This window comes from Mycobacteroides sp. CBMA 271 (assembly GCF_009729205.1).
Taxonomy (GTDB): Bacteria; Actinomycetota; Actinomycetes; order Mycobacteriales; family Mycobacteriaceae; genus Mycobacterium.
Genome location: NZ_VTHB01000007.1, coordinates 283,932 through 338,092, shown reverse-complemented (window position 1 = coordinate 338,092; position 54,161 = coordinate 283,932). Strand labels below are relative to the sequence as shown.

The 54,161-nt window shown below is 62.7% G+C and carries 60 protein-coding genes (2 of these 60 cut by a window edge); 38 read left to right on the top strand and 22 right to left on the bottom strand.

Translation table 11 applies throughout. The features are described from left to right. The 3 genes in view from FZI91_RS19760 to FZI91_RS19750 are tightly spaced (at most 1 nt apart) and all read right to left on the bottom strand, a layout consistent with a single transcriptional unit that may run on beyond the window. Nucleotides 1-427: the beginning of an SAM-dependent methyltransferase gene (locus tag FZI91_RS19760; RefSeq protein ID WP_155940756.1), read on the bottom strand. It extends 443 nt beyond the left edge of the window; the window shows 427 of its 870 coding nt (coding positions 1-427); the start codon lies at nt 425-427; its stop codon lies beyond the left edge, outside the window. Further along, on the bottom strand, nt 428-1,249 hold the full coding sequence (locus tag FZI91_RS19755; protein WP_155940755.1) for a mycofactocin-coupled SDR family oxidoreductase: 822 nt from the start codon (nt 1,247-1,249) through the stop codon (nt 428-430). It lies immediately after the preceding gene. 1 nt (nt 1,250) lies between these two features. Continuing rightward, on the bottom strand, nt 1,251-1,562 hold the full coding sequence (locus FZI91_RS19750) for a putative quinol monooxygenase (protein WP_155940754.1): 312 nt from the start codon (nt 1,560-1,562) through the stop codon (nt 1,251-1,253). 85 nt (nt 1,563-1,647) lie between these two features. Between FZI91_RS19750 and FZI91_RS19745 the strand changes: the two genes are divergently transcribed. Next, a complete protein-coding gene (locus FZI91_RS19745) occupies nt 1,648-2,223 on the top strand; it encodes a hypothetical protein (RefSeq protein WP_155940753.1) in 576 nt (191 codons plus the stop codon). Here the strand turns inward: FZI91_RS19745 and FZI91_RS19740 are convergent. Next, nucleotides 2,203-2,754 carry a TetR/AcrR family transcriptional regulator gene (locus tag FZI91_RS19740; RefSeq protein WP_155940752.1) on the bottom strand — a complete coding sequence of 184 codons (552 nt, stop codon included), beginning with the start codon at nt 2,752-2,754 and terminating at the stop codon, nt 2,203-2,205. The genes FZI91_RS19745 and FZI91_RS19740 overlap by 21 nt on opposite strands. Before the next feature lie 167 nt (nt 2,755-2,921). On the opposite strand from FZI91_RS19740, the gene FZI91_RS19735 reads away from it, so the two are divergent. Then, complete coding sequence (locus tag FZI91_RS19735; protein ID WP_155940751.1) at nt 2,922-3,431, top strand: hypothetical protein; 510 nt, start codon at nt 2,922-2,924, stop codon at nt 3,429-3,431. A gap of 3 nt (nt 3,432-3,434) precedes the next feature. On the opposite strand, the gene FZI91_RS19730 is transcribed toward FZI91_RS19735, so the two are convergent. Further along, the gene (locus tag FZI91_RS19730) at nt 3,435-4,727 is read right to left on the bottom strand and encodes an oxygenase MpaB family protein (protein ID WP_155940869.1); all 1,293 of its coding nucleotides are present in this window, start codon (nt 4,725-4,727) and stop codon (nt 3,435-3,437) included. A gap of 244 nt (nt 4,728-4,971) precedes the next feature. Between FZI91_RS19730 and FZI91_RS19725 the strand changes: the two genes are divergently transcribed. Then, entirely contained in the window at nt 4,972-7,455 is a 2,484-nt protein-coding gene (locus FZI91_RS19725) for a DNA translocase FtsK (protein WP_155940750.1), read from the top strand. A gap of 14 nt (nt 7,456-7,469) precedes the next feature. Here FZI91_RS19725 and FZI91_RS19720 read toward each other — a convergent pair whose 3' ends face one another. Both FZI91_RS19720 and FZI91_RS19715 read right to left on the bottom strand, forming a co-directional pair. Next, nucleotides 7,470-8,126 carry a carboxymuconolactone decarboxylase family protein gene (locus FZI91_RS19720; RefSeq protein WP_155940749.1) on the bottom strand — a complete coding sequence of 219 codons (657 nt, stop codon included), beginning with the start codon at nt 8,124-8,126 and terminating at the stop codon, nt 7,470-7,472. Between the two features lie 77 nt (nt 8,127-8,203). Next, the gene (locus FZI91_RS19715) at nt 8,204-8,749 is read right to left on the bottom strand and encodes an amino-acid N-acetyltransferase (RefSeq protein ID WP_155940748.1); all 546 of its coding nucleotides are present in this window, start codon (nt 8,747-8,749) and stop codon (nt 8,204-8,206) included. 42 nt (nt 8,750-8,791) lie between these two features. Between FZI91_RS19715 and pgsA the strand changes: the two genes are divergently transcribed. After that, nucleotides 8,792-9,391 carry a CDP-diacylglycerol--glycerol-3-phosphate 3-phosphatidyltransferase gene (gene pgsA, locus FZI91_RS19710; protein WP_309224117.1) on the top strand — a complete coding sequence of 200 codons (600 nt, stop codon included), beginning with the start codon at nt 8,792-8,794 and terminating at the stop codon, nt 9,389-9,391. A gap of 7 nt (nt 9,392-9,398) precedes the next feature. Here pgsA and FZI91_RS19705 read toward each other — a convergent pair whose 3' ends face one another. Continuing rightward, nucleotides 9,399-10,661: an FAD-dependent monooxygenase gene (locus FZI91_RS19705; protein ID WP_203448816.1), complete on the bottom strand. Its 1,263-nt coding sequence runs from the start codon at nt 10,659-10,661 to the stop codon at nt 9,399-9,401. Between the two features lie 309 nt (nt 10,662-10,970). On the opposite strand from FZI91_RS19705, the gene pabB reads away from it, so the two are divergent. Genes pabB through FZI91_RS19690 form a run of 3 tightly spaced genes read left to right on the top strand, consistent with a single transcriptional unit; the run spans nt 10,971 to nt 14,259 of the window. Continuing rightward, nucleotides 10,971-13,025: an aminodeoxychorismate synthase component I gene (gene pabB / locus FZI91_RS19700; RefSeq protein ID WP_155940747.1), complete on the top strand. Its 2,055-nt coding sequence runs from the start codon at nt 10,971-10,973 to the stop codon at nt 13,023-13,025. Beyond that, nucleotides 13,022-13,939: a prephenate dehydrogenase/arogenate dehydrogenase family protein gene (locus FZI91_RS19695; protein WP_155940746.1), complete on the top strand. Its 918-nt coding sequence runs from the start codon at nt 13,022-13,024 to the stop codon at nt 13,937-13,939. Before pabB ends, FZI91_RS19695 begins: the two co-directional genes overlap by 4 nt. Further along, entirely contained in the window at nt 13,936-14,259 is a 324-nt protein-coding gene (locus FZI91_RS19690) for a chorismate mutase family protein (protein ID WP_155940745.1), read from the top strand. Before FZI91_RS19695 ends, FZI91_RS19690 begins: the two co-directional genes overlap by 4 nt. Nucleotides 14,260-14,309: 50 nt before the next feature. Here the strand turns inward: FZI91_RS19690 and FZI91_RS19685 are convergent, their stop codons facing one another. After that, nucleotides 14,310-15,146, bottom strand: a complete 837-nt coding sequence (locus FZI91_RS19685) for a TIGR03620 family F420-dependent LLM class oxidoreductase (RefSeq protein WP_243734009.1) — start codon at nt 15,144-15,146, stop codon at nt 14,310-14,312. Between the two features lie 483 nt (nt 15,147-15,629). On the opposite strand from FZI91_RS19685, the gene FZI91_RS19680 reads away from it, so the two are divergent. The 6 genes from FZI91_RS19680 (at nt 15,630) to FZI91_RS19655 (ending at nt 23,471) form a co-directional block, all read left to right on the top strand. Next, nucleotides 15,630-17,420, top strand: coding sequence for an AMP-binding protein (locus tag FZI91_RS19680; protein WP_239001750.1), 1,791 nt, complete (start codon nt 15,630-15,632; stop codon nt 17,418-17,420). Nucleotides 17,421-17,493: 73 nt separating this feature from the next. Then, the gene (locus tag FZI91_RS19675) at nt 17,494-18,558 is read left to right on the top strand and encodes a type III polyketide synthase (RefSeq protein WP_155940742.1); all 1,065 of its coding nucleotides are present in this window, start codon (nt 17,494-17,496) and stop codon (nt 18,556-18,558) included. Between the two features lie 45 nt (nt 18,559-18,603). Further along, nucleotides 18,604-18,879: a phosphopantetheine-binding protein gene (locus tag FZI91_RS24365; RefSeq protein WP_155940741.1), complete on the top strand. Its 276-nt coding sequence runs from the start codon at nt 18,604-18,606 to the stop codon at nt 18,877-18,879. A gap of 59 nt (nt 18,880-18,938) precedes the next feature. Then, entirely contained in the window at nt 18,939-20,429 is a 1,491-nt protein-coding gene (locus FZI91_RS19665; protein ID WP_155940740.1) for an NAD(P)/FAD-dependent oxidoreductase, read from the top strand. Beyond that, nucleotides 20,426-21,163 (top strand): class I SAM-dependent methyltransferase, encoded by a 738-nt coding sequence (locus FZI91_RS19660; protein WP_155940739.1) that lies wholly within the window; start codon nt 20,426-20,428, stop codon nt 21,161-21,163. The genes FZI91_RS19665 and FZI91_RS19660 overlap by 4 nt, the downstream gene beginning before the upstream one ends. A 22-nt stretch (nt 21,164-21,185) precedes the next feature. After that, the gene (locus FZI91_RS19655) at nt 21,186-23,471 is read left to right on the top strand and encodes an MMPL family transporter (RefSeq protein WP_162525992.1); all 2,286 of its coding nucleotides are present in this window, start codon (nt 21,186-21,188) and stop codon (nt 23,469-23,471) included. Here FZI91_RS19655 and FZI91_RS19650 read toward each other — a convergent pair. Beyond that, nucleotides 23,468-24,160 carry an MspA family porin gene (locus tag FZI91_RS19650; RefSeq protein ID WP_309224119.1) on the bottom strand — a complete coding sequence of 231 codons (693 nt, stop codon included), beginning with the start codon at nt 24,158-24,160 and terminating at the stop codon, nt 23,468-23,470. The two genes, FZI91_RS19655 and FZI91_RS19650, sit on opposite strands and share 4 nt — an antisense overlap. A 413-nt stretch (nt 24,161-24,573) precedes the next feature. Between FZI91_RS19650 and FZI91_RS19645 the strand changes: the two genes are divergently transcribed. The 4 genes from FZI91_RS19645 (at nt 24,574) to FZI91_RS19630 (ending at nt 27,045) form a co-directional block, all read left to right on the top strand. Continuing rightward, nucleotides 24,574-24,897 (top strand): helix-turn-helix domain-containing protein, encoded by a 324-nt coding sequence (locus FZI91_RS19645; RefSeq protein WP_155940736.1) that lies wholly within the window; start codon nt 24,574-24,576, stop codon nt 24,895-24,897. Between the two features lie 131 nt (nt 24,898-25,028). Continuing rightward, nucleotides 25,029-25,835 (top strand): phage shock protein PspA, encoded by an 807-nt coding sequence (gene pspA, locus FZI91_RS19640; RefSeq protein ID WP_155940735.1) that lies wholly within the window; start codon nt 25,029-25,031, stop codon nt 25,833-25,835. 110 nt (nt 25,836-25,945) lie between these two features. Next, nucleotides 25,946-26,773 carry a phage shock envelope stress response protein PspM gene (locus tag FZI91_RS19635; protein WP_155940734.1) on the top strand — a complete coding sequence of 276 codons (828 nt, stop codon included), beginning with the start codon at nt 25,946-25,948 and terminating at the stop codon, nt 26,771-26,773. A 104-nt stretch (nt 26,774-26,877) separates the two neighbouring features. After that, on the top strand, nt 26,878-27,045 hold the full coding sequence (locus FZI91_RS19630; RefSeq protein WP_162525979.1) for a hypothetical protein: 168 nt from the start codon (nt 26,878-26,880) through the stop codon (nt 27,043-27,045). 3 nt (nt 27,046-27,048) lie between these two features. On the opposite strand, the gene FZI91_RS19625 is transcribed toward FZI91_RS19630, so the two are convergent. Further along, the gene (locus FZI91_RS19625) at nt 27,049-27,495 is read right to left on the bottom strand and encodes a limonene-1,2-epoxide hydrolase family protein (protein WP_155940733.1); all 447 of its coding nucleotides are present in this window, start codon (nt 27,493-27,495) and stop codon (nt 27,049-27,051) included. Between the two features lies 1 nt (nt 27,496). Next, nucleotides 27,497-27,940 carry a limonene-1,2-epoxide hydrolase family protein gene (locus FZI91_RS19620; RefSeq protein WP_155940732.1) on the bottom strand — a complete coding sequence of 148 codons (444 nt, stop codon included), beginning with the start codon at nt 27,938-27,940 and terminating at the stop codon, nt 27,497-27,499. A gap of 41 nt (nt 27,941-27,981) precedes the next feature. Between FZI91_RS19620 and FZI91_RS19615 the strand changes: the two genes are divergently transcribed. From FZI91_RS19615 to recX, 4 genes are all read left to right on the top strand, one after another. Then, on the top strand, nt 27,982-29,139 hold the full coding sequence (locus FZI91_RS19615; RefSeq protein ID WP_162525993.1) for a glycosyltransferase: 1,158 nt from the start codon (nt 27,982-27,984) through the stop codon (nt 29,137-29,139). A gap of 13 nt (nt 29,140-29,152) precedes the next feature. Continuing rightward, entirely contained in the window at nt 29,153-29,338 is a 186-nt protein-coding gene (locus FZI91_RS19610; protein WP_155940865.1) for a DUF3046 domain-containing protein, read from the top strand. Nucleotides 29,339-29,609: 271 nt separating this feature from the next. After that, the gene (gene recA, locus FZI91_RS19605) at nt 29,610-30,650 is read left to right on the top strand and encodes a recombinase RecA (RefSeq protein WP_155940730.1); all 1,041 of its coding nucleotides are present in this window, start codon (nt 29,610-29,612) and stop codon (nt 30,648-30,650) included. After that, nucleotides 30,616-31,215, top strand: coding sequence for a recombination regulator RecX (gene recX, locus FZI91_RS19600; RefSeq protein ID WP_155940729.1), 600 nt, complete (start codon nt 30,616-30,618; stop codon nt 31,213-31,215). The genes recA and recX overlap by 35 nt, the downstream gene beginning before the upstream one ends. A 59-nt stretch (nt 31,216-31,274) precedes the next feature. On the opposite strand, the gene FZI91_RS19595 is transcribed toward recX, so the two are convergent. Both FZI91_RS19595 and FZI91_RS19590 read right to left on the bottom strand, forming a co-directional pair. Then, a complete protein-coding gene (locus FZI91_RS19595; RefSeq protein ID WP_155940728.1) occupies nt 31,275-31,655 on the bottom strand; it encodes a hypothetical protein in 381 nt (126 codons plus the stop codon). Nucleotides 31,656-31,749: 94 nt separating this feature from the next. Further along, nucleotides 31,750-32,268 carry a CGNR zinc finger domain-containing protein gene (locus FZI91_RS19590; RefSeq protein ID WP_155940727.1) on the bottom strand — a complete coding sequence of 173 codons (519 nt, stop codon included), beginning with the start codon at nt 32,266-32,268 and terminating at the stop codon, nt 31,750-31,752. A gap of 141 nt (nt 32,269-32,409) precedes the next feature. Between FZI91_RS19590 and FZI91_RS19585 the strand changes: the two genes are divergently transcribed. Genes FZI91_RS19585 through FZI91_RS19575 form a run of 3 tightly spaced genes read left to right on the top strand, consistent with a single transcriptional unit; the run spans nt 32,410 to nt 34,226 of the window. Beyond that, complete coding sequence (locus FZI91_RS19585) at nt 32,410-32,871, top strand: VOC family protein (RefSeq protein ID WP_155940726.1); 462 nt, start codon at nt 32,410-32,412, stop codon at nt 32,869-32,871. Nucleotide 32,872: 1 nt separating this feature from the next. After that, nucleotides 32,873-33,760, top strand: coding sequence for a pyridoxamine 5'-phosphate oxidase family protein (locus FZI91_RS19580; RefSeq protein ID WP_155940725.1), 888 nt, complete (start codon nt 32,873-32,875; stop codon nt 33,758-33,760). A gap of 16 nt (nt 33,761-33,776) precedes the next feature. Then, on the top strand, nt 33,777-34,226 hold the full coding sequence (locus FZI91_RS19575; RefSeq protein WP_155940724.1) for a nuclear transport factor 2 family protein: 450 nt from the start codon (nt 33,777-33,779) through the stop codon (nt 34,224-34,226). On the opposite strand, the gene FZI91_RS19570 is transcribed toward FZI91_RS19575, so the two are convergent. Genes FZI91_RS19570 through FZI91_RS19555 form a run of 4 tightly spaced genes read right to left on the bottom strand, consistent with a single transcriptional unit; the run spans nt 34,227 to nt 37,533 of the window. Further along, nucleotides 34,227-35,129, bottom strand: coding sequence for an amino acid ABC transporter permease (locus FZI91_RS19570; protein WP_155940723.1), 903 nt, complete (start codon nt 35,127-35,129; stop codon nt 34,227-34,229). Further along, nucleotides 35,126-35,809: an amino acid ABC transporter permease gene (locus FZI91_RS19565; protein WP_155940722.1), complete on the bottom strand. Its 684-nt coding sequence runs from the start codon at nt 35,807-35,809 to the stop codon at nt 35,126-35,128. The genes FZI91_RS19570 and FZI91_RS19565 overlap by 4 nt, the downstream gene beginning before the upstream one ends. Then, nucleotides 35,806-36,804 (bottom strand): glutamate ABC transporter substrate-binding protein, encoded by a 999-nt coding sequence (locus FZI91_RS19560; RefSeq protein WP_155940721.1) that lies wholly within the window; start codon nt 36,802-36,804, stop codon nt 35,806-35,808. Before FZI91_RS19560 ends, FZI91_RS19565 begins: the two co-directional genes overlap by 4 nt. Beyond that, on the bottom strand, nt 36,805-37,533 hold the full coding sequence (locus FZI91_RS19555) for an amino acid ABC transporter ATP-binding protein (protein ID WP_162526011.1): 729 nt from the start codon (nt 37,531-37,533) through the stop codon (nt 36,805-36,807). It lies immediately after the preceding gene. Nucleotides 37,534-37,714: 181 nt separating this feature from the next. On the opposite strand from FZI91_RS19555, the gene FZI91_RS19550 reads away from it, so the two are divergent. The 5 genes from FZI91_RS19550 to FZI91_RS19530 are packed head-to-tail and all read left to right on the top strand — an operon-like array spanning nt 37,715 to nt 41,762. Beyond that, complete coding sequence (locus FZI91_RS19550; RefSeq protein ID WP_155940718.1) at nt 37,715-38,518, top strand: hypothetical protein; 804 nt, start codon at nt 37,715-37,717, stop codon at nt 38,516-38,518. Beyond that, nucleotides 38,515-39,195, top strand: a complete 681-nt coding sequence (locus tag FZI91_RS19545) for a hypothetical protein (RefSeq protein ID WP_155940717.1) — start codon at nt 38,515-38,517, stop codon at nt 39,193-39,195. The genes FZI91_RS19550 and FZI91_RS19545 overlap by 4 nt, the downstream gene beginning before the upstream one ends. Beyond that, on the top strand, nt 39,192-39,662 hold the full coding sequence (locus FZI91_RS19540; RefSeq protein ID WP_155940716.1) for a hypothetical protein: 471 nt from the start codon (nt 39,192-39,194) through the stop codon (nt 39,660-39,662). The genes FZI91_RS19545 and FZI91_RS19540 overlap by 4 nt, the downstream gene beginning before the upstream one ends. Beyond that, nucleotides 39,643-41,184 carry a tRNA (N6-isopentenyl adenosine(37)-C2)-methylthiotransferase MiaB gene (gene miaB, locus FZI91_RS19535; RefSeq protein WP_155940714.1) on the top strand — a complete coding sequence of 514 codons (1,542 nt, stop codon included), beginning with the start codon at nt 39,643-39,645 and terminating at the stop codon, nt 41,182-41,184. Before FZI91_RS19540 ends, miaB begins: the two co-directional genes overlap by 20 nt. Continuing rightward, complete coding sequence (locus FZI91_RS19530; protein WP_375234358.1) at nt 41,172-41,762, top strand: hypothetical protein; 591 nt, start codon at nt 41,172-41,174, stop codon at nt 41,760-41,762. The genes miaB and FZI91_RS19530 overlap by 13 nt, the downstream gene beginning before the upstream one ends. Before the next feature lie 71 nt (nt 41,763-41,833). Here the strand turns inward: FZI91_RS19530 and FZI91_RS19525 are convergent, their stop codons facing one another. After that, nucleotides 41,834-43,093 carry a DUF349 domain-containing protein gene (locus FZI91_RS19525; RefSeq protein WP_203448817.1) on the bottom strand — a complete coding sequence of 420 codons (1,260 nt, stop codon included), beginning with the start codon at nt 43,091-43,093 and terminating at the stop codon, nt 41,834-41,836. 196 nt (nt 43,094-43,289) lie between these two features. On the opposite strand from FZI91_RS19525, the gene FZI91_RS19520 reads away from it, so the two are divergent. Genes FZI91_RS19520 through hflX form a run of 5 tightly spaced genes read left to right on the top strand, consistent with a single transcriptional unit; the run spans nt 43,290 to nt 47,380 of the window. Continuing rightward, nucleotides 43,290-43,448 carry a hypothetical protein gene (locus tag FZI91_RS19520; protein WP_155940710.1) on the top strand — a complete coding sequence of 53 codons (159 nt, stop codon included), beginning with the start codon at nt 43,290-43,292 and terminating at the stop codon, nt 43,446-43,448. Nucleotides 43,449-43,451: 3 nt separating this feature from the next. Then, a complete protein-coding gene (locus FZI91_RS19515) occupies nt 43,452-44,123 on the top strand; it encodes a hypothetical protein (protein WP_162525995.1) in 672 nt (223 codons plus the stop codon). Further along, nucleotides 44,120-45,055: a tRNA (adenosine(37)-N6)-dimethylallyltransferase MiaA gene (gene miaA / locus FZI91_RS19510; protein ID WP_162525996.1), complete on the top strand. Its 936-nt coding sequence runs from the start codon at nt 44,120-44,122 to the stop codon at nt 45,053-45,055. The genes FZI91_RS19515 and miaA overlap by 4 nt, the downstream gene beginning before the upstream one ends. After that, nucleotides 45,052-45,939, top strand: a complete 888-nt coding sequence (dapF, locus tag FZI91_RS19505; protein WP_162525997.1) for a diaminopimelate epimerase — start codon at nt 45,052-45,054, stop codon at nt 45,937-45,939. The genes miaA and dapF overlap by 4 nt, the downstream gene beginning before the upstream one ends. 46 nt (nt 45,940-45,985) lie before the next feature. After that, entirely contained in the window at nt 45,986-47,380 is a 1,395-nt protein-coding gene (gene hflX / locus FZI91_RS19500; protein WP_155940863.1) for a GTPase HflX, read from the top strand. On the opposite strand, the gene FZI91_RS19495 is transcribed toward hflX, so the two are convergent. Continuing rightward, nucleotides 47,377-49,701, bottom strand: a complete 2,325-nt coding sequence (locus FZI91_RS19495; protein ID WP_155940708.1) for a molybdopterin-dependent oxidoreductase — start codon at nt 49,699-49,701, stop codon at nt 47,377-47,379. The two genes, hflX and FZI91_RS19495, sit on opposite strands and share 4 nt — an antisense overlap. A gap of 110 nt (nt 49,702-49,811) precedes the next feature. Here FZI91_RS19495 and FZI91_RS19490 point away from each other — a divergent pair, with 110 nt between their 5' ends. Then, nucleotides 49,812-50,966: an acyl-CoA dehydrogenase family protein gene (locus tag FZI91_RS19490; RefSeq protein ID WP_155940706.1), complete on the top strand. Its 1,155-nt coding sequence runs from the start codon at nt 49,812-49,814 to the stop codon at nt 50,964-50,966. 6 nt (nt 50,967-50,972) lie between these two features. Beyond that, complete coding sequence (locus FZI91_RS19485) at nt 50,973-51,506, top strand: GNAT family N-acetyltransferase (RefSeq protein WP_155940705.1); 534 nt, start codon at nt 50,973-50,975, stop codon at nt 51,504-51,506. On the opposite strand, the gene lexA is transcribed toward FZI91_RS19485, so the two are convergent. Further along, the gene (gene lexA / locus FZI91_RS19480; protein ID WP_155940703.1) at nt 51,503-52,177 is read right to left on the bottom strand and encodes a transcriptional repressor LexA; all 675 of its coding nucleotides are present in this window, start codon (nt 52,175-52,177) and stop codon (nt 51,503-51,505) included. The two genes, FZI91_RS19485 and lexA, sit on opposite strands and share 4 nt — an antisense overlap. Nucleotides 52,178-52,405: 228 nt before the next feature. Here lexA and FZI91_RS19475 point away from each other — a divergent pair, with 228 nt between their 5' ends. Beyond that, the gene (locus tag FZI91_RS19475) at nt 52,406-52,909 is read left to right on the top strand and encodes a LysM peptidoglycan-binding domain-containing protein (protein ID WP_155940702.1); all 504 of its coding nucleotides are present in this window, start codon (nt 52,406-52,408) and stop codon (nt 52,907-52,909) included. Between the two features lie 130 nt (nt 52,910-53,039). Further along, nucleotides 53,040-53,504, top strand: a complete 465-nt coding sequence (gene nrdR, locus FZI91_RS19470) for a transcriptional regulator NrdR (protein WP_155940700.1) — start codon at nt 53,040-53,042, stop codon at nt 53,502-53,504. 22 nt (nt 53,505-53,526) lie between these two features. Here the strand turns inward: nrdR and FZI91_RS19465 are convergent, their stop codons facing one another. Beyond that, nucleotides 53,527-54,161, bottom strand: partial view of a PhzF family phenazine biosynthesis protein gene (locus tag FZI91_RS19465; RefSeq protein ID WP_155940699.1) — the 3' portion only. Its footprint extends 49 nt past the window's final position; only the last 635 of its 684 coding nucleotides appear in the window; the start codon falls outside the window, past its right edge; its stop codon occupies nt 53,527-53,529.

The following is a 54,161-nucleotide window of genomic DNA, read 5'->3' as shown; positions in this document are numbered from 1 at the left end:
CCGAGGGTGGCACCTTGCCGATAGCCCGCTTGATGGCGCGCCGCTTGACCGCGGTGTTCACCGGCTGGTCGACCTCGAACACCGGGATTGGAGAGATTGGGGCCAGTCGGGATCCTCTGGTGTCCAGCCCGGCGCCCAAGTCGACTACGGCGTCGAATTGTCCGGCGGCAAGCTGATCGTCGATATAACGCTTGCGGCACACGAAGATCGACCAGGCGCCTTGCCCTGCGCGCTCGGCCAGCCTGACCAACAGGTTACGCAGTGGCGTCCACGCCAGGGCGCGGACGAACCACCGCAAGCTGCCGGGCAAGATCGCCGCGGCCAGATCGTCGTCGACGATCCGCGAACCCCGCGGCTGATGCTGCTCGATCGCCGCAATCGCCATGGGGCCGAAGGCGGTCTGCGCGGCGGGATTCGACTGAGACATCTAGGTGCGGCGGTTGGTGAAGCCCGCGTCGACGGGGAGGGCAACGCCGGTGACGTACCTGGCGTCGTCGGACACCAGCCACGCCACCGCGTTGGCCATCTCTTCGGGTTCCATCAAGATGACCGGCAATGCGTTACCGGTGTCGGACATTCCCGCGGGTGCGCCGTTGGCGAAGAGCTCCTCGGTAATCGGGTTGACCAACATTGGCGTTGCGACCCCGGACGGATGAATGGTGTTCACCCGAATGTTATGGGGTGCAAGCATATTGGCATAGCTGCGCATCAATCCGACGAGTCCGTGTTTGGCCGCGGTGTAGGCGAGTCCACCCGGACTGTCCATCACCATGCCGGTCAGTCCCGCCACCGAGCTGATGAGCACGATCGAACCTCCCACACCGCGCTCCACCAAGGACGGCCGGGCCACCTCGATGGTGTGATACACGCCGGTGAGGTTGACGTCGAGGACATCGCGCCAGCCGTCATCGCCGGACTCGGGAGTCAGGGTGGCGATACCGGCATTAGCGACCACGATGTCCACCGGCCCGAGCGCCTCGACCCCCGCATCGAATGCCGCCTGCAGTGCGCTGCGGTCGCGGACATCGGTCTGGTGTGCGGAGATACCGCGACCCAGGGCATCAACCTCTTTGACGGTGAGGTCGAGGTCCTCGACGGTGGCCATCGGGTATTCCACCGAGGAGATCTGCGAACAGATGTCGACCGCGATGATGCTGGCGCCCTCGGAGGCCAGCTTGATCGCGTGAGCACGGCCCTGGCCGCGAGCCGCGCCGGTGATGAAGGCGACCTTGCCGTCAAGCTTGCCCATCTCAGTGCACCAAATCACCCTTGGCGGGATCGCCTGCCGGAACGGGTTCGCCGACAACGATTTCCGGCGCCTGGCTGAGTAGCGGGCCCACCTTGCCGAACATCGCGGTGACCGCGGGGGCCTTGCCGTGCTCGGCGAGCGCCTCGTTGCTCTCCCAGAACTCGACGAAAACGAAGCGGTCGTGAGCCTCATGCAGGGTGTACAGGCCGCAGCCCGGTTCGCCGTGAACCAGCGGGATCGTTTCCAGGAGTGCGGCGCGGACCTCGTCGCGCTTGTCTGGCTGGGGATACAGGAACGCCACCACAGTGGGCATGGAACACCTCTCGTCGTTGGGAGTGGATCGGTTTCCACCGTACCGAAGCGGAAGTGGATAGGGTTCGGGGCAACCAGGGAGGGATATGACCGGTCAAGTGTTGTCACCGGACGTGCCGATTCAGACCGAGGTCGTCCTCACCGAAGACGGACTGAAAGAGCTGCTGAAGGGCGCGTTTCGGACGTTCACGCGGTCGCGGGGCGTCTGGCTGTTGCTGACTCTCGCCGTCGCGTACGTCGCGTTCTTCTTTATTGCAGTGAGCCGGGCCTCCGGGGTGGTGATCCTGGTCGTCGTACTGGGACTGGTGATGCTTCTGGGCGCCGTGATTCGCTCTCGGACCAAGCGATCGATTCTGGCAGTGCCGGCCGGCACTGTGCAGCGCGCTGAGTTCAGATCCGCGGACTTCACCTTCTGGACCCTGCGACCAACCACCAATGCGCTACTCGGACAATCATTTCTGACGGCCCGGTTCATGATGCTGCGTGACTACACCGAGATTCAGAACGTGCTGGTCAATGACGACGCGGTGGGGATTCTCTTCTTGGCCCGGCCGGCGACACGTGAGATCTTTCCCCGCGCGTTGTTTCCCGATGAGGCCCTCGCCCTGATGTCTCGCTACACCAAGGTCGGCGGGAAGTGGTCAGCGCCGCGGCACCGATGAGTTGATCCAGACGGAGTATTCGTCGAGTGCGGCGTTGAGGCGCTTGCGATCCACCTGGGTGCCGATCTGCTGAGCACCGACCAAAATGCTGAAGCCGATGCGCGCCAGGGTATCGGCGCGGGCGGGGTCGAAACCGGCCTCGATGTAGTGCCGGGTGAGGTGCTTATGCCGAACCTGGTCGACACGGTGCATGGCCGCTGATACGTACCGGTCGGCGGCGGGCCATCCACGGATAGCCTTCTCGACTTCGTGGTCGGCGTCCCGCGCCGTTTGTTCCAGTACCGCGAGGCGCTCCTGAGGGTCGCGGACGGCGGCCACCTGCTTCAGCTGTGCGGCGGTGACTTCGTTTTCCCAGTAGTCGATGACGGCCATGTAGAACTGCGCCCCACTGCCGAAGTGGTGATACAGCGAGCCCGTCGTCACACCGATCCGCCGACATACCGCCGTGGTGGTGAGGGCGGGCTTTCCGCCCAATGCCAGCAGCTCGAATGCCGCGCGGAAGTAGTCGTTGCGTGAGACCTTCTCGGTCATACCCCTAACCGTAGATGAATCTATGGATGAGGGGAAGGGTAATCAATAAGGTAGCTGAATCTGTGCTCGAGGTTTGTGCAGTTAACATGGCATGTAGGATTTTCGATACACCACTGCCGACGACGCGGGTCGTGTGGCCTAACTGGGAAACAGGGGAGATGGAATCTATGTCGCGAAAAGTGTTTGCGATCGCGGGTGTGGTCGCCGGCTTGGCCATGTCGGTAGGAACGGCGACGTCTGCTGTCGCGGATCCGCCGAAGGATCCCTACCCGGACACCAGTAAGTATGCAAAGCTCGATTTCGAGGGGTTCCGGATTGCCGATAAGCCCGGCGTGTGGTTCTCATCCCCATCCGGACTGAACTGCGGCATTTGGGATGACGGCAGCTTCGGCTGCAACGGCGGTATCCCGGGAGCCCCAGCTGGTACGAATCAGGTGGGCTGGTTCTCCGGTGAGGGGTCTGCGCATTTCGACAGCACCGAGCAGATTCGATTTACCTCCGGAGAGGCCCAGCGGGTACTGCCGGCCAATGACTACATCGAGTATCGCAACGTTCGTTGCGCGACAACGCCCGAGAATCATCTGTACTGCGGCGGAGCGGGTTCCGGCAAGGGTGGCTATTCGGGTTCCCGGTTCCTCATCACGCCGGGCAAGACTTGGTTGGGCAACGAGCAGTAACCGTTAAACGCGGGGGGCGTGCGGCACCGGGCACCCAGCCGGTGTCGCCGCCGTCGCGTCATGGTGGGTGTAGGACGTGTCGGTTATCCCACCCAGCTTGGCGAGCGCCCGGTTTAACACCATTGCCGACCACCAGAGCAGCTCGCCATTGCGTTGCCGGGCACGGCGTTTGGCGCCGGGCAGCATATCCAGGACGCGTCGCAGCTGAATATTGGCGCGCACCGCGACTCCGGTGAGTGCGGTCCAGGGTTGCAGCCGGGCATCACGTAGGGGAGTGGCGCGCACCAGCGCCCGGACCAACTCCTCGCCGCCGTAGTACGCCGCGATTCCGAGTACGGGGGTGAACACCAGCCGGCCGATCTTGCCGGCAATTCCCTTGTCCACGAAACCGAACGCCGCAACCATCATGGTGTCGGTCCACTCCGACGGGCCCCCGGCATAGGCGACCATGTAGTCCATCGTCTCCATGCCCTCGGCCACCGTCTTGGGAATGAGTTCCTCGGCGACGCCGAAGATGTAGGCGATGTACGCCCAGTACATCACGGCGGCTTCGAGATCCGCCATGGTGCGGGTGCGTCCGTGCTGATGATCGATCAGCGGGGGGATGAGGCCGAAGGTCATCGCCGCGCCCATCATCATCGAGTTGGAAATGGGATTTCCGTGGTGGGTGAATTGCTCATCGCCCCAGGATCGTCGCAGCCCGGCGCGCACCAACGAATGCATGAGGCGCACGCGCACGGTGTCCTTGAAGGGCTCCGAAAAGCGTTCCAGTGCACCCCGATAGGTCATCTTGCGGAACCATGCCGTTGTCTCCAGATTGCGCCGCAGGGTGTCATTGACGAATCGCCCCGTGGCGCCGGTGGCATAGGCAACCTCGTCGCCGACAAAGGTTCCGAAGGTGTCGCCGAACCCCATACCGAATTTCCCGGCCAGTGATGAGTCATTCCATAGCTGGCGACCGCGCTCCCAGAGTTCAGGGTCGTACCAATCGGGCGGGTTGTCCAGATGGCGGAAGAGGGTGATCAGCTCCTGCGGTGGGTTATCGACCGTGTCGATGCCGTGATCGAGCGCCTGGTTCAGCATCTTGCGACCCTCGCCCGCGGGCATCATCCGAAATCGGGAGACCACCGCGTCCATGAGCTCATCGCCCTGCCACAAGTGATCGACGAGCAGTCGGGTGCGAGGGGTCTCACGGGGAACCTCGTGGAAATCCATCCACGGTTTCAGGATGTCCTTGCGTGATTGCGTCCACATCGAGTCGTACCGCAGCCGCGGCGGGGCCGGCCGTAGATCCATGTCGGGCCGCCAGTAGTAGTCGTACAGGGGAGTTGTCGCGACGACGCTGTCATTACTCACCTCCGCAGACTACGAGTGATCGACAATGATGGCAATAGAAGTTGTCAACATGTCGCAAGATCTCGGAACGGTCTCAGCACGGTTGCCGGACGGGCACGGATCGGTTGCCAGAGCCCCAATGACTTGGCGATTTGGCTGTGTGGCAGATGGTGCAGATGTGGCTGTTGCGACTAGGCTGTCGCCCATGGCGAGTAAGACTGTCAGCAGTTCGCGCGGCCGGAATACCAAGTCGGGAGCCCGGGCGCGTAACACCGCGCCGACCCGACGTCCGGCCCCGCGCCGGCGCAAGCAGAGTCGTAACCAGCATTGGTCGACGCCGTTGGTGGCGCTCGGTCGCGGTGCGCGTTCCGGGTGGCATGCCTGCGCCCACGTTGTCGGGTCCCTGTTCCGGTCGGTGGGACGCGCCCACGACATCGAACACGGCCATCGGCGCGACGGTATTGCACTGGCATTGCTGGGCCTGGCGTTCGTGGTGGGTGCCAGTTCGTGGTTCCATGCCGCCAAGCCGGTGGGGGGCTGGATCGATGACGCGATCCGCGCGGTCGTCGGTTCGGGTGTCGCATTGGTGCCGGTAATCGCGCTCGTCATCGCCGTGTTTTTGATGCGTACCGAGCCCAATCCGGAAGAGCGTCCGCGTCTTCTTCTGGGCTTCGCCATGGTCGCACTGCCGATCCTCGGCCTGTGGCACCTTTTCGCGGGTTCACCCGATTCCCCCGAGGGGCGCTGCGCCGCAGGCGGATTCGTTGGTTTCGTGATCGGTGGACCGCTCGCGCAGGGCCTCACCGCATGGATCGCTGCGCCGCTGCTCGTGATGGCGATTGTGTTTGGGGTGCTGCTGCTGACTGGCACCACGATCCGCGATATCCCAGACACTCTGCGGAACATGTTCTCGCCCAGGGATTACGACGAAGACTATGACGAATGGGACGAAGACTGGGACGACGAGGAGTCCGAGCCGGTAGATGACTACGAGGCGACCCGGGAGTTCACGCGCGGGGCCACGCCGCTGGAGAACTACCCGCTGGAGGAAGACGACGTCGAGGCGCCCGCGCCAGCGCCGGTCCCTAAGCCCGCGCCGGTCGTCAAGTCGACCAAGAAGGCCAAGCCGAAACCACAGGTGCCCGTTGTCGATCGGGTGATCGAGGGCCCATACACCCTGCCGTCGTTGGATCTGCTCGTTGCGGGAGATCCGCCGAAGGAGAGCAGCTCGGCGAACGATGACATGATCGCCGCGATCACCGGGGTGCTGGAGCAGTTCAAGGTGGATGCGGCGGTCACCGGGTTCAACCGGGGCCCGACCGTCACCCGCTACGAGGTCGAACTCGGCCCCGGCGTCAAGGTGGAGAAAATCACCGCGCTACAACGCAATATCGCCTACGCGGTGGCGACGGACAGCGTGCGTCTGCTTGCGCCGATCCCCGGTAAGTCGGCGGTAGGTATCGAGGTGCCCAATACCGACCGGGAGATGGTCCGTCTCGCCGACGTGCTGACCGCACCCGAAACCCGCGGTGACCACCATCCGTTGGTGATCGGTCTCGGCAAGGGCATCGAGGGTGATTTCATCTCGGCCAACCTGTCCAAGATGCCGCACTTGCTGGTCGCCGGATCCACCGGCTCGGGTAAATCGAGCTTCGTCAACTCGATGCTGGTATCGCTGCTCGCGCGGGCCACGCCTGAGGAGGTCAGGATGATCCTGATCGACCCGAAGATGGTGGAACTGACACCCTACGAAGGTATTCCGCACCTGATCACGCCGATCATCACCTCACCGAAGAAGGCGGCGGCCGCCCTGACGTGGCTGGTCGAGGAGATGGAACAGCGCTACCAGGACATGCAGGCTAGCAAGGTCCGGCACATCAACGACTTCAATGCGAAGGTGCGTTCCGGCGAGATCACCGCACCGCTGGGCAGCCAGCGCGAATACCGGCCGTACCCCTACATTCTCGCGGTTGTCGACGAGCTCGCCGATCTCATGATGACCGCGCCCCGTGATGTCGAGGAAGCGATCGTGCGCATCACCCAGAAGGCACGCGCGGCTGGGATCCACCTGGTGCTGGCGACCCAGCGCCCATCGGTGGACGTTGTCACCGGCCTTATCAAGACGAATGTGCCGTCGCGCCTTGCCTTTGCAACGTCATCGCTGACCGACAGCCGCGTCATCCTGGACCAGCCCGGCGCCGAGAAGCTCATTGGTATGGGCGACGGACTTTTCCTGCCCATGGGCGCGGGGCGGCCCCTGCGCATGCAGGGTGCGTTCATCACCGACGAGGAGATCTCCGCCGTCGTCAACGCCTGCAAGGAACAGGCCGAGCCCGAATACACCGAGGGCGTCACCAAGGCGAAGGTCGGCGGAGGACCGGGTAAGGACGATGTCGATCCCGATATTGGTGACGATATGGATGCCTTCCTACAGGCCGTCGAGCTCGTGGTGTCGAGCCAGTTCGGCTCCACCTCGATGCTGCAGCGCAAGCTGCGGGTCGGCTTCGCCAAGGCGGGCCGCCTCATGGATCTCATGGAGACGCGTGGAATCGTCGGCCCCAGTGAGGGATCCAAGGCGCGCGAGGTCATGGTTAAACCCGAGGATCTCGGCAGCGTGATGGCCTCGATCCGTGGCGGCGGGGGATCGGATGACGACGAGGACGACGGCGGCGTGCCTGAAGACTTCTGAGTCCCCGAAGACTTCTAAGAACCCTCGTCGCGCCGCAACGCGATGGCGTCGCCCACATCGAAGGACGTGAATCCGTCGGGGGCGGCGATCTCGACGATCGGCTCATCGCGGTCGTCCCACTCCAAACGCAGCGCGGTGCTCATCACCGCATGCATTTCGTACATGGCGGTGATGTAGGTGAGCTCCAGAATCTCCTCGTCGGAGAGGTGGGCCCGCAGTGCGGCGAACACCCCATCGGGCACGCGCCCGCCGTCGAGAACCAGAGCATCGGTGTAGGCCAGCACCGCCCGCTGCACCGGGGTGAAGCAATCGGCGGTACTCCACGATGGGATTGCGGCGATCATCTCCTCGGTCATGCCGACAATGCGGCACGACTTGCAATGCTGGGAGAAGACGAACTGACTGCGGCGTGCCCAGCCCGCCCGCGTCTGGCCGAGTTCGCGCAGCACGGGGTCCAACTTGCGATCGGGACTGCGATAGAAGGCGAAACCCTGGACTGCGTGTTTCAGGGCGTCGGGCACTAGCGCGAAGACCGACCACCAGTCACCCGGTGTGCCGGTGGTTGTCCCCGGCTCGGTAACGGGATCTCGGTCGCCGAAGATCTGGTCGTACATGCGGTGTACAAGCGGGTTGTCGGTTTCGGCACGGGACACTTGGCGCAGTCTTGGCATGCCTACTTCTTTACTGCCGAGAAGGCACTGATGTACGGAAATCGGGCCAAATGCGTACCTGAGTGCCTTTTCGGCGCTTAGAGGTGGACGAGCATCCGGGTGTTACCCAGGGTGTTCGGCTTCACGTAGCTCAGGTCGAGGAACTCGGCCACACCTGTGTCGTAGGACCGGCACATCTCCTCGTACACCTCTGCCGTCACCGGCGTGCCGTCGATCTCGCGGAATCCGTGCTTGGTGAAGAAGTCGACCTCGAACGTCAGCACGAACACCCGCTCGAGTTCTAGCTCCTTGGCCACATCGAGGAGCCGTGCAACGAGTGCATGCCCGACACCCGCGCCCTTGAGACGAGGGTGCACTGCGATGGTGCGCACCTCACCGAGATCGGACCACAGCACATGTAGGGCGCCGCAGCCGACGATCTCGCCATCGAGCACAGCAACCCAGAACTCCTGGACCGCCTCGTAGAGCGTTACCAAGTTCTTTTCCAGCAGGATGCGTCCCGCGTAGACGTCGACGAGCGCCTTGATGGCACCCACATCGGAGGTACGGGCACGACGGACGGTGACCGCGGGGGCGGTGTGTCCCGGATTCCCTGAGATGCCGGATGTGCCTTCAGCGCTCATGCGTGAACAGTAGCCAGCTCCAGAACAGATAAGGTGTTTGACGTGCCGATGCCACCGGAAACCCAACCTGATTCCGAGGCTTCTGCTGCCGCCGTGCCGGTGCTGAACATTGCCAACGTCCTGACGGTGCTGCGCGTGGTGCTGGTTCCGGTGTTCATTGTGGTTCTTTTCACCGAGGGTGGGCACGAGACGTCCTGGCGTATTGCCGCTTTCGGGGTATTCGCGTTGGCTATCGCCACGGACCGATTCGACGGAGTGCTCGCCCGCCGCTACGGCCTGGTTACCCCGTTTGGCCAGCTCGCCGACCCCATCGCGGACAAGGCGCTGATCGGTGCCGCGCTCATCGGGCTGAGCGTGCTCGGTGATCTGCCCTGGTGGATCACCGTCGTCATCCTGGTGCGCGAGATCGGAATCACCCTGCTGCGGTTGTCGGTGCTGCGCCACGGCGTCATCCCCGCGAACCGCGGCGGCAAGCTGAAGACGATGGTGCAGTCACTGGCGATTGCCGGCTATCTGCTGCCGCTGACGGGGTACTGGCATACCACTGCGGTGGTGCTGATGTGGATGGCGGTGGCGCTCACCGTCATGACCGGTGCGGACTACCTGGCGCAGGCGCTGCGTCCGCGGCCACAAACCCCGTAATGCATGATCAGACGCCCGCAGCGATGTCCTGATCTTTCAGGCGTGCGGCCTTGCTGCTCCGGGTCAGGTGGGTGAGCAGCGTTCGGGTGAACGGTGTTTGCACCAGCCGGGCCAGGCCCCGCCGCATGAGCAATTCCGTGCGTGACTCGGGTGTGAAGAAGAACCGCTGTTTGAGGCCGAAGCTCTGATACGCGTCGATGAACGGCCGCAGCACGCGATCCCATTCGGCAAATGCGGTCTTCAGGTCGGTGGGGTGGCGGTCGAGCATGGTGCCCAGCAGGTCGGGGCCGGCCAGCGCGGAGGACACTCCGAGTCCCGAGTACATCGTTTCGCACCAGGCCGCATCACCAACAAGCACCACCCGTGCGTGGTGCCAGCTGTCCATATGGACTTGCTCCACGGAATCGAAAAGGTACTGGTCGGCGGAGTCAAATGCATCGAGCACCTCCGCGAGTAACCGGCCGTATGGCCGCGACCCGAACGCCTTGCGCAGCCGCACGGCGGGAGGTTCGGTGAATTCCTCGTCGACATCATCGGTCCGGTAGGACAGCTGCGCGGTGGGCATGCGTTCATGCATGGGATAGACGATGAGTGATCGTCCCGATTCGATCTGCCACGCGCCATCCTCGACCGCCAAATCACTGATTTTCTTTGGCATTTCGAAGGTCGCGACAATGTGGTTGAGCCGCCGCAAGTAATTCTCGTCCGGTCCGAATGCGAGTTTTCGTACCGTGGACCGCAAACCGTCGGCACCGACGACGAGGTCGAATTCCTCGTTGTGCACCGTCGAATCTTCGAGATTGGACAGCGCCACCGAGACCCCACCCGCGTGCTGGTCGATCTTCATGGGAACGGTGGAGTAGCGGATCTCCACGTCATCGGGAAGCGCCTGAAATGCCGCGGCTTCGACGTCGCCGCGCAGCACCATCCAGGCGCCGCCCGGCAGGTCGGTGAAATTGGCGCCGACCCGACGGGCGCCCTTCCGGTTGCACTCGTAGGAGGCCCCTGTTGGTCGCCGGTCACGCAAGTGGGCCGTGATGCCCAGCCGTGTTGCGGCGGCCCTGCCCGATCCGAAGACAATGACGAAATTGCCTCCGGTCCGACGTGCCGGTGCGCGTTCCACGATGACCGGTGTCCACCCGATCTGATGCAGACGTATTGCCGTGGCCATACCGCTGATTCCGAGTCCGACGATGAGAGCCCGCTTGCCGTTTCGCGGGGCATCAACCATATGTTCCGCGCCCGGATGCGCATTGGGTCTGCATGACATGGTTAATTCCTGCCGGGGTGGTTTTCGACTGCGGGAGCGGAGGCACGTCATGGCTTGGTTTCCACCGCATGATGCCTTATGTTCCCCTGTCCGGTCTAGCGATAAGGCCGGACCGGATTCATGCACTTTAGTACGACTTGCCTGATAGGAATGTCTACCGGTCCGGATTGCTCTGCGGTAGCGTGCATCAACCGATTTGAAACCGCCAATATAATTGACATACAGGAGTACCCAAATTAGACGTCATGTTAAGACGTTTTGCAATGGCCGGAACGAGTCCGACCGTTGCCGATCATTGGCGACCGGTAGATGAGAACGCTGCTTATTGATAACTATGACTCGTTCACCTACAACCTGTATCAACTCATAGGCGAAGTATGCGGTCGACCTCCCACTGTCGTGCGCAATGACGTGCCGTGGTCGCAATTAGTCCTCGAAGAGTACGACGCGGTCGTGGTGTCCCCGGGGCCCGGGCGGCCCGATCGTGATCGTGATTTCGGTATCAGCGCGCGGGCTATTGCCGAAAGCGGACTCCCCACGTTGGGAGTGTGCCTGGGACATCAAGGCATTGCGCACTTGTTCGGCGGATCGGTCCGTCACGCTCCCGAGCCGATGCACGGGCGTGCATCAAAGCTGCGGCACAACGGAATTGACCTGTTCAAGGGTATTCCATCGCCGATGTCGGTGATTCGGTACCACTCGTTGATCGTGGAGGACACGCCCCCCGACTTGGAGGAGATCGCGTGGACCGATGAAGGCTTGGTGATGGCCGTGCGGCACCGGACCGCACCGATCTGGGGAGTGCAGTTCCATCCGGAATCCATTGGGACCGAGTTCGGCGCCGAGCTGATGGTCAACTTCCGGGATCTGGCACTGGATTCGATGCGTCAGAGCCGGGTCGAGCTACCCGCGCGGAGTGCCGTGACGATGAAATCATGCGTTCTCTCGAATTTCCCCGACGCGGCCACCCTCTATCAAGAGTGCTTTGCGGAAACGTCGATGTCTTTCTGGTTGGACAGTAGTGCGGCTATCGACGGTGTATCGCGTTATTCGATCCTCGGAAGCGGCGAGGGACCGCTGGCGGAGTTTGTTTCCTACCGAGTGTCGGAACAAACGGTCCGGGTGACGGCACCGGATGGCCGAGAAGAATTGGTCCAGGGATCCATTTTCGACTACCTCGATCGTGAGTTGCGTGCGCGATTCGCGGAAAAGCCCGACGGTCTGCCTTTCAACTTCAATCTCGGGTACGTCGGCTATCTCGGTTATGAGCTGAAGGCCGACCTCTTCGGGGCGAACGCGCATACATCGCCGACGGCAGATGCGGCAATGCTCTTTGTGGATCGCGCGGTGGTCATCGATCACACGCTGGGGAACTGTCATGTGCTTACCCTGGCTGCCTCCGGTGACGAGGCCCCCGCTGAGCTTTGGATGGACGCGATCACGCAAAAGATCGAGTCACTGGCTGAGTCTGTCTCTGCGTCGAGGGCGCCGACAGCATTGTCGCCCGTGCCCGAGGTGTTCGAGGGATGCGGCTCGCTGCATCCGCGGCACTGTAAGAGCTCGTATGTGTGGCGAATCCAGAGATCGCTCCAGGAGATCCGCGACGGGGAGGTGTACCAGGTCTGCTTGACCAATGAGGTCGAGGTCGACGCGGAGACCGATGTGCTGGAAACCTATCTGAGGCTTCGTGATGTCAGTCCGGTGCCCTACGGGGCGCTGCTGCAATTCCCCGGAGTATCCGTGCTCAGCGGATCTCCCGAGCGATTCCTGACGATCGGCGCCGATCGGGTGGTCGAGTCCAAGCCGATAAAGGGAACCCGGCCTAGGGGATTGACGGATGCCGAGGATGAGCATCTGAAGCTGGAGCTCATGCACAGCGAGAAGGACCGTGCAGAGAATCTCATGATCGTCGACCTGGTGCGCAATGACCTCAACACAGTCTGTGAGGTGGGTTCGGTACACGTGCCGGACATGATGTACGTCGAATCCTATTCCGCTGTCCATCAACTGGTCTCGACCGTCAGGGGAACCTTGCGTGACCAGATGAGTGCCGTCGATTGTGTCCGGGCGGCCTTTCCTGGCGGATCCATGACCGGCGCTCCGAAGATTCGCGCGATGGAGTTGATCGACGAACTTGAGAATGGACCGCGGGGCGTGTATTCGGGTGCCCTCGGTTGGTTTTCGCTCTGTGGCGCAGCCGATCTCAGCATTGTCATCAGGACACTGGTGGTCACTGAGCGAGCCGTGACATTCGGCGTCGGCGGAGCCATCGTGGCGTTATCGGATCCGCAGCGTGAATATGAAGAAACGGTAGTGAAGTCACGTGCCATCCTCACTGCGCTTGCGGGCGAGTGCGCACAATGAGCTCCATTGAGAACGTGGTGGTGATCGGCGGCGCCGGCGCAGTCGGGACCATGTTCGCCAACCTGTTCGCGGCCCGCGGTATGGCGACGACAGTGGTGGACCTGCCGGGCACGGCGACCGGCGCAGTGCAGCGCTCCCGTGTCATCGAGGGCGACATCCTGCACGGCGGGCCGCAGCTGGGTGCTGCCCTCGCGGACGCGGATCTGGTGCTCCTCGCGGTGCCGGAGAACGTTGCTTGCGAGGCCATTCCGAAGCTCGCATCGTCGGTGAAACCGGGTGCGTTACTGGCCGACACGCTGTCGGTGAAAGGCCCGGTGACTACAGCCTGGGCATCGGCCGCCGCCGGCGTCGAGGTAGTGAGCCTGAACCCGATGTTCGCGCCGTCCCTCGGGGCGCAGCGGCGTCCGATCGCTGCGGTGGTGCTGCGTGACGGGCCGAAGGCGCGTGAGCTGGTGACGATCATCGAGGACGAAGGCTTCCTCATCGTTCTCATGGGGGCGGACGAGCATGATGCGATCACCGCGAGCGTGCAGGCCCTGACGCACGCGGCCATCCTCGGGTTTGGCGTGGCGCTGGTGCGGCTTGATGTGGACGTCGAGCAACTGACGCGCGTAGCGCCGCCGCCCTTTTCGGTCCTCCTTGCGTTGTTGGCACGTATCGCCGGTGGCACCTCCGAGGTCTATTGGGATATCCAGAACGCGAATCCGCATGCGCTGGAGACACGCGAGGCATTGTCGGCCGGCTTGCGCCGGCTCGATGAGGCTCTGGTGCAGGGGGAGTCGAGTTTCGGCGAGCTGTTCTCTCAGATCAACAACCTTCTGGGGCCGGCCGCGTCGGAACTTCGCAATCAAGCTCAGACCATGCTCGAGGCTCTGCCGACCGCGTGGCCGCCACCTCAGGAAGGACGGCAATGACGGCACCGCAGACCCCGCACAGCGGCGGCGACGCACCTATTGCGCTCCAAGTGCTCCGCGATGAGCTCGACGCCATCGATGTGCAATTCCTGGATGCACTTCGACGGCGCATCGAATGTTGTGTGCGGATCGCCGAGTGCAAGACCGACACCGGTGTCGCGATGATGCAGCCGCAGCGGATCACCTTCGTCAAGGAGCGCGCGGCCCGCTTCGGAGTGCAGCACGGCATCGATCAGAGTTTTCTCGACAGCCTCTACGACCTGATCATCGGTGAAACATGCCGGGTGGAGTCCGTCGTCATGGGGTTACCGGCTGACTGAACCATCGTCGGTGCGGAGTCTGTTCTGTGTCGCTCCGGTACCACGACTAATCAAAGGTCCAGCGATTGCGCAAGTTCGGCCAGCACGGGGATCGGGTTGCGATCCACGGGGGTGACCTGGATGGCCACGTGGTTCGCTCCGGCCGTCAGATGTGTGCTCAGTTGAGCGGCCAGTTGAGCGGCTGTGCCGTGATAGACCAGTGCCTCGACGAGTTCATCCGGGGCGGGACTGCCTATCTCAAGATTCGGGAACCCGAGTTCGCGAAACGAGCTGACGTAGTTGCTGAGCTCTAGGTAGAAGGCAAGCCTATCTCTGCCGAGTGCGTGTGCCACGGCTAGTTCTTCGGTTAGTACTACTTTCTGTTCGGCCACCAGCATGGATGCTGAGCCAAGAATGCCACGAGCTTGCGACGTTTGCTCAGGGGTGCACAAGTACTGGTGAGCTCCGGCCGTACGGGTGGCAGAGAGGCGCAGCATGCGCTCGCGTCGCGCTGCTAGAAAGAGTCGGACCAATGGCACTCCAGCGGCTTCGAGCTCATCGAGGTAGGACTCAAGTGCCTGGCGCGGCGTCTGATAGCGGGCGTTGTGTTCGGGATTGCCCGCGCCGAGCCCGAGCATCAGCCGGCCCGGGAACTGCCCTTCGAGGCGGTGGAACGATCTCGCAACGACGGCGGCGGGAGACTCCCAGATGTTCACGACAGCGGCGCCAACGACTATCCGTTCGGTCTGGGAGAGGGCGTTCTCGATCCAGCCGAGATCGGCGGGGGGAGACCCGCCAATCCAGATGGCCCCATAGCCGAGCCGCTCCACCTCACGCGCTCGGTTGGCGTGGCTGAAGTAGTCGTACACCCCGTATACGCCGTACCGACCAACCGCAGGTATCCCCATGGCAGCTGCCAACGTCTAGCTAGCGATTCGTATTTCCTCAAACGCGGCGCGGAGTGCATAGGTCTGCCATCTGTCCGCGAACCGGCGCTAATGTGACTCCCTGCTGTTAAACAGAAACTCCGATTGCTGCAAACCGATAATCAGGTTAATGGGCAATTTATTATGGCTGGCGTCCAATTGGATCTTGGTTTATTGCATTGCGTGGCTGTGAATACGCTGTGGGCAAGTATTGCAAGTATGTATTAGATACGTCCGTGGTGCAAAATAATCCCAGCTCAAAAGTCTTCGTGATATTCCGTTCTTAACTTAGCAATGAGTGCTTTACATTGCGTTTACGGATGCAACTGAACTCTTGAAATTATCAACTTCACTTACGCTCCAAGTGATCGGCGCCACATTGCATCGATCTTGATTTGCGCGATACGATTAGCGCACCTAATTATAGGTCTTCGATACGCCTCTATTTCTGTTACTAATGATTGGATGCATATTTGCGTAGTCGCAAATGGTAAGGATGATGACGTGAAAGCACTGAATTGGCTGGATAATCCGTCCTCTGTCAAGGGGATCTATTTTGCGTCAGGTCAGGGCGCTGATGACTGGGAATTCGCGTCGTATGATGAACTTGCCTGCTGTGCCTCTCAGGTGGCGTCACTTCTAGTCGACCATGGCCTCTTACCTGGGGATATCGTGTCGATCTTGCCGTCGAATCCACGGGATTTCGTGGCCGCCTTCTACGGCACCATAATTGCAGGAGGGACTCCCTCGCCGGTAGCGACTCCGCTTACCTTCCGTTCATTAGATGTGTATCTTGATTACCTCGAGCAGATTTTCCGATCCGCGACGCCTTCGCTGATTCTTGTTGGAGTTGATCTGTTCGATATCGTGCACAAAGCGGCTGGTAAGTCAGTGCCTACGACGACGGTTATCCGCTTCAGTCGAGATTCCTATGCCGATAGGGAGTCTCTGGCTCGTAGGGACCTCGCCGAGCATGTACTACTGCAGTTCACTTCGGGTTCTAGCGGTACGCCAAAGGGTGTTCAAGTGACGTCCGGAAATCTTGATGCAAATCTTGCGTCAAATATCGACTGGATCGATGCGAGCGCAGATCATGTCGCCGTCAGCTGGCTACCGTTCTACCACGACATGGGTTTGATCGGAATGCTGCTGACACCGGTCACTGTGGGTGCGGATGTTCGCCTTTTAACTCCGGGACAGTTCCTTCGCTCTCCGTTGCGCTGGCTGGAATGCCTGAGTCGTGATGAAGGGATAATGTGCACGGCCGCACCAAGCTTTGGCTACGCCTACGCTGCGCGGCGATTGCAACCGGAGGACATCGAATATCTGGACTTCTCTCGGTGGAAGACCGCAATCATCGCTGCGGAGCGGATGGACCCCGTTGGTGTTGAGAAGTTCCTCGAACTGACGCGCCCGTGCGGCTTCACTGTCGATCGCTTTGCCGCCGCCTACGGGCTGGCGGAGTCGGTATTGACCGTCACCGGGACCCGACCCGACACAGCGGTACCGCTGGTCCAACTTGAGAAGAGCGCGTTGCCCGACGGTGAGCCTGTGGTGGTGACACAGAGATCCACCTTGGGTGACCCGGGTCGCCGCGGCGGCACCTGGGTCGCCGGGTGCGGCACTCCTCTCTGCAAGACCGATGTTGACATCATCGATGAGAACGGGGCAGTGCTTCCGGAGGGTTATCACGGCCAGGTGCGTGTGCGGGGGAACACCATCACCGACGGGTACCGCACGACGAGCCCACACTCCTCAACAAGCTTCTCCGAGGATGGCCTGTGCACCGGCGACACTGGATTTCTGTTGGGTGGCGAGTTGTTCGTCATCGGGCGGACAGGCGACAGCATCAAAATTCGGGGCGTCAAGCTGTTCGCCGAGGACCTGGACACGAGGATCAGCGAGGCCACCGGCCTTAATCCAGGCCGCTACACCGTCCTGCTGGGCACCGCCATCGACGTCGACGTGGTCACCGTCATCATCGAGAGCGATGAATTGGGCTGGAACGATTGCTGGCTCGATTCGGTGCGATCGGTTGTGATCTCGGTAATTTCCGACACGGTCGGCTACGCCGTCTTCCGCGGTGAGCGGGGGGTCATCGAACGCACGTCCAGTGGTAAGCCCCGCCGCCGGGTTCTGTGGCAACGATTACTCGACGGAGGACTACCTGTCGCACTGGTCTCTACCAACTGGGAAGCAATTAGTGATGAGCCGGCACCATGGGGCGGCGCATTCACCGATAATGCCGCGATTTAACCATCCTTGTGCGCCTGGGCGGCGTTGCCCGACGTGTTTACGAATCCAGAATCTCTGAACCCGGGAGTTTTCAATGACTACAGCATATGTCAACAAGATCGCGACCGCCGTACCCGAACATGATGTGCATGAGAAGTTTGTCGAATTCGCTGTTGGCGGATTCGACAAGGAGAAAGACAAGCTCATCTTCCGTCGCATGGTCGAACGCTCGCATATTGCCCACAGATGGGCGCAGATGCGTGACATGGACGAATTCTACGGAGGGGACCCGAATTCTGTAGGTATCGAGCCGCGGATGAAGGAGTTCGAGAAGGTCGCGCCACGGTTGGCGATCGATACCGTCAATAAACTGGATCTTGGCGATCAGGCGGCGCAGATCACTCATATTGTCGTCGTAACCTGCACGGGTTTCTATACCCCGGGATTGGACTACGACATCATTCATGAATGTGGATTGAACACTTCGGTGGAACGTACCCAGGTCGCTTTTATGGGTTGCTACGCCGGTGTAAACGGGCTTAAAGTCGCCCATCATATTGTGCGGTCCGAGCCGGACGCCAAGGTTCTGCTGGTTGCGCTGGAGCTGTGCTCGCTGCATCTGCAGGGTGCCAAGCCGATCGACACGATGCTGTCCTATCTGATCTTCAGCGACGGCTGCGCGGCGGCGCTGATCACCGCGGAAGAGACTGGATTGGCCATCGATTCGTTCAAGGCAGTGATGATTCCCGAAACCAGGAATCTAATGACCCTGGGTATTGGTGAGATCAGCGTGCAGATGTATTTGTCAGGCCAGGTGCCTGGCACCCTGCAGAAGGCACTGAGCGACGATGCCACTGTCAAGCTCATCCTTAACGGTGCCGAAAAGGCCGAGATGGATCTGTGGGCTATCCATCCAGGAGGCCGTTCGATTCTGGATTCGGTGGCGCAGGCTCTCGGACTCGGAGGCGACGAGCTGGCGATTTCCCGGCATGTGCTGAATAACTACGGAAATATGGCATCGGCCACGATCCTTTTTGTCCTCGAAGAAATCATGAGCAGGAATTGTGATGGCGAGCTGGCTGGCGCCACAGGTTGTGCTCTGGGTTTCGGCCCGGGCCTGGCCGCGGAATCAATGCTCTTCCGATTGGCCCAGGAGTAGTCCGGTCAAAGGCGACTTCAGTATGCAAGTGGAGAAGAGTGGGAAATGAATTCAGGTAACGGAACGGTCCACGGTGTGCACGAGATAATCAGGGGCTTGGCACCACTGAGACGGGACGAGATCGCTACCACCGACAGGATCATAGATGATCTCGGCTATGACTCGGTGAGAGCTGTTGAACTCTGCGTGGTACTGGAGATGGAGTTTGAGTTACGGCCGATTACTGAAACGGAAGCGATCGGCATGAGAACGGTCGGCGACGTCGTCGGATTGGTTCTGGAACGAATAGCTTCGTCGTCGAATGACGAGTGCCTCAGCTAAGCAAAAGGTCTCGCGAATCACCACGGTGACAACTATTCAGCCGGAAGGAGTACCTCGGGATGGCAAGTGATGATCAGGACTCTGTTGCCGTCGCGGTAATCGGCGCTGGCTTATCTGGGGTTGCCACGGCGGTGAAGCTTCTCGAGGCCGGCATCACCGACTTCGTCGTATTGGAACGGTCAGATCGGGTCGGCGGCACGTGGCGCGACACCACATATCCGGGGGCCGAGGTGGACGTGCCGTCGTGGCTCTACTCCTTGTCCTTCGCACCGAACCCGGACTGGAGCACCGTCAACTCACCGGCGCCCGAAATCCTCTCCTACATCGAAGAAATCGTGCGCCGCTTCGGGCTTGGTCCCCACATCAGGTTCGATGTCAATGTCGTTCAGATCGAGTTCAGCGCGACCGATGGCACTTGGCGGATCGAATCGTCGAATGGACGGTGCTTGACTGCTCGGGCGGTGGTTGCGGCCGACGGACTTCTCTCGGACGCCGAGGTCCCCGATATCCCGGGTATCCACGAATTCGCCGGACAGAAGATTCTCAGTGCGCACTGGGTACACGATTACGACTTCACCGATAAGCACGTGGCGGTGATCGGTACCGGGGCGAGTGCGGTTCAGATCGTGCCTGAACTGGTAAAGGTATCCGGCTATGTGACGGTGTTCCAGCGAACAGCGGCGTGGGTGATACCCCGAACGCAGTTCCGGGTGCCCGGCGCCGTCAAGAGGACCTTCCGTCGATTTCCTGTGGTCCAGCGCGGGGTTCGGACAGCACTGTTTGGTCTATACGAATTCTTGACTCTTGGGTTGGTGTGGGTCACGCCACTCACCCGTGTGATCGAGACCGTCTCGAAACTGCATCTGCGATCACAGGTCCAGGATCCGGAATTACGCCGACAGCTGAGCCCGCAGTATCGCATTGGATGTAAACGGCCCCTGATCACCAGCGAGTTCTACCCTGCGCTGCAACGAGACAACAGCAGGTTGGTCCCGCACGCGGTTGTCGAGATCACGGAGAACGGAGTCCGCACCGCGGACGGTTCATTGCACCCGGTCGACTGCATTGTGTTCGCGACCGGATACTCGGTTGGCGAGCGAGGTTCTAGCTTCATCGTAACGGGGCCCGACGGCCGCGCGTTGGGTGATGAATGGTCGCATGGCATGGTCGGCTACAAAAGTGTGAATGTGGCGGGCTATCCGAATCTTTTCTGGACGATGGGACCGAATGCCTTTGGGCACAGTTCCGAACTGCTGTTCATTGAGGAACAGGTACGCTACGCGGTACGGTGTATCCGCGAGATGTTCGACCGAAATCTGCGGATTCTGGATATCAAGCCCGAAGCTCAGAGTGCGCATAACCGGGCATTGCAGATCAAGCTTAAGAAGACCACATTCAGTTCCGGATGTCACAGCTGGTATTTGAGCCGAAACGGTTACAACGGCATGATGTTTCCGGGCAGTGTCTCGGCTTACCGCCGCCAAATGTCGACATTTAACGAGTGCGACTATTTCATGATTTCAGCTACCGAAGTGAGTAGAGTGCAATGAGTCGAATTTCCTATTACTGGTCCGTCGTCAGAGCCGCCGCCCGGAGAGGAGAGACTGACGAGAAGAACAAGCAGGCGCTGGTTGACCAGATTGTTGCCCAGACCCGTCCGGGCGATATCGATTCCGTGATCAACCTGATCGACGATTTTGGCAAGCGGAAATCGTTTCTGATGAACGTAGGTGATGAAAAGGGTGCACTGCTTGAGGATGCGATCCGGCGGGTGCAGCCCAAGCAGATCGTAGAGTTGGGCGCGTTCTGTGGATACAGCGGCTTGCGGATAACGCGTGCGATGCCCGAAGGCGCCCGGCTACATTCGATTGAAATCAGCCCGTTCAACGCGGGTATCGCGACACGAGTCTGGAAGCACGCCGGTGTCGAGGAGCGGGCCACCGCGGTTGTCGGGACGATCGACGACGAAATAACGATTGATCGGCTGCACACAGAATTTGGTTTCACACCCGGATGTATTGACTTTCTGTTTGTCGATCATGAACACAGTCGATATCTTCCCGATCTGTTAATCCTTCTGGACGGCGGATTCCTGCATCCGGGGTCGGTGGTGTTTGCGGACAACGTGAAGGTCCCGGGCGCTCCGGATTACTTGGCGTATATGCGGAAACAAGAAGGCGGCCAATGGAATACAACCACCTACAAGACGCATCTGGAGTACCAGTCATTCATCCCTGATCTGGTGCTGGAATCGACCTATCGCGGCCAGAAGGCCGATACCTAGTCTGCTGCAGACAGGCAGACTTGTGTTTGAACGCATCGTCAACCGGGCTATCACGTCACCTAAACGGATACTGCTCGCTGTCACGTTTCTGGCGGTTGTGTGCGGTCTGGTGGGCAGCACTGCCGTCGATCATCTCTTGGCCGGTGGGCAGCTCAGCCAGAACTCCGAATCAGCCCGAGCCAATCAGCTGCTATCCCAGCACTTCAGCCAGCAGGAAATGGATCTCACCCTGCTCGTGAGGGCTCAAGCCGGTATCGACGATCCCACGGTGGCGCGAACCGGTACGCAACTGGTGGAGCGGATCAGGTCGTCCGCGGGTGTCTCCTCGGTGCTCGCACCATGGACCGCGTCGAGGTCTATGGCGCGGTCGCTCATTTCGAGCGACGGGAAATCGGCGCTCGTCGTCGCGGCGATCTCTGGAGGTGAGGAGTGGGCTCCCAAGAATGCGAAGGCGATAGCCAACCGTGTCGAGGGCACGGACGACGGCCTCACGGTGACCGCTGGGGGAATGGCGATGGTGCAGTCGGAGATCGCCGATCAGAGTCAGCGGGATCTGCTCGTGATGGAGGTGATCGCGGTACCGCTGAGCTTCCTCGCCCTGGTGGCCATCTTCGGGGGCATCTACGCGGCACTGCTGCCGCTGGTGGTCGGTGGGATCGCCATTGCGGCCACGCTCGCCGAATTGCGTCTACTTACCAGCGTCACGGACGTATCCATCTACGCGATGAACGTTACGACCGCGCTGGCTCTGGCACTCGGTATCGATTACACACTGCTCTTGCTCAGCAGATACCGGGAGGAGGCACGACTGTGCGGGGATCGCAATCAGGCGCTTCGTAGGGCGGTTGCCAAGGCCGGACGTACGGTCTTGTTCTCGTCGGTCACGGTGATCCTGGCGCTGAGCGCACTGACACTGTTCCCGCTGTACTTCCTGCGGTCGATGGCATACGCCGGTATCGGCGTGGTGGCCGTCGCGGCGGTGTCCACCGTCGTGGTAGCGCCCGCGCTGATTGCGCTGTTGGGCGACCGTATCGAGACACTGGACCTCTACGCGCCGCTGCGGCGGCGGCTCAAGGGCAAGCGCGACGGAGCGGCCATCGCAGTCTCCGCCGATATCACCCAGAATTTCTGGTACCGAACGGCCAGACGCGCCATGCGGAACGCCGTCCCGGCGCTGGCCGGCGGGGCCGCGGTGTTGTTCGTGCTCGCTGCTCCGGTCCTGGGCATCCGATTCGGTATGCCCACCGAACGGATCCTGCCGTCGTCGTCGACGGCGCGGCAGGTGGCTGAGGCTGTGCAATCGGAGTTCCGGGTCAACCCGTCGGACGTGACGTCAATTGTCTTGTCGGATGCCGGTTCTGTGGGCACCCCGGAGCTGTCCGCTTATGCGAACCAGCTGTCCCTGGTTCCGGGAGTCCAGAGCGTCAACGCCCCCGACGGCGCTCACCAGGACGGCGCGCGGGTCGGCGCTCCGTCCTACGTGACGGGGAAGAAGGACGCCGTCGTCTGGTTGACCGTCATCCGATCGCCGACAATTGAGGCGTTTTCCGCGCCGGCCCGGAACCAGTTGCGGGCATTGCATGCAGTCCCTGCACCACATCCGGCGGTCGCGCAGTTCACCGGCCAGGAACAGCTGAGCACCGACTCGAACGCCGCCGTGCTCGACAAGCTGCCAACAGTCGGTGCCCTCATCGCGCTGAGCACCCTATTGCTGTTGTTCCTGCTAACCGGCAGCGTAATAATCCCGATTAAGTCGTTGCTGCTGAATCTGCTCGCGCTGAGCGCTGCACTAGGTGTAGTGGTGTGGATATTTCAGGAGGGGCACCTGGGCGCCTTTGGTACTTCGCCGACCGGGACGCTGGTGTTGAACATGCTTGTGTTCGTCGCCGTGCTGACATTCGGGCTGTCCATGGACTATGAGGTGTTCATCGTCGCCCGGATACGCGAACAATGGCTGGCGTCCCCGCAAACCCGGGCTGACAACGCAGAGGCTGTCGCACGGGGTATCGCGACATCGGGCCGGGTAGTAACCGCGGCGGCGATGCTCATGTGCATCGTCTTTGCGGCAATGAGCTCAGCTCAGGTGGCATTCGTACGGATGTTCGCGGTATGTCTGGTTGTAGCCGTGGCAGCTGACGCACTACTGATTCGGATGGTTCTTGTGCCGGCATTCATGGGACTTGCGGGTCGGTGGAATTGGTGGGCCCCCAAGCCTTTAGCGGCTTTGCACCGACGATTCGGGCTGGCCGAGGAATCACCACATGGGCTCGCCGCGGCGCCTTCGTCTGATCGGGATGAAAGCGGCTAGTTCATATTCCAGTTCTCGCCGTATGTGGTCACACTGTCGCCACTAGAGCTAGTCAGCCGAGCGTAGGGGCGCAGCAGTACGCCTCCGGCCGCCCCGGTCACAGTGCCGTGTGCGTTGCTCACCGCGACAGCACCTTTGGCGCCCTTGACGCCCACCGAGGACGTCGCGACTTCTTGAACGCCTGGGCCATTGCTCAAATCGATGTTGATGCCCGCGCTCGGCAACAGGTTGGTGGTCTGTACATAGGATGCCTCTGCGCCGGAATTGACGTTGGCTAGATTCGGTGGGGTTTGCGCCGCGGCGGCCCTCGCCAGCTCTCCGGCAAGTGAGGGTCCGGCGACTGCGGGGTTCGGAATCCCGTACAGGGCGGATGCATTCGGGGTCGTGTAGTTGAAGTTGAGTCCGACGCCCAACGACCATGGGTATCCCACCTGGTAGCCCAACTCCAGGGTCCCTTCGAAAGAGTCGGCGTCTGGCCCCGTCACCTCGTAGATCGCCCGGCCAGAGTGAAACCATTCACGGGTCAACCGGTTCCGGTCCAGCGGTGACACCCCGTTGAGGAAGGTGTCCCATTGCTGGATCCGCAGAGTCCTTCCTTTGCCGTCGACGGTCGTTAGCTGGTCGTCAAGACCGGCATGCGCGACACCCGTGAGCGCCAGCTGCCCCGAGATGGGTGCGGCAAGAAGCACGGTAAGAACGGCACCCCATCTCGCGGTACTAGCTCGTATCGAGCCAACACATTTACTACCGAGCCCGACCCGAATCATGTGCGCCTTTCAGAAGTAGGGGAATATCAGTGCAGCACTGCATGTAGGGAGTCTCAATCGTCGTGCAGGCGAGGACCTATCGCCTCGCAGGCGAGGACCTAATGTTCCTATCGCATATTTGCCAGAGGGGTCGGTTGAGGGACCGTGTTTATGGGTCAACTCACATTCAGTCGGTCATGTGGCGTGCGCGAACTTGCCGGCGCGGTCTTGGATTGAGGCGTCAATCACCCCGCGGGAACCTCTGAGTGCATGGCAACGTTGAGTAAGTCAGGCTCAAGTACGACGCAGCGTGGACGGGTTCGTCCAGGACGCTGCTGGACGAAAGGGAGACAGACATGGCGCTGTTGCTTCGAGAAGCCATCGGCGACACCCTGCGGAGTGCCCGCAGCGGGCAGGGTAAGACGTTGCGTGAAGTGTCGGACACTGCGCGTGTCAGCTTGGGGTACCTGTCCGAGGTGGAACGTGGACGCAAGGAAGCCTCCAGTGAACTGCTGGCCGCTATCTGCGGCGCGCTCGAGGTCCCGATGTCGCAGGTGTTGTCCGAGGTCAGCGTGCGGCTGGCGCGCCGTGAGGCTCCGCAGGCGGCGAGGTCGCTCAGTGGGATCGATGTCACCACCAAGGTGGTCATCCCACAGGTTCGCGCAATGGCCGCTGCCTAACTACTGTGGCGGTCGCATTGTTTTGCGCCCAGTAGGGGGTGTGGGGATCGGCGTGCAACCGATAAGTTGAGACCCACGCGGTCGTAGGCAGCGGCGACTACCGGCATCCAAGCAGAAGGCGGATCGATCCCATGGCTAACCCGTTCGTCAAGGCGTGGAAGTACCTCATGGCACTGTTCAACGCAAAGATCGACGAGAACGCAGACCCGAAGGTGCAGATTCAGCAGGCCATCGAAGAGGCCCAGCGGAACCACCAGGCGCTCTCGCAGCAGGCCGCGTCCGTAATCGGGAATCAGCGTCAGCTCGAGATGCGACTCAACCGTCAGCTCGCCGATGTTGAGAAGCTTCAGGTCAACGTTCGCCAGGCGCTGACCCTGGCTGACCAGGCGACCGGCACGGGTGATGCCCCGAAGGCCACCGAATACAACAATGCCGCCGAGGCTTTCGCTGCTCAGCTGGTCACCGCCGAGCAGAGTGTCGAGGACCTCAAGGCGCTGCACGATCAGGCACTCGCGGCAGCCGCGCAGGCCAAGAAGGCCGTGGAGCAGAACGCGATGATGCTGCAGCAGCGCATCGCCGAGCGCACCAAGCTCCTGAGCCAGCTGGAGCAGGCCAAGATGCAGGAGCAGGTGTCTGCCTCGCTGCGTTCTATGAGTGAGCTAGCCGCCCCCGGTAACACCCCGAGCCTGGATGAGGTGCGCGACAAGATCGAGCGTCGCTATGCCAATGCTCTGGGCTCGGCGGAGCTGGCGCAGGGCTCGGTGCAGGGCCGCATGATCGAGGTACAGCAGGCGAGCGTGCAGATGGCGGGGCATTCGCGGCTGGAGCAGATCCGCGCCTCCATGGCAGGGGAAGCCCTGCCCACCGGCAGTTCCGCGGCCCCGGCGCCGGCCGCTAGTGAGCCCGTCAATCCGGCCAATCCGCTGGGCCAGCAGTAATCTCCGTTCTTTTCATCCGCCGAGTGTGAGCGCTGTCGCGCACACTCGGCGGATTTGTCGCACTGACATTCACACTCGGCGACAGTGAATTTTTCGGGCACAATGTGAATATGACGCCCCAGCCACTTCGTCGCGCCGCGGTGCAAGGTGGCTGGGAGCAGCTGTTGCGCCGCATGGTCACCAACGTCAACGACCTCGGTGAGGAGCTCGCCGCCCGGGTGCGCGCGATGTCCGACAAACGCGAGAAGATGCTGCGAAAGCGGCTGCGCGCCAAGCGCTGGAGTATCCGCTGGGCGCTGGCCTGCGCGGCGGGATTGCTCGTCACCGCGGTGCTCGCGACCACCGGTGCGCCGGCCTGGATGCTGATCATCCCGGCCCTGATCACCGCCGGCTGCGCGATCCCGGCGACCTATCTGCTGGTGCGGTATCGCTACCTCAAGGCCGAACCGCTGCCGCCTCCGCGTCCCGGAGTGGAGCGACGACTGCCGCCTCCCGGATCAGCCGCGCGCCCCCCGATGGCGGCCCTGGACGCCGCCGAACGCGGGCTATTTTCCCTACTTGGCGTGGTGGAACGCGGCAATATGATTCCGGAAAGTGAAGGGCACCAGGTTCTTTCGGCTGCCAATCAGGCGGCCTTCGTATTGGCGGCGACCGCCAAGGAAGTGGTGTCCATGGAGCGGGCAGCTGTTGAGGCCCCGCACACCCGTGAATACCTACAGCCGACCATCAACGCGTTCACTGCGCAGCTTGATACGGGAGTGCGGCAATACAACGAGCTGGTCACCGCGGCAGCGCAGTTGGTATCGGCAGGCAACGGTGGGGTGGCGATCGCATCACCGATGTCGCGCGGGCCGCTCTTCGATGACCTGGTGTCGGCCACCGATCGTCTCACCGGCTGGGCGGGTGCGCTCGACGAGCTCGGCCAGCTGTCAGGGTAAACCCCGATCTTTCCCTGATCTTTCGGATTCGGGGGTTCCTCAGCCGCCAATTCCCCTGCCAGGCTTGCGTTAAGTGCAGTGAGTCGAGAGAACGGTGGGTATCCGTGTTGTGGACGATCATTGGCGTGCTGCTGGTCGTATGGCTGGCATTCCTCGTGGTGGGCGCCATCTTCAAACTCTTGATCCCGATACTGGTGGTCGGGGTGCTGATCCTCGGTGGCGTGCTGCTGTACCGCGCGGTGAAGGAGACCGACAGGACTCCGCTGCCGTAATGCTCAGAGTTTCGGGCGCAGGGACGGGATGACGATCCCGAGGAGGCCGCGCGCGAAACCCTTGGTGATATTCCAGACGTCGCCGTAGTCGCGCCAGAGGGTGATCTTGCCTTCGTCGGACAACTCGAAGACACCGACCACCCAGAAGCCGACATGAAGCGGGCCCGCGATCAACACATCGGTCCGCTCGGTCATCACAGTGTTGCCCTCGGTGGCTATCCGGTGGATCTTCACGTCGAATCCGGCCCACGGGCTGTTCATGAGGCTCAGAACGCGCATCACGGCTTTTCTGCCGCGAACCGTCGGTGCGCCGACGTTCTCCCAGCGCACATTCTCATCGAGGGATTCGTGGATTGCCGCAATATCGCCCAGGAGCATCGCGTCCCACAAACCCTCGACGATGACGGCCGCGTCGTCGATCGGGAGTACTGGGGTCGTATGGGAGGCCATGTCAGAACCGAGCCCGCAGCGCGGGGATGGGGATGGACACCAGACCGCGCAACGTGGCCTTGAACATGTCGAACATGTCGAAGTAGTCGCGCCACAGGGTGATGGTGCCCTCGTCGGAGACCTCGAAAACCCCGCACACCCAGAACTGCAGGCGCAGCGGTCCGATGATGATCGCGTCATGACGCTCGTTCATCACGGTGTTTCCGTTGGTGGTGGTGCGATGGATCTGCACCTCGAACCCGAAGCCCGGGCGTTTGAGAGGCTCGAAGATCTTCAGTGCGGCACGGCGTCCGCGAATGGTTGGCAGACCCACGTTCTGATACACGAGGTTCTCGTCCAGAACGCTCTCGGCGAATTCGGTGTCGCCGTCCTGGGCGGCTTCCAGGAAGCGGGTGACGGTTTCGGCTGGGGTCAGGGTGCGGCGTTCCAGCGTGGTGTCGGTCATGCGTTTCAACGTAGTCCGAATCGCTGTGGCAGGGTAGGGCGGTGCGTGTCGCCGTGGTCGCCGGTCCCGATCCTGGGCATGCCTTTCCCGCCATCGCTTTGTGTCTGAAATTCGCCGCTGCCGGGGACGATCCGGTGCTGTTGACGGGGACGCGCTGGCTGGAGGCGGCGCGTGCCGCGGGACTCGAGGCGGTCGAACTCCTCGGACTGCAGCCGCGGGTCGATGACGACGACGAGGACTCGGGCGCCAAGATCCATCAACGTGCGGCACACATGGCGGTCGCCAATCTTGACCAACTGCGGGACCTGGCACCCGATCTCATCGTTTCCGATGTGATCACCGCCTGCGGTGGCATGGCCGCCGAGCTGCTCGGAGTGCTGTGGGTGGAGCTCAACCCGCACCCGCTGTATCTGCCGTCAAAAGGGTTGCCGCCGTTGGGAAGCGGTCTTGCGCCCGGGATCGGTTGGCGCGGCAGGCTGCGCGACGGCCTGATGCGCCGGCTGACGCAGAGGTCGATTGACAAGGGATTGCAGCAGCGCTCGACGGTTCGGGCAGAGATCGGATTGCCGGCCCGTGATCCCGGACCTGTTCGACGGCTGATCGCGACGTTGCCCGCTCTGGAGGTGCCTCGTCCGGACTGGCCGGACGAGGCAGTATTGGTGGGACCATTGCATTGGGAGCCAACGGATGTCGAGCTGGCGCCGCCCTCGGGTACGGGTCCGGTGGTCGTGATCGCGCCGTCCACTGCGTTCACCGGGGCCGAGGGGATGACCGAGTTGGCCGTGCAGGCCCTGGAGTCGGCGGGCGCACGTGTGGTCATCTCCGCGCTGGAACCGCCGCCGTCGGGGTTGCCGTCATGGGCGGTTGCCGGACTGGCGCGTCAGGACCTGTTGCTGTCCGGGGCGGATCTGGCGATTTGCGGTGGCGGGCATGGCTTTCTGAGCAAGGCGCTGCTGTCCGGGGTGCCGGTGGTGGTGGTTCCCGGTGGCGGCGATCAGTGGGAATTGGCGAATCGTGTTGTGCGCCAGGGCAGTGCCGAGCTGGTGCGACCGTTGACCCGGGATTCTTTGGCCGCGGCCGTCGGTCGTGTGTTGGGGGAGCAGCGGTACACCGAGGCGGCTCGTCGGGCTGCTGCGGGCGCCATCGACGTGCAGGATCCGGTACGGGTGTGCCAGGACGCGTTGGCGGCCCTAAGGTAACGGTGTGCGTCTGATGGAGTTCCACGAGCTTGTCACCGGTCGGTTCGGTGCGATCTACGGTTCGTCCGTGCTGGTAGACCACGTGCTGGCGGCGATGGGCGGACGCACCGCGGCGCAGGCCGTCGAAGACGGGGCGGAGCCGCGGGATGTCTGGCGGGCGCTGTGCGCCGATTTCGACGTCCCGCGCGATCAGTGGTGAGGTTCCTTCTCTTCGAGATCGCCGGTTATGGCGGATTCGTCTTGGATACTTTCGCCACGGCCTAGGTTTCGCCACGACACGCCGATTACGGCGCGCCTGCTTGATTCGAACAGGTGTTCGGCATACTCTTTCGGTGTTCGAGCGAGGTGATGATTCTCGCGAAAAGTCACGACGGTGCAGGTCAAAGGTACTTGTCGGACCTGTCGCTTAGCGTCCCCCTCAACCGATCGGGAACCCGATCTTCGAACACCGATACGAAACGGAGAACACCATGGCGCAGGCACCGGATCGCGAGAAGGCCCTCGAACTCGCGCTCGCACAAATCGACAAGAGCTTCGGTAAGGGCTCGGTCATGCGGCTGGGCGACGAGGTGCGCCAGCCCATCTCCGTGATCCCGACCGGATCCATCGCACTGGACGTGGCGCTCGGCATCGGCGGGCTGCCCCGTGGCCGCGTGGTGGAGATCTACGGCCCGGAATCCTCGGGTAAGACCACCGTGGCGCTGCACGCTGTCGCCAATGCGCAAGCGGCCGGCGGTATCGCCGCGTTCATCGACGCCGAGCATGCGCTGGACCCGGATTATGCTCAGAAGCTCGGTGTCGACACCGACTCGCTGCTGGTGTCTCAGCCGGATACCGGTGAGCAGGCTCTGGAAATCGCCGACATGCTGGTGCGCTCCGGTGCCATTTCTCTCCTTGTCATCGACTCGGTGGCCGCGCTGGTGCCACGTGCCGAGATCGAGGGCGAGATGGGTGACAGCCACGTCGGTCTGCAGGCCCGCCTGATGAGCCAGGCCCTACGCAAGATGACCGGTGCGCTCAGCAACTCAGGCACTACTGCAATCTTCATCAACCAGCTGCGTGAGAAGATCGGTGTGATGTTCGGTTCGCCCGAAACCACCACGGGTGGTAAGGCTTTGAAGTTTTACTCCTCGGTGCGTCTGGATGTGCGCCGCATCGAAACCCTCAAGGACGGCACTGACGCGGTGGGTAACCGCACCCGCGTCAAGGTGGTCAAGAACAAAGTGTCGCCGCCGTTCAAGCAGGCCGAGTTCGACATCCTCTACGGCAAGGGCATCTCCAAGGAGGGCTCGCTCATCGATATGGGTGTGGAGCATGGCTTCATCCGCAAGTCCGGTTCCTGGTTCACCTACGAGGGTGAGCAGTTGGGCCAGGGCAAGGAGAATGCCCGAAACTTCCTGTTGGAGAATGCCGATGTCGCCAACGAGATCGAGAAGAAGATCAAGGAAAAGCTCGGTATCGGAGCGGTGCTGACCGATGACGAAGTCGTCCCGGCCCCAGTCGACTTCTAGGGACTCGGCGGAAGCCCTAGACGAACTGCGAGTCCGGGTCGCGTCGGTACCCGAAGCCCCGACGCGTGAACCGGTTGACTCGCGGGATGAGCAGGCGTGGTCGTATTGCCTTCGCCTGCTGACAAGTCGGGCCCGTACCCGCGCCGAGCTGACCGAAAGGCTGGCCCGGCGCGGGTACCCCGATGATGTTTCCGATCCGGTCATGGACCGGCTGGCCGCCGCCGGGCTGATCAACGACGCCGATTTCGCCACCCAGTGGGTGCAGTCCCGGCATACCTATGCTGGAAAAGGCAAGCGTGCCTTGGCGGCCGAGCTGCGCGCCAAGGGAGTGTCTGCCGAGAACGCTGCCGCCGCGTTGGCGCAGATTGACGGCGACGCCGAACGAACTCGGGCGGTGCAGCTTGTCGCCAAGAAACTGAAATCCGAGAACCTCGACGACGGTGGGATCAGGGCCGCGCGACGACTGGTCGCCATGCTGGCGCGCCGAGGGTACAGCCAATCCATGGCCTACGACATCGTAAAGAACGCGCTTGCTTCAGAGAACGACCGCCGCAACGTCGGGTAACCAATCCGCGATCTCGCGTGTGTGGTCCGTCGACCGTGAGTGACGTCGTGCAGGCTGCGCTAGAGCCCGAAGGGACGTGCCGGCGCCGGCGGCGGATCGCCCTCGTCCGGATTGTTGGATCGCATGCTCATCGACGCTTCGGCCGACGGAGACTGAACGCCGGGCAGGCACGGCACCTGGCGCGAAATCGTCTTGAATGGTCCGATCTCGGTGTCCTCATTGAGCATGGGGAGCGGACCACAGTTGCCCTTGAAATGTGCGTCCATCGTGAACGGCGTCGGATTCACACAGGTCAGGTTCATTCCGACCGGGGTCGCGACCTGCAGGCAATCAAAGTTCAGCGGTGCGGCGTAGGCCACCGGTGCACCCGTGAGTGCCGCCCCCGCGCACGCCGCCACAAAAGCGACGGACACGCCGATGGTCAATACGATGTTTCGCATGAGGATTATGGTAACGGAGTGGTACCTGTTGCGTAATACTTCGATTGTGATAGTTGAGTAAGAATCTATCGTGTGGTGCGGGTGTGACGTCTGATCACGTGTTTTTGGCGTAATGCCGAGCGGCCTTCGCTCTGTTGCCGCAGGTCGCCATGGCATGCCACCGGCGTGCCCCGTTCTTGGACGTGTCGTAGAAGAACAGCACGCATTGCGGATGGGCGCACTGCTTGATCCGATCGGGGGAGTCGGATAGCAGGGTCAGCAGGTTGTCGGCGGCCAGCCAGCCGGGTAGCCACTTCGGCTCGGACACTTCGGCGGTGTCGACCGGCCCGTCGATGGCCAGGGAGCGGCGGATCGAGCCGTGGGACAACACGGCATTGATGCTGTCGAACCGGGAATCCTTGACCGCGTGGTAAATCGCGTCACGCGCGATTAGTAGCGCCTCCCGAGTCTTCTCGTTGGCGGTGCATCGGCCGTGAAGATCGTTGGTGTGCAACCAGATTCGCAGGCCATCGAGATCGGTGAGCAGATCCTGTGGTCCATCGCCACTCATCCACCGGGTGTTCAGGAGATCCAGCGCGAGCGGTTCGCCGAGATGGGGACGTGGATCGGACATGGCCTGAGGTTAGCTGCCTCCTTCCCGGGTCGACGTGCGCTATCAATTCTAACCGATAAACATCATTTAGATGGTTGACAATGTCTCCGCGGTGTGGATACGGTCTAACCGGTAACGCAAATTTATAGGTTAGGAGAATTTATGAGCACTGTCATCGCACCGCGGGTGGTCACCGGCCATATCGGACTGAATGTCAGCGACCTGGAAAGGTCGGTCGAGTTCTACCGCCGGGCGCTCGGATTCGATGAGCTGGTGCGGAGCGCCGACGGCACCCAGCGGTTCGCGTTCCTCGGATTCGATGGTGTCCCGGTGCTCACCCTGTGGGAACAGAGCCATGGGGAATTCTCAGCGGCCACGCCGGGCTTGCACCATTTGTCATTCCAAGTGGATTCGGTAGCGCAGGTGAAGGACGTGGAGGCGGTGCTCAAGGAACTATCAACAGCGTTCGTCCACGACGGAGTCGTCGCACACCAGGAAGGTGCCATCTCCGGTGGAATCTTCTTCACCGATCCCGACGGAATCCGTCTCGAGGTTTTTGCATCCACGGGTGTCGAACGGCATGCGGCACCATTTGACGACGCACCGACCTGCGGGTTCTTCTGAGATGACCTATCACGCCGGCGAGCTTGCCGTCCAGCGACGAATGGGGCAGTCCGACAGTGCCATTCGAGTTGGGCGAATCATCTCGGCGGAGATACCGGAGGTTGCGGCGGCCTTTCTGGCCGCCCAGCCGATGGTGTTCGTCTCGGCGCGAGACGATGACGGCAGGATGTGGGCGAGCCAGATCATTGGTCCGCCCGGTTTCGCGCACGCGACCGACGCCCGAACCATCGCCATTGACGGTGTACCGGTCCACGGGGATCCGTTGGTTGAGGCGCTGCGGTCCGAGCGCAGGGTCGGCATGATCGCACTGCATCCGCAGCGTCGGCGCCGGATGCGCGTCAACGGCGCCGCCGAGCCGTCGGGGGCGGGTCTGATCATCACCACTGATCAGGTGTACTCGAACTGCCCTAAATACATTGCGCGGCGAGATATCTCGGGCATCGGTCACGGATTGCCCGCGGATCCGCGCCGTACCAACCATCTCAACACTGAACTGCAACATGCGATCTCGTCAACGGACACCTTCATCATCGGAACAGCCGACCAGGACGGCAACGCGGATGCATCGCACCGCGGCGGCAATCCAGGTTTCCTGCAGGCGCTCTCGCCGAACACATTGCGTTGGCCCGACTATGTGGGCAACTCGATGTTCATGACGCTCGGGAACCTGCATGTCAATCCGCAGTGTGCTCTGCTGATCCCGAACTGGCACACCGGGTCGACAGTCCAGCTCACCGGGACCGCGCGCCTCAACTGGGACTCGGGCACCTTTGCGCCGGGTGCACAATGCTCCGTCGACTTCACCGTCGACGAGGTCGTCGAGACCATCAACGCCAGCCCGCTGCGATGGGGGCAGGCTGAACCTTCGCCCGCCAATCCGCCACTGTAGATAAGGAAGAGAGCTCATGCGCCCACCCATTCCACCCTTTGACATTGAGTCCGCCCGCGTGAAGGTACGCGCCGCCGAGAATGCCTGGAACACCCGCGACCCCGAGCAGGTCGCCGCCGCCTACACCGAGGATTCGGTGTGGCGCAATCGCGACGAGTTCATTACTGGGCGCGCCGAGATTATCGCCTTCCTCGCCCGAAAGTGGGCCAAGGAGAACGGATATGCGCTCCGCAAGGAGCTGTGGGGATTCCGGGAGAACCGGATGGCCGTACGATTCCAATACGAGTGGCACGACGAGGCCGGGCAATGGTGGCGCAGCTACGGCAACGAGCTGTGGGAGTTCACCCCCGAGGGCTTGATGTCCCGGCGCGAGGCCAGTATCAACGACACCCGGATCGAGGAAACGCAGCGCCGTGTCTTCGGTGCGCGCCCCGCCGGCGACGACTCGCCGCTGCCGATCCAGTGACTACTCGCCGTGGTCCTGCCGAAGATCCTTGGTTGCCGACCCGGGCTCGGGCTGCGCGTGAGGAACTTCGATGAGGCTCTTCTTTTTTCGGCCCTCGCGCAGTTGGCGTTCGATCTTGGTGGCCAAAGAAGACAGTGCGAAGTTGATGGCGATCATGATGACGGCGACCACCACCAGTGCGGGCAGATAGTTCCCGTAGTAGGACGCCGAACGGATACCCGAACGCACCACCTCGATGTAGCCGAACGCATAGCCCAGCGCGGAGTCCTTCAACGCAATGACCATCTGTGAGATGAGCGCGGGCAGCATGGCGGCAATGGACTGGGGGAGCAGGATGAGCCGCATCATCTGCGATTTGCGCAGGCCCAGCGCGACGGCCGCCTCGGACTGCCCGCGCGGAAGTGACTCGATCCCCGAGCGCAGGATCTCGGCGATCACCGAGCCGTTGTACAGCGTCAGGCCCGTCACCACCGCAGTGAAGGCCAGATACTGCGAAGGGAAGATCGCCTGCTGTCCGTACAGGTAGTAGGCGAAGATCATCAGGATCAGTACCGGGATGGCCCGGAAGAACTCCACGAGTGCACCCGAAATCCAGCGCACGCCGCGGTGTTCCGACAGCCGTCCAATGCCGAGCACCGCTCCGAGCACCAACGCGAAGACGATGGACAGTGCGGCGGCGGAGACAGTTCCGAGCAGGCCCGGCAGGATGTACGTCGTCCACGTGTCCAGGTGTAGGAACGGCGACCACTTCTCGGAGGTCAACTGCTCGTTGGCGGCGAGGGTCCAGATCACCCATGCCGCAAGCGCTATCACCAGCGCGGCGAATCCCAGGGTGATGATGCGATTGAGAGCGCGCGCCTTGGGTCCGGGCGCGTCGTACATGACGGTAGCGGTGTCGCTCATCGTTTCACCGCCAGTCGCTTGGCGAAGTATCCGAATGCAAAACCGATCGCCAGAGTGATGACCATGTATCCCGCCGCGATGATGAGGAAGATCCACACGATCTGATCGGCGAACGTTTCGATCTCCGACTTCATCAGCAGCGCGGCCTCGGCGACGCCGATTGCCGAGGCGATCGAGGTGTTTTTCACGAGGGCGATCAGCACGCTACCCATCGGGGCCAGCACGGAGCGCAGCGCTTGCGGCAGGACGATGAGGCCGAGCACCTTGATGAACGGCAGCCCGAGCGAGCGTGCGGCCTCCGCCTGCCCCAGTGGGACGGTGTTGAACCCCGAGCGCAGCGTCTCGCAGACGAAAGTCGCTGTATACAAAACGAATCCAAGTACCGACAGCCAGAAGTTGTTGTTCTTGATGAAGTTCGAATTTTCGGGGGCCAGTGCGATGCCGAGGTTCTGATACAGGCCCACCGAGCAGAAGATGATGATGAGTGTCAGCGGAGTGTTTCGGACGATGTTGACGTACCAGGTGCCGAAGGACCGCATGATCGGTGCCGGAGAGACTCGCAGCCCCGCCAGAATCGTGCCCCAGATAAGCGCGCCGACGGCGGAGAAGAACGACAGCTTGATGGTGGTCCAGAACGCCGGCAACAGCTGCGGCCCCATGTTCGCCCACAGCCCGTTCATTTCTTGGCCTCGCATGCGGCATCGGCGGTGGGCTTACTGGCGGTGAGTTTCTCGATAGACGTGACCGACGGCGTCGGCTGCAGATCGTAGGTACGGCTGGTGGCTCGTCGTTCCCAATCATCAATCGTGCTGTTGCCCAGTGCATCCCGCAAGGTGGTATCCCACGTGCCAGTTGCGATCATCTTGTTCAGGGCCCGGTCGACGGCCTCGATGGACGTGACGTCGTCCTTGGCCAGCCCGATACCGTAAACCTCCTTGGAGAAAGGATCGCCGTTTGCCTTCTGCTTCTTGGGCTTCCCGACGCACAGCGGCCCGGTGAGCTCGTAGTTCATCTGGATCAGCTTGAACTCGCCCTCATAGCGTTTGGCGTACCCAGCCAGGATGGTTTCGTCGGTGGTCAGCGCGTCCACCTTGCCGCGGCGCAGCGCCTCCACGCACGAGGAATAGGAATCGAATTCCTGAAGCTGCGTTCCGGTCAGCAGATTCTTGACGTTCTGGGCCGGGGTGGAGCCGGAGACCGAACACAGCTTCTTGCCACGGTTCAGGTCATCGAGCTTGTTCAGCGAGTTGTCCGCCTTGCGAACCAGAAGTCCTTGATAGGTAATGAGATACGGCCCGGCGAAGGACACCTTCTGGGCGCGGTTGTAGTTGATCGAGTAGGTGCCGGCGATCATGTCCACCGAACCGTTGTCGATCAACTGCTCGCGCTGGGCCGACGGTGTCTCGTACCAACGGATGGTGGGGTGCTTCACACCGAGCTCGTCGGCGATGGCATTGACGACGTATTCGGAGACCTTGACGTCGAATCCGCTCATCTTCTTGTCGGGATGTTGCAGTCCCAGGCCGGGTTGGTCGAACTTGGTGCCCAAGATGACGGTGCCACTGCGGATCGATGCGAGCAGTTGTCGTGGCTCGTTGCTGCCGCAGGAACTGATCAGAGTGGCCACCAAGGCCACCGCCGCCACCAGCGCGCCGATGCGTCGGGGGTGCTGCATCTAATGCCCGAGGATCTTGCCGAGGAAGTCCTTGGCGCGGTCGGACTGCGGATTTGTGAAGAAGCTCTCCGGGTCCGAGTCTTCGACGATCGCGCCGTCCGCCATGAAGATGATGCGATCGGCGGCCTTGCGTGCGAAGCCCATCTCGTGGGTGACCACCAGCATCGTCATGCCCTCTTTGGCCAGCGAGACCATGACGTCCAGTACCTCATTGACCATCTCGGGATCCAGGGCCGAGGTGGGCTCGTCGAACAACATGACCTTGGGCCCCATCGCCAGCGATCGGGCGATGGCCACACGCTGCTGCTGCCCGCCGGACAGCTGCGCCGGGTACTTGTCCTTCTGGCTTGCGATCCCCACGCGCTCGAGCAGTTCGAGTCCGCGTTTGCGAGCGGACTCCTTGTCTTGCTTGCGGACCTTCATCGGTGCCAGGGTCACATTATCGAGAATTGTCTTGTGCGAGAAGAGATTGAACGACTGGAACACCATGCCGACTTCTGCGCGCAGGCCGGCTAAAGCGCGACCCTCCTCGGGGAGCACATCGCCGTCGATCCGGATGGTGCCGGTGTCAATGGGTTCGAGACGGTTGATGGTGCGGCACAGCGTGGACTTGCCCGAGCCGGAGGGGCCGAGGATGACGACGACCTGACCGCGCGGGATGTCGAGGGTGATGTCCTTGAGGACGTGCAGGTCGCCGAAATGCTTCTCGACATGCTCCAGGGAGATCATTGGGGTGCTTGTTGCGGAGGCGTTGTCCCCGCTCGTTGAGGTGTCGGTGCTCACCGGCATGGACAGACCATACGGGGTCCTCTCAGCTTTGCAGGGTGGAACGACATGGCAGCGACGTCGCAAAGGAATGATCTGGTACGCCCCGTGGCCAGCCATAGCAAACTTCTGCCATACTCGCTGTATGCAGATTCGGGGGCTGCCCAAAATGGCGGGCTCGCGAACGACGGCATTCGGAATTCTTGTCGCCTCTCTCTGCCTCATCACCGCATTTCCTGTGGTAGTGGTGAACGGGGCAACTATCAGAGGATGGGTCACCGGAGTTCTCGGTTTGGTGATTGGGGCATTCGTATTCTGGGCTGCGCTAACCAGCCTCCGGCAAGGTGTGCTGACCGAATCGACAGCGACAAAGCCGTCGGTGTGGGGGATCTTTGGCACCGTCGTCGTCGCACTGGTGCTTGGCGTACCTGACTTAATACTCGAACCGGGAAAGCCTGATTCCTGGTTCTCCGTGGGCGCCATCCTTTTCATCGGGTTCGCCTACTTCGTCGATAAAGATGGCGTAGAGCCTGTGAAGCCGTCTTTACCTGGCTGGAAAATTGCGGCCAACCTCGGTGCGGCGGGCTGTTTTGCGATGGCATTCATCGTTAAGGCTCGCACCGCCTGTGACGAACCACAGTGGAGCATGGCGCTGATCGCGCTTGCGCTCGCCAGCGGATTAGTGCTGCACGCGGTGATGCAACACCGCTACCCGCTGCGCCCACCGTGGCCGGGCGTGCGACGGCCAACGCTGAGCGCGGTGCTTGCGCTTGGTTCGGTAGTGGGCGCTGTGATCATGGTGCTCACGAAACTCCCCGACCTTTCGGCGGGGGAATGGGGCAAGGCCGGCCTGTTTCTGTGGGCAGGAACCAAGGCGGCCATCGAGATGGGCGGGTCACTGGACTCATCCGGACGTCACTCTAAGAACGGGTCAGGGTCGGCGGCGTGACCACGCATCGCGGCTCCACGTTTGTTGGGTCACGCCCCAAGGCGGTCGCCATGGTTGTTGGCGCTGGAGCAATGATCACCGGGTTTGTGTTGACGGTCGCGAACGGCGGGGAGTTCTTCGAGTGGTGGATTGCCGTGATCAGCCTGGTGTGGGGACTGGCGCTGCTGCCCTCGGCGCTGAGCCGGATCATGGCTCGGCGAACTCAGCTCACGGTGCAGGTGCCTCCTCGACACGCGACCGAGACCGACGTTGTGTCCCTAGGCGAGACAAGTAGGCGACCTTCATGGGTTCTGTGCTTGCTGGTGACGCTGGCGGCAGTGGTTCAGATGACGATGTTAGTTTTCGTGCTCGGTAAGCCAGGCGAACCGATTGCGTGGTTTCTGTTCGGATGGTCTGTATACCTGTTGACCAATTGGTCGTATCGTGCCGACGAGCGTTGGCGGGCCTTTGTTGCGCAGCCGCGCGATCATCGTCTGGCGGTGCTGCGGCGACCGTGGCGGCTCGTGTCGCTCGAGTCGATCATCACATCGCTCGCTGCGCTTGGTGCCGCGAGCTTGTTTGTCAGGCACAACGACTGGTTCTGGATCATGGTTGCGGGCATGTGGTCAGTTGTTTTCGTATGTCTCATCGTGCACGTGGTGGATGCACGCAGGGAAGCGCGTCAAGACCGGTCATGAGCGTCGATAGCTGGATCCGCGGGTGGGGCCGCGTGCTGAGAGTGATTTGGCCGGGAATCGTGATGGGTCTGGTCGGCGCGGCGCCATTCGCTACGGGTGCAGTCTTCGCCGCGCTCGGGGCGGCTCGCCCGTGGGATTGGTGTGCCGTGGTCGTCGACCTTGGGGTTGCCCTGATTGTTGCCGCCGCGCTGTTGCTGTTGTACAGCCATTGGCGCCTGATTGAGCGTCCAACAAGGCGTGATTGGAAGAGTCGTGCCGGGGGCCGGCTGGTGTTCGGGTTCGGTTGGTTGCTCGTGGCCTTGGTGTTTGTACCCGATGTCGTTCGTGCGCCTGAGAATGCCACCAACTGGTTTTTCCTGGGACTGGGCACGCTTGTCGTGTTGATCCGAACAACGGATCTTGTCGGACAAAGCAGATACCTGACCGATCCGTCGCGAAAACCGCCCGATGGCGGGCACGTACCATAAGTCGGTGACCAGTTCCGTGACTTCCGAGGATTCGGCCGTCCGGACGTATCAGGTCCGCACCTACGGCTGCCAGATGAATGTGCACGACTCCGAGCGGGTGTCGGGTCTCCTGGATGCGGCCGGATACGTCAAGGCGCCCGACGGTACCGACGCCGATATCGTCATCTTCAACACCTGCGCCGTGCGCGAGAACGCCGACAACAAGCTGTACGGAAACGTCAGCCACCTGGCGCCGCGTAAGGCCGCCAATCCGAACATGCAGATCGCCGTCGGTGGATGCCTCGCGCAAAAGGATCGCGAGGGCCTGCTGGACAAGGCGCCGTGGGTCGATGTCGTGTTCGGCACCCACAACATCGGATCGTTGCCGACGCTGCTGGAGCGCGCCCGCCACAACAACGAGGCCCAGGTCGAGATCGTTGAAGCGCTCGAACACTTTCCTTCGGCGTTGCCGGCGACCCGCGAATCGGCATACGCCGCCTGGGTGTCAATCTCGGTGGGCTGCAACAACACCTGCACGTTCTGCATCGTTCCTTCCTTGCGTGGCAAGGAGATCGACCGCCGTCCCGGCGACATCCTCGCCGAGGTGCAGGCATTGGTGGATCAGGGCGTGCTGGAGGTGACGCTGCTGGGCCAGAACGTCAACGCTTACGGCATCAACTTCGCCGATCCCGAAATTCCGCGTAACCGTGGCGCTTTCGCTGATCTGCTGCGTGCCTGCGGCCGCATCGAGGGCTTGGACCGCGTGCGATTCACCTCGCCGCACCCGGCCGAATTCACCGACGACGTCATCGAGGCGATGGCGCAGACCCCGAATGTGTGCCCGCAGTTGCACATGCCGTTGCAATCCGGTTCGGACCGCATCCTCAAGGCGATGCGTCGTTCCTACCGGTCCGATCGTTTCCTGTCGATTATCGACAATGTGCGCGCGGCCATGCCGGATGCCGCCATCACCACCGACATCATTGTGGGTTTCCCCGGCGAGACCGAAGAGGACTTCGAACAGACGCTTGAGGTTGTGCGTAGCGCCCGGTTCTGCAGCGCCTTTACGTTCCAGTACTCGATTCGTCCAGGCACCCCGGCCGCCGAGCTTCCCGATCAGATTTCTAAAGCCGTTGTGCAGCAACGGTATGAGCGGCTCATTGCGCTCCAGGAGTCCATCACCCTGGAAGAGAACCAGAAGCAGGTCGGTCGCGAGGTCGAGCTGCTGATCGCTACCGGCGAGGGCCGCAAGAACGGTGCGACCTTCCGGATGAGCGGACGTGCCCGGGACGGCCGTCTGGTGCACTTCCAGCCGCAGGGGTGCGTCGACCAGGAGCTGCGCCCCGGGGACGTCATCACCGTCGAGGTCACCGGTGCGGCGCCGCACCATCTCATCGCCGACGGGGGAGTGCTGAGCCATCGGCGCACCCGGGCGGGCGATGCGCACGCGTCTGGCCAGAAGCCGAGTACAGCGGGGATCGGCTTGGGCATGCCACCGATTGGGGCGCCACCGAAGATTGAGGTTGCAGGATGCGGGCTATGAACGAGAAGGACGACTCCGAATTCGAGGAGTTCCGCCAGGACATCGACGCGGCCGAGAAGAAGGTCGCCGGTGAGATCGATCCGGGTGCCCGCGCGCTGGTGGTTGCGGTCCTCGTTTTTGTGCTGCTGCTGAGTTTCGTGCTCCCGCACACGGGCCTGGCCAAGGGCTTTGACGTTCTGGTCAATGCGGCCATCGCCGATCAGGAATCCGTACGGGTGCCCTCCCGGATCTTCGTGTGGCTCGCGATGGTCTTCGGCGTCGGCTTCTCCATGCTGGCATTACTGACACGCCGATGGGTGCTGTCCTGGATCGCGCTGGCGGGTTCGTTCGTGGCCAGTGCGATTGGCATGCTGGCGATTTGGACGCGTCAAACCGCTGGTGTCGGGCATCCGGGGCCGGGTATCGGCCTTGTAGTCGCTTGGATTGCCGTCATTCTGTTGACCTTTCACTGGGCGCGCGTGGTGTGGTCACGCACCGCAGTGCAGCTCGCCGCCGAGCAGGAACGCCGCGAGGCCGCGCAACGCGATACGCGCACCTTCCTCGACGAGGCGCGCGGCGACGAGGAAGAGCCGAACTAGCGCGAAAACGCACTCAGGTACAGATTTTCGTTTCTTTCTGTACGTGAGTGCGTTCTCCGCGAAAGCGGTTCCTAGCGCGACCGGCTCTTGACGGCGGCAACGGCCGCGTCGGCCCATTCCTGCCACTGTTTGGCGCTGGCCCGCGCCTTCTCGGCATCCTTGGACTTGCCGGCGGCCTCGGCCTTGGCGGCTTGGTCCTCGAACTGGCGTGCTCGGTCGCGGAATTGCTCGGCGCGCGCCTCGGCTTCGGGGTCTCCCCAGCCGGATTCCCCTGCGTCGCGCACCTTCTTCTCCACCGCACGCAGCCGCCGTTCCAGGTCAGGCTGCTGCTCGCGCGGCACCTTGCCGATGGCATCCCACTTGTCGCCGATGGAGCGCAACGCCGCTCGCGCGGCATCCACATCGGCGTCCGGATCAATCTTCTCCGCATCCACCAGCAATGCGCGCTTGGCGTCCGCATTCATCACGAATTCGGCATCGCGGGACGCGGATTCGGCGTTGCGCGCCGAGAAGAACTTATCCTGCGCGGCCTTGAAACGGTGCCACAGATTGTCGTCGGTTTCCCGGGGCGCACGCCCGGCGGCCTTCCAGTCATTGAGCAAGTTCCGGAACGTCGCCGCGGTGGCACCCCAGTCGGTGGAATCCGAGAGCGCTTCGGCCCGCTTGCAGAGCTCTTCCTTCTTCTCCCGAGCTCCTGCTCGATCGCGGTCCATTTCGGCAAAATGCCCACCGCGCCTGCGATTGAACGTCTCGCGCGCCGCCGAGTACCGCTTCCACAGCACATCGTCGGTCTTGCGGTCGACACCGTGGATGGACTTCCACTCGTCGAGAATGGCCCGGATCCGATCGCCGGCGGCCTTCCACTGCGTGGAATTGGTGGCGAGCTCCTCGGCCTCGGCGGCAAGTTCCTCCTTGCGAGAGATGCTCGCCGAACGGGCCTCGTCGCGCTGCGCGCGCAGCGCGGCGGCCTGCGTGTCCGCGGACTCGAGGAGTGCGGTCAGGCGCGCCGAGAGTGCATCCACATCGCCGAGGACTGCCGCAGTAGGTAGCGACTCGGCCAGGTGCTCGGTGGCGGTCTTGATCTTGCGGGCGTCGCCCGAGCCCGAGCCGAGCCGAAGCTCCAACAGCTGGACCTCGGTCTCCAGGTCCTCGAACCGGCGGCCGAAATGCGCGTACGCGGCGTCGGCATCTCCGGCCTGCCAGGACCCGATCTGACGCTCTCCAGCGGCAGTGATCAGCCAGACGGTGCCGTCGTCGTCCACGCGGCCGAACTTGTGCGGGTCAACGTGATGTGCCGCCGGCGCCGGTGCCGCCGCAGGACGCCGCGGCATGGGATGAGGTTTGGGCCCCGGCCGGGGAACGGGAGCAACTCCGGGCTGGGGGGCGGGAGCAACCCCGTCCTGCTGTGATGACTGATCCGGCATCGAAACCTCTTCCTACAATTGTTGCCGCGCAACACGGCGCCCTAAGCTCACTACACCGTTCATTCAAACAGGTGTCATCGTCGCACGGGCGAACATGTGCCAGATGATCCGCGAGGAGGCCGCGATGTCCGATGCGGATATCGCGTCGGTCCTTGCCGTCGGGGCTGCTGCCTGCGTCGCATTCGGTGACGTCATCCATCAGTGCACCGCGCACGCCGTCCCAGCTCAGGATATCGGCTCCTCTGCGCAGAAAGTCGGGTAAGTCGTGGACCTATCGATAGCGATCTGCCCGTCGACCCCGCTGCTGGTACCCGAGTTGGGTGGGGAGGCCGCGGCCGAAACGGCCGACCTGCGTGAGGCGGCCATTGCCGCAGTGCGGACCCTGCCTACTCGGTGGCTCGCGATCGGAGTCGGCGAGGGCCGGTATGGCAGCGATGCGTCGGGCACCTTCGCCGGATACGGCGTTGACGAGCGTGTTTCACTCTCGTCCGCGGCGGCGCCGCCGACAGAACTTCCGTTGCCGGTGCTCATCGCCGGATGGCTGCGCCAGCGTGCGACCGCCGACGAGGTCGAGGCGCGGTTGGTTAATGGGGACGGCATCGCGTTCGGGACGGCATTGCGTCGGGAACTAGCCTCACTCGAGGCGTATGACGGGGCGATGGGTGTTGTCGTCATCGCCGACGGCGCCAACTCCCTGACGGACAAGGCGCCCGGTGGCTACCGGCCCGAGGCACAGGACGCGCAGCGCGCCCTGTCCGAGGCGCTGACGCAGGGCGATGCGGCCTCGCTGCATCATTTGCCGGACGTCATCAGCGGAGGTGTCGCCTACCAGGTGCTCGCCGGGTTGGTGGGCTCCGATCCCATTCAGGCCGAGTGCTTGTACCGCGGCTCTCCGTATGGGGTGGGGTACTTCGCGGGCACCTGGCGCGTGTCGTGACGCGGCCCATTGCGGTCATCGGTCCCACCGCCACCGGCAAGTCGGCGCTGGCGCTGGATCTCGCCGAGCGGCTCGGTGGCGAGATCGTCAATGCCGACGCGATGCAGCTGTATCGCGGGATGGACATCGGAACGGCCAAGGTGCCGCCGGCGCAACGCCGCGGGATTGCGCACCACCTGCTCGACGTGCTGGACGTGACCGAGACCGCCACCGTCGCCACCTATCAGCAAGCGGCCGTCGCGGCCATCGATGACATCCGTGCGCGCGGGCATGTGCCGGTGATTGTCGGCGGATCGATGATGTATATCCAAGCGCTGCTGGATGATTGGACGTTTCCTGCGACGGATCCGCAGGTGCGGACGCGGTGGGAGCAGCGGCTGGCGCAGATCGGAGTGGCCGCCCTGCACACCGAGCTCGCCGCGCGCGACCCGGCCGCCGCGGCCATCATCTTGCCCACCGACGGGCGGCGCACGGTACGTGCGCTGGAGGTCATCGAGCTCACTGGTCAGCCGTTCGCGGCATCCGCTCCGACCATCGGTGCGCCGCGGTGGGACACCATGATCGTCGGATTGGATTGGGCGACAGAAAAACTCGATGAACGCATCGCGCAGCGGACGGATCTGATGTTCGAGCAAGGGTTTGTCTCGGAGGTTGAGCACCTGCTGGGCATCGGGCTGCGTGAGGGCGTGACGGCCGGGCGAGCCATCGGATATGCCCAGGTGATCGCCGCGCTGGATGCCGGGGCGGGACCTGAAGAGCTGGCGCAGGCGCGCGAGCTCACGTTCATTGGCACCCGGCGCTACGTGCGCAGGCAGCGGTCGTGGTTTGGTCGCGATCATCGCGTCGTTTGGCTGGCCGGTGATGACGCTGCCGACTCCGACGGGGTTGCCGGCGAAATCGAGTCGCGCTGGCGCCTATCCTCGAAGACGTGAAGTTCACCAAGGGTCATGGCACCCAGAACGACTTCGTGGTGCTGCCGGACGTCCACGTCAAGCGAGAGCTGTCGGTGCCCGCTGTTCAGGCGTTGTGTGATCGGCAGCGCGGTCTCGGGGCCGATGGGGTGCTGCGGGTGACCACGGTGGGGGCGGCCCTGGAGAACGGGGTTCTTGCCGAGAAACCCGCAGGTGTGAGCGGTGAAGATTGGTTCATGGACTACCGAAACGCCGACGGCTCGATTGCCGAAATGTGCGGGAATGGTGTCCGGGTTTTCGCGCATTATCTGCGGTCGATGGGGTTGGAGCACCGTGACGAGTTCGTGGTCGCCTCGCTGGCGGGGCCACGTCCGGTGCGCATCAATTCCTGGAGCCAGCTCGCCGCCGATGTCACCGTCGATATGGGGGCAGTGAAGGAATTCGGGGCGGGGCAGGCGACCGTCGGCGGACGGCGGTTCTCGGGTCTGGCCATCGACGTGGGCAATCCCCACCTGGCCTGCGTGGACGCGGGCCTGACTACCGAAGAGCTGCGCATGCTCGACGTCGGTGCTCCCGTTGCGTTCGACGACACGCTGTTCCCCGATGGGGTCAATGTCGAGGTACTGACGGCGCCTTCCGGTGGTCCAGGCGACGCGGTGCACATGCGGGTTCACGAACGCGGTGTCGGCGAGACACGCTCCTGCGGAACGGGAACCGTGGCCGCCGCATATGCGGGACTGCGCCACCTGGGGCAGGACACCGGCGAGCTCGTGGTCAATATCCCTGGTGGGCAGGTGTGCGTGACGATCACCGGCGAATCCAGCTTCCTGCGCGGACCCTCGATGCTGCTCGCCGACGGCGAGATTTCTGACGAGTGGTGGGGTGGCATTGTCGGCTGCGGATAATTCGGATGCGGTCGACGGCCCGCGGATGGGACGATCGACGGCAGATATGTCCATGACTTATAAGACGCCCACCGATGGCGAACTTGCCCTTGAGGACCGTGCCGCACTCAAACGTGTGGCGGGACTCTCGACCGAACTCGCCGACGTCACCGAGGTCGAGTACCGACAGCTGCGGCTGGAACGAGTTGTGCTGGTAGGTGTCTGGACGGACGGAACCTCGCAGGAGGCCGATATCAGCATGGCCGAACTCGCCGCGCTTGCCGAGACCGCGGGATCAGAGGTACTTGAAGGATTGATCCAGCGTCGTCAAAAGCCGGACCCGGCAACGTATATCGGGTCCGGTAAGGCGATCGAGTTGCGTGAGATCGTGTCGGCCACCGGCGCCGACACCGTCATCTGTGATGGCGAGCTCAGCCCGGCGCAGCTGGTGGCGCTGGAAAAGGCGGTCAAGGTCAAGGTCATTGACCGCACCGCCTTGATCCTGGACATCTTCGCCCAGCATGCGACCAGCCGTGAGGGCAAAGCGCAGGTCTCGCTGGCGCAGATGGAATACATGCTGCCGCGGCTGCGTGGCTGGGGTGAATCCATGTCTCGTCAGGCGGGTGGCCGTGCCGGTGGCGCAGGCGGCGGTGTGGGTACTCGCGGTCCCGGTGAGACGAAGATCGAAACCGACCGTCGCCGTATTCGCGAACGCATGACCAAGTTGCGCCGCGAGATCCGCGAGATGAAGACGGTCCGCGACACCAAACGCAGCCAGCGGCTTGAAAGCGATACTCCGTCGGTCGCGATCGTCGGATACACCAATGCCGGAAAGTCGAGCGTTCTCAACGCCATCACCGGCGCCGGAGTGTTGGTGCAGGATGCGTTGTTCGCCACCCTGGAACCGACCACGCGGCGCGGAACCTTTGATGATGGACGCGAATTCGTGATCACCGACACTGTCGGGTTCGTGCGGCACCTGCCCACCCAATTGGTGGAGGCCTTCCGGTCGACCCTGGAAGAGGTGGCTGACGCAGACCTGCTGGTGCATGTGGTGGACGGCGCAGATCTGGCCCCGTTGGCCCAGATCGAGGCGGTGCGCAAGGTGATCGGGGAGGTCGTCGCCGATCATGATTCGTCGGCGGCACCGGAGTTGTTGGTAATCAACAAGATCGACGCTGCCGGTGATCTGGCGTTGGCGCAGCTGCGCCGTGCGCTACCCAAGGCAATGTTCGTGTCGGCGCATACCGGCGACGGTGTCGACAAGCTGCGTACAGCCATCGCGGAGGCGGTGCCTCGCGGAGATGTTCAGGTGGACGTCGTGATCCCTTATGGTCGCGGCGATCTGGTGTCTCGGATCCACGCCGATGGTCAGGTGCAGTCCACCGAGCATCTGGTCGAGGGGACGCGTGTGATTGCGCGGGTGCCGAGGGCGCTGGCGGCTGTGCTGGCCGCGCTCTAATCGCGCGGCACCAGCCGGGGCGGCCGATGTGCGCGCACCGGTGGTAGTTCACCCTCGAACCGTTCGATCTGCACCAGCACGTGCTGTCCGGTGCAGCCCTGCGCCAAGGACGAGGTTCCCGAGTCATCGGTGAGGACGTTCGGATTGCCGTGTGCGCACGGTGAATCCGGGTCGGTGGGATCGATGGGGTCGAACCATGCCCCGGTCGATAGCTGTACCACCTGACGACGAAGACCGGCGTCGAGCACCGCCCCGGCCAGGCAGGCACCACGATCGTTGAATACGCGCACCACGTCGCCGTCGGCGATACCGCGCGGCGCGGCGTCGGCCGGATGCATGCGGATGGGTTCGCGACCCTGAACCTTCGAGCCTTGGCTGGTGCCACCGAAATCGAGCTGGCTGTGCAGCCGGGTACGCGGCTGATTGGCGATCAGATGCAGCGGGAAATTATGGGCGCGTTCGCCACCCAGCCATTCGGTGGGTTCGTACCATTGCGGGTACCCACCGCAGTCGGAGTATCCGAACCCGTCGATAGTCTCCGAGAAGATTTCGATGCGCCCGCTGGGGGTATGTAGCGGGTGCGCCTCGGGGTTATCGCGGAAATCCGACAGCAGTGTCAGACCCTCATCGGTCGGCAACTGCAGGTACCCCTGATCCCAGAACTCATCGAAGGTCGGCACCGTGAAGTCCAGGGCGCCAGCCCATTCGGCGTAGATGTGGCGTAGCCACTGCTGCGCCGTGCGTCCCTCGGCGAACTGCTCTCCGAAACCGAGCCGGTCGGCCAGCGCCGAGAATGTCGTGAAATCGTCACGAGAGTTGGCAAACGGCGGCGCAACGGCTTTCATCGCCACCAACAACGGGTCATTGCGGCTACCGGAGAAGTCGTCCCGCTCCAGGCTGGTAGTGGACGGCACCACGATATCGGCGTGCTTGGCCATCGCCGTCCACACCGGATCGTGCACCACCACGGTGTCGACGCGGGCCAGCGCGCGGCGCAGCCGCGGGAGATTCTGATGGTGATGGAATGGATTTCCGCCCGCCCAGTAGACACACTTGATATCCGGCAGCGTGAGTGTCTGGCCGTTGTAGGCCAGCGTCTCTCCGGGGCGCAGCAGCAGCTCGCTGATGGCCGCTACGGGGATAAACGTCGCGACGGGGTTGGGGCCCTGCGGGAACGTCGGGAGCGGGCAGCTGACCGGCGCCAGGCCCGATTCGTTCATGGAACCGTATCCGTGCCCGAATCCGCCCCCGGGAAGACCGATCTGGCCGAGCATGGCGGCAAGCGTGAGTCCCATCCACGGGGCCTGCTCGCCGTGACGGACCCGCTGCAGCGACCAGCTCACCGTCACCAGGGTGCGTCCGGCCGCCATCCGACGCGCGAGGGTTCGCAGCTCGTCGGCGTCCAGGCCGCACATGGGCGCCGCCCATTCCGGACTCTTGGGCACGCCATCGTCGGTGCCCAGCAGATAGCGTTCGAATCGTTCGTAGCCGGTGCAATAGGTGCGTAAGAAGGCCAGACTCGCTAGACCTTCCACGGCCAACACATGCGCTATGGCGAGCATGACCGCGACATCCGTTCCCGGAACGGGCGCATGCCATTCGCATTCACCATCAACATCGTCGCGCAGCGGACTGAACGAGACGATGCGTCCGCCGCGGGCGCGGAACCGGTGGAGAGCATCGCGGGCCGGATGCGCGGTAGTGCCGCCATGGTTGACACCGGTGTTTTTGAGGGCGATGCCGCCGAATGCCACCAGCAGATCGGTGTGCTCGACGATGACATCCCAGGACGTCGATCGCTTGAACAGTCCGTCATGGGTGCCGACGACGTGCGGCATGATGACACCGGTCGCACCGAGGCTGTACGAATGGCGTGAAAAGGTATATCCGCCAAGCAATTTCAAGAATCTGTGTACCTGGCTCTGGGCATGATGGAAGCGTCCCGCGCTAGCCCAGCCGTACGAGCCGCCGTAGATGGCCTCGTTGCCGTGGGTATCGACAACGCGGCGCAGTTCCCCGGCGAGCAGCTCGGTGAGTTCCTCCCAGGACACTTCGACGTAGTCGTCAGATCCGCGTGCCGTGCTGGGGCCGGGTCCGTCCCGCAACCAGCCGCGACGAATGGACGGTGCGGTTACCCGGGCCCGGTGCCGGATCGAACCGGGAATGTTCTGCAGCAGCGGGGACGGGTCTCGGTCGGTGACGATGGGGACGACACCGACTACCTCGCCGTCGCGAACTTCGGGCGTGAACGCGCCCCAGTGAGTGTGTGAAAGTTGCGATGAGCCGCTTGCGCGAAGAGCAGAAAACGCAGGCCTGATCATCCGAATGACTCTAGGCTTTCCGTCTGCAAACAGAGGGTAGGCGAGTACCGACCGACCAGTGGGTTGGTATACATTCTGCCGAGTACGTAAACCCAAACCGGAAGGTAACCATGGCCGGCGCCGTCAAGTTCACACGCACCATTTTCGAACCCGAGCACGAACTGTTCCGTGAGTCGTTTAAGACCTTCCTGGAGCGGCATGCCGAGCCGTACCGGGAAGAGTGGGAAGAGAACAAGATCGTCGACCGCTCCCTCTGGGTCGAGGCCGGCAAACAGGGTTTCCTGGGCACCGATATGCCCGAGGAGTACGGCGGCGGCGGGCTCATCGATTTCCGCTACAACGCCATCATCGGCGAAGAGATCACCAAGGCTCGGCAGTCGGGCATTGGTTTCACTCTGCACAACGACGTTTCGGGCCCGTACTTCCGCGACCTGGCCAACGACGAGCAGAAGGCGCGCTGGTTCCCCGGTTTCTGTTCCGGTGAGCTGATTTCGGCGATCGCCATGACCGAGCCGGGCACCGGTAGTGACCTGCAGGGCATCAAGACCCGGGCCGTCAAGGACGGCGATCATTACATTCTCAATGGCGCGAAGACCTTCATCACCAACGGCATCAACGCCGACCTGGTGATCGTGGTCGCGCAGACCGACCCCGAGAAGGGTGCGCTGGGCTTCAGCCTCATCGTCGTGGAGCGCGGTATGAAGGGCTTCGAACGCGGTCGCAAGCTCGACAAGATGGGCTTGGATGCACAGGACACCGCCGAGCTGTCCTTCACCGATGTTCGGGTGCCCGCCGCCAACCTGCTCGGTGAAGAAGGCCAGGGCTTCGTCTACCTGATGCAGAACCTGCCGCAGGAGCGCATGTCGATCGCCGTCGTGGCGGCCGCCGCGATGGAAACCATGCTTGAGGCGACCATCCAGTACGCCTCGGAGCGTAAGGCGTTCGGCAAGCCCATTAAGAGCTTCCAGAACAGCCGCTTCCTGCTGGCCGAGCTCGCCACCGACGCCACGATGATCCGAATCATGGTCGACGAGTTCATCACGCTGCTCAACAAGAAGGAACTGAGCGTCGAGCAGGCGGCCATGGCCAAGTGGTACAGCACCGAGAAGCAGGTCCACCTGATCGACCGCTGCCTGCAGCTGCACGGTGGCTACGGCTTCATGCGTGAGTACCCCGTCGCCCGTGCCTACATGGACTCGCGTGTCCAGACGATCTACGGCGGAACCACCGAGATCATGAAGGAAATCATCGGGCGTTCGCTCTAATTGCGAATGGTCATCCGTGATGCCACCGAGGCCGACGCGGCCTCGTGCGCGGCGATTTACGCGCCGTATGTGACCGACACGGCCATCTCGCTCGAGGAGGTGCCGCCGTCGGATGTCGTTTTTGCCGAACGCATCCGGACGGCGGCCCACCGGCATGCCTGGCTGGTCGCTGAAGACGACGGCGAGATTCTGGGGTACGCCTACGCGGTGCCGTGGAGATCGCGCACCGCGTATCAGTGGGTATGCGAAGTCAGTGTGTACGTGGACGGTTCACGCCGGCAGCGGGGCGCGGGGCGTCAGCTGTACACGGCGCTACTCGACCGGCTTCGCGAGCTGGGGTATCGGACGGCGCTGGCGGTCGTCGGGACGCCCAATGCGGCGAGCGAAAAACTGCATCGATCGATGGGATTCGAGCAGGTCGCCCTCTACCGGCGAATCGGCTACAAGCTGGGCAACTGGCACGACGTGGCGCACTTCCAGCTGTTCTTGACGTCCTCAGACGATGACAGTGCCCCCGGGCCACCGCCCGGGGTTTCCTAGATCTTGCGCAGGACGGTGACGACCTTGCCGAGGATGGCGGCGTCGTTACCGGGAATCGGCTCGAACAGCGGGTTGTGCGGCATCAGCCAGACCTGACCTGACGTCCGCTTGAACGTCTTGACGGTCGCCTCGCCGTCGATCATTGCGGCGACGATATCGCCGTTGTCGGCGACGTTCTGTTGACGCACCACGACCCAGTCGCCGTCGCATATCGCGGCATCGATCATCGATTCGCCAACGACCTTGAGCAGGAACAGCGATCCCTCGCCGACCAGTTCTCGCGGGAGCGGGAACACATCCTCGACGGCTTCTTCGGCCAGGATCGGGCCACCGGCGGCGATACGCCCCAGGACGGGCACGAATGTCGGCTCCGGTAGATCGCCCGAGCCGGTGACATCGGTGGCGACCGACTGGCCGCGAGATTCGTTGAGTCCTCGAACATCAACGGCGCGTGGGCGATTCGGGTCGCGTCGCAGGAAGCCTTTTTGCTCGAGACTGCGCAGTTGATGGGCGACCGATGAGGTGGAGGTGAGCCCGACGGCGTCTCCGATTTCGCGGATGCTCGGGGGGTAGCCCCGTTCATTCACCGATGCGCGGATGACCTCCAGGATGGTCCGCTGGCGCTCGGTCAGTGAACCAGTGGCGGGTCCCTTGCTGGGTGTGTCGCTCATGAGCCCGAATCTAGACCTGTCGAGGACATTTATCAAACATGTGTTCGATGCGTGTCGCATAGCGCGCGGACTGAGTCGGCCGCGTCGGACATTCCCGCTGGTCAGCGCCACTTGTCGGTGCCGGATGCTACAAATCGATCACATGTTCGGACATCGAACACATGATCGAGTACATTCGAACATAAGAGCGAACGGGCTAACCGATCGACAGACAGGAAGGGCATACCGATGAGCACAAATGTTCTCACCACACCGCGCAGTTCTCGCCACGGCGAATTCGCGCCGCGTGCGTACGCCCCGCAGGCGCGGGCCTACAGCGCGGAGTACCCGCAGACCCAACGTCGTGCGCTGCCGGTGCGCACCGTCGCCTATCGGAGGCCGGCCGGACGTCCGGTTGCATACCGGGGTAACGGAATCCGCGTCTCGACTGCGGTGCACGGCCGCCGGCAGGTGAGCCTGAAGGCCACGATCATCGTCGCGGCGGGTGCCGCGATGGCGACGATGTGGCTGCTGATGCTCGGGCAGGTCAGCGCCTCGGGCCTCGGAGGGGCTGGCGTGCCCGATCGTGTCGCGGTGGTCCAGGTCGCGCCGGGGGAGACCCTGGCCGATGTTGCCTCGCGGGTCGCGCCGGATGCGCCGCGTTCTGCGGTGGTGGCGAAGATTCGTGAACTGAATGAACTCGATTCGGCGACAGTGCAAGCGGGTCAGACGCTGGTTTCTCCGGTCGGCTGATCGGCATACGGACGTGACCTTCGAACGTGCGGGAGCACGGGTATCCTCGACACCGGTCTGGGCGCGCTGCGCCGTGGTTCAGCCAACCCAGCCCAATGACTTGGAGTTCAGAACCGGCGAAGGAGCAGTGATGCACTGTCCGTTCTGCCGTCATCCCGACTCGCGCGTTGTCGATTCTCGCGAGGCCGATGAGGGTCAAGCGATTCGCCGACGGCGATCGTGCCCCGAATGCGGCCGTCGTTTCACCACTGTTGAGACGGCTGTGCTTGCCGTCGTGAAGCGCAGCGGCGTCACCGAGCCATTCAGTCGGGACAAGGTCATCAAGGGCGTACGCCGGGCGTGTCAGGGCCGCGACGTCGATGACGATGCACTCAACCTGCTGGCCCAGAAGGTTGAGGACGCCGTCAGGGCCGCCGGGTCACCAGAGATTCCCAGCAATGAGGTGGGACTGGCCATCCTTGGCCCACTCCGCGACCTTGATGAGGTCGCCTACCTGCGATTCGCCTCCGTGTACCGCGGGTTCAGCTCGGCCGACGACTTCGAACGTGAGATCGCAGCGCTGCGCGCCCACCGGGATGCTCCAACAGGATCCTGACCTCTTTCGGTCGAGGACCGGTCTAGTCGAGTGTCAGCGATTGATCGGCGACGACGCGTCCACCGATCGTCACCCAGCCCTCGGCACTCCACTGCGTGAGAATCTGCGATCCCTTGCCCTGATTGATGATCAGGTCGCGGCTCATGAGATCGGTCATTCGCGCGGCGACCGACCCGGTCGCTTCGTCCTCGGCGACACCCAGATCTGCGGCGAACACTCGAGATCGCACCAGGCTGGCATTACGGTCCTGCCAGGCCCAGACGCAATGCAACAGTTCGTCCGCATATTCGGACGGGTCGGCTGCATCCACATCGGCGGGGGAGTCCGACTCGTGGAAGTCGGTCTCGGGAGCCCAGTCGGACCGGGCCCGTATCCAGGTGTAGTCGTCATAGCTCACTTGGAGAACGCCCGCGGGAACCTGCAGGGTGTTGACCGGTGTTCCGCGCTCACGCAGCCACCATGCCAATCCCACGGTCGGATGCCCGGCGAAGGGTAGTTCGGATGCCGGAGTGAAGATCCGCAGATGCGCGGTGTTCGATCCTTCTGCAGGAAGGTCGACAAAAACCGTTTCGCTGAAACCTAGCCGGGCAGCGATCCCCTGACGGTCCGCCGCGGTCACCTCGGCCCCGTTCACGATCCCTAGGGGATTGCCGAACT

Excerpts from the sequence above, each read along its gene's own strand:
- FZI91_RS19550 (WP_155940718.1), top strand. The coding sequence starts at position 37,715 with ATGCAGATTCGGGGGCTGCCCAAAATGGCGGGCTCGCGAACGACGGCA.
- FZI91_RS19755 (WP_155940755.1), bottom strand. The coding sequence starts at position 1,249 with ATGGGCAAGCTTGACGGCAAGGTCGCCTTCATCACCGGCGCGGCTCGC.
- FZI91_RS19675 (WP_155940742.1), top strand. The coding sequence starts at position 17,494 with ATGACTACAGCATATGTCAACAAGATCGCGACCGCCGTACCCGAACAT.
- FZI91_RS19715 (WP_155940748.1), bottom strand. The coding sequence starts at position 8,749 with ATGAGCGCTGAAGGCACATCCGGCATCTCAGGGAATCCGGGACACACC.
- FZI91_RS19735 (WP_155940751.1), top strand. The coding sequence starts at position 2,922 with ATGTCGCGAAAAGTGTTTGCGATCGCGGGTGTGGTCGCCGGCTTGGCC.
- FZI91_RS19575 (WP_155940724.1), top strand. The coding sequence starts at position 33,777 with ATGCGCCCACCCATTCCACCCTTTGACATTGAGTCCGCCCGCGTGAAG.
- FZI91_RS19705 (WP_203448816.1), bottom strand. The coding sequence starts at position 10,661 with ATGTCATGCAGACCCAATGCGCATCCGGGCGCGGAACATATGGTTGAT.
- FZI91_RS19695 (WP_155940746.1), top strand. The coding sequence starts at position 13,022 with ATGAGCTCCATTGAGAACGTGGTGGTGATCGGCGGCGCCGGCGCAGTC.
- FZI91_RS19725 (WP_155940750.1), top strand. The coding sequence starts at position 4,972 with ATGGCGAGTAAGACTGTCAGCAGTTCGCGCGGCCGGAATACCAAGTCG.
- FZI91_RS19635 (WP_155940734.1), top strand. The coding sequence starts at position 25,946 with ATGACGCCCCAGCCACTTCGTCGCGCCGCGGTGCAAGGTGGCTGGGAG.
- FZI91_RS19595 (WP_155940728.1), bottom strand. The coding sequence starts at position 31,655 with ATGCGAAACATCGTATTGACCATCGGCGTGTCCGTCGCTTTTGTGGCG.
- FZI91_RS19685 (WP_243734009.1), bottom strand. The coding sequence starts at position 15,146 with ATGGGGATACCTGCGGTTGGTCGGTACGGCGTATACGGGGTGTACGAC.
- FZI91_RS19750 (WP_155940754.1), bottom strand. The coding sequence starts at position 1,562 with ATGCCCACTGTGGTGGCGTTCCTGTATCCCCAGCCAGACAAGCGCGAC.
- FZI91_RS19520 (WP_155940710.1), top strand. The coding sequence starts at position 43,290 with ATGATCCGCGAGGAGGCCGCGATGTCCGATGCGGATATCGCGTCGGTC.
- FZI91_RS19665 (WP_155940740.1), top strand. The coding sequence starts at position 18,939 with ATGGCAAGTGATGATCAGGACTCTGTTGCCGTCGCGGTAATCGGCGCT.
- nrdR (WP_155940700.1), top strand. The coding sequence starts at position 53,040 with ATGCACTGTCCGTTCTGCCGTCATCCCGACTCGCGCGTTGTCGATTCT.
- FZI91_RS19580 (WP_155940725.1), top strand. The coding sequence starts at position 32,873 with ATGACCTATCACGCCGGCGAGCTTGCCGTCCAGCGACGAATGGGGCAG.
- FZI91_RS19660 (WP_155940739.1), top strand. The coding sequence starts at position 20,426 with ATGAGTCGAATTTCCTATTACTGGTCCGTCGTCAGAGCCGCCGCCCGG.
- FZI91_RS19540 (WP_155940716.1), top strand. The coding sequence starts at position 39,192 with ATGAGCGTCGATAGCTGGATCCGCGGGTGGGGCCGCGTGCTGAGAGTG.
- recA (WP_155940730.1), top strand. The coding sequence starts at position 29,610 with ATGGCGCAGGCACCGGATCGCGAGAAGGCCCTCGAACTCGCGCTCGCA.
- lexA (WP_155940703.1), bottom strand. The coding sequence starts at position 52,177 with ATGAGCGACACACCCAGCAAGGGACCCGCCACTGGTTCACTGACCGAG.
- recX (WP_155940729.1), top strand. The coding sequence starts at position 30,616 with ATGACGAAGTCGTCCCGGCCCCAGTCGACTTCTAGGGACTCGGCGGAA.
- FZI91_RS19745 (WP_155940753.1), top strand. The coding sequence starts at position 1,648 with ATGACCGGTCAAGTGTTGTCACCGGACGTGCCGATTCAGACCGAGGTC.
- FZI91_RS19495 (WP_155940708.1), bottom strand. The coding sequence starts at position 49,701 with ATGATCAGGCCTGCGTTTTCTGCTCTTCGCGCAAGCGGCTCATCGCAA.
- FZI91_RS24365 (WP_155940741.1), top strand. The coding sequence starts at position 18,604 with ATGAATTCAGGTAACGGAACGGTCCACGGTGTGCACGAGATAATCAGG.
- FZI91_RS19740 (WP_155940752.1), bottom strand. The coding sequence starts at position 2,754 with ATGACCGAGAAGGTCTCACGCAACGACTACTTCCGCGCGGCATTCGAG.
- FZI91_RS19625 (WP_155940733.1), bottom strand. The coding sequence starts at position 27,495 with ATGGCCTCCCATACGACCCCAGTACTCCCGATCGACGACGCGGCCGTC.
- FZI91_RS19620 (WP_155940732.1), bottom strand. The coding sequence starts at position 27,940 with ATGACCGACACCACGCTGGAACGCCGCACCCTGACCCCAGCCGAAACC.
- pabB (WP_155940747.1), top strand. The coding sequence starts at position 10,971 with ATGAGAACGCTGCTTATTGATAACTATGACTCGTTCACCTACAACCTG.
- FZI91_RS19645 (WP_155940736.1), top strand. The coding sequence starts at position 24,574 with ATGGCGCTGTTGCTTCGAGAAGCCATCGGCGACACCCTGCGGAGTGCC.
- FZI91_RS19530 (WP_375234358.1), top strand. The coding sequence starts at position 41,172 with ATGCGGGCTATGAACGAGAAGGACGACTCCGAATTCGAGGAGTTCCGC.
- FZI91_RS19610 (WP_155940865.1), top strand. The coding sequence starts at position 29,153 with ATGGAGTTCCACGAGCTTGTCACCGGTCGGTTCGGTGCGATCTACGGT.
- FZI91_RS19690 (WP_155940745.1), top strand. The coding sequence starts at position 13,936 with ATGACGGCACCGCAGACCCCGCACAGCGGCGGCGACGCACCTATTGCG.
- FZI91_RS19570 (WP_155940723.1), bottom strand. The coding sequence starts at position 35,129 with ATGAGCGACACCGCTACCGTCATGTACGACGCGCCCGGACCCAAGGCG.
- FZI91_RS19565 (WP_155940722.1), bottom strand. The coding sequence starts at position 35,809 with ATGAACGGGCTGTGGGCGAACATGGGGCCGCAGCTGTTGCCGGCGTTC.
- FZI91_RS19490 (WP_155940706.1), top strand. The coding sequence starts at position 49,812 with ATGGCCGGCGCCGTCAAGTTCACACGCACCATTTTCGAACCCGAGCAC.
- FZI91_RS19585 (WP_155940726.1), top strand. The coding sequence starts at position 32,410 with ATGAGCACTGTCATCGCACCGCGGGTGGTCACCGGCCATATCGGACTG.
- FZI91_RS19475 (WP_155940702.1), top strand. The coding sequence starts at position 52,406 with ATGAGCACAAATGTTCTCACCACACCGCGCAGTTCTCGCCACGGCGAA.
- FZI91_RS19680 (WP_239001750.1), top strand. The coding sequence starts at position 15,630 with ATGCATATTTGCGTAGTCGCAAATGGTAAGGATGATGACGTGAAAGCA.
- FZI91_RS19720 (WP_155940749.1), bottom strand. The coding sequence starts at position 8,126 with ATGCCAAGACTGCGCCAAGTGTCCCGTGCCGAAACCGACAACCCGCTT.
- pspA (WP_155940735.1), top strand. The coding sequence starts at position 25,029 with ATGGCTAACCCGTTCGTCAAGGCGTGGAAGTACCTCATGGCACTGTTC.
- FZI91_RS19560 (WP_155940721.1), bottom strand. The coding sequence starts at position 36,804 with ATGCAGCACCCCCGACGCATCGGCGCGCTGGTGGCGGCGGTGGCCTTG.
- FZI91_RS19485 (WP_155940705.1), top strand. The coding sequence starts at position 50,973 with ATGGTCATCCGTGATGCCACCGAGGCCGACGCGGCCTCGTGCGCGGCG.
- FZI91_RS19730 (WP_155940869.1), bottom strand. The coding sequence starts at position 4,727 with ATGGATCTACGGCCGGCCCCGCCGCGGCTGCGGTACGACTCGATGTGG.
- FZI91_RS19555 (WP_162526011.1), bottom strand. The coding sequence starts at position 37,533 with ATGATCTCCCTGGAGCATGTCGAGAAGCATTTCGGCGACCTGCACGTC.
- FZI91_RS19590 (WP_155940727.1), bottom strand. The coding sequence starts at position 32,268 with ATGTCCGATCCACGTCCCCATCTCGGCGAACCGCTCGCGCTGGATCTC.
- FZI91_RS19525 (WP_203448817.1), bottom strand. The coding sequence starts at position 43,093 with ATGCCGCGGCGTCCTGCGGCGGCACCGGCGCCGGCGGCACATCACGTT.
- miaB (WP_155940714.1), top strand. The coding sequence starts at position 39,643 with ATGGCGGGCACGTACCATAAGTCGGTGACCAGTTCCGTGACTTCCGAG.
- hflX (WP_155940863.1), top strand. The coding sequence starts at position 45,986 with ATGTCCATGACTTATAAGACGCCCACCGATGGCGAACTTGCCCTTGAG.